This window comes from Caballeronia sp. LZ001 (assembly GCF_031450875.1).
Lineage (GTDB): Bacteria > Pseudomonadota > Gammaproteobacteria > Burkholderiales > Burkholderiaceae > Caballeronia.
This window is the reverse complement of the sequence record NZ_JARTVX010000004.1, coordinates 2498262-2554891: the sequence shown is the minus strand read 5'-3', so window position 1 is coordinate 2554891 and position 56630 is coordinate 2498262. Positions and strand designations below refer to the sequence as shown.

At 62.0% G+C, this 56630-nt stretch carries 53 protein-coding genes, 1 tRNA gene, 1 other RNA gene and 1 pseudogene (2 of these 56 cut by a window edge); 26 read left to right on the top strand and 30 right to left on the bottom strand.

The features are described 5' to 3' along the window. From P9292_RS22890 to P9292_RS22860, 7 genes are all read right to left on the bottom strand, one after another. Window positions 1–2186: the 5' portion of a hypothetical protein gene (locus P9292_RS22890; protein WP_309961380.1), read on the bottom strand. The gene continues 325 nt to the left of window position 1, outside the view; only the first 2186 of its 2511 coding nucleotides appear in the window; its start codon is at window positions 2184–2186; the stop codon falls past the left edge of the window. A 357-nt stretch (window positions 2187–2543) separates the two neighbouring features. Then, entirely contained in the window at window positions 2544–2990 is a 447-nt protein-coding gene (dut, locus tag P9292_RS22885) for a dUTP diphosphatase (RefSeq protein WP_250463450.1), read from the bottom strand. Further along, on the bottom strand, window positions 2987–4006 hold the full coding sequence (locus P9292_RS22880) for an LLM class flavin-dependent oxidoreductase (protein ID WP_309961379.1): 1020 nt from the start codon (window positions 4004–4006) through the stop codon (window positions 2987–2989). The genes dut and P9292_RS22880 overlap by 4 nt, the downstream gene beginning before the upstream one ends. 4 nt (window positions 4007–4010) lie before the next feature. Next, entirely contained in the window at window positions 4011–5228 is a 1218-nt protein-coding gene (gene coaBC, locus P9292_RS22875) for a bifunctional phosphopantothenoylcysteine decarboxylase/phosphopantothenate--cysteine ligase CoaBC (RefSeq protein WP_309961378.1), read from the bottom strand. Window positions 5229–5282: 54 nt separating this feature from the next. Then, on the bottom strand, window positions 5283–5789 hold the full coding sequence (lspA, locus tag P9292_RS22870) for a signal peptidase II (protein ID WP_244827217.1): 507 nt from the start codon (window positions 5787–5789) through the stop codon (window positions 5283–5285). Further along, window positions 5789–8620: an isoleucine--tRNA ligase gene (gene ileS / locus P9292_RS22865; RefSeq protein WP_309961375.1), complete on the bottom strand. Its 2832-nt coding sequence runs from the start codon at window positions 8618–8620 to the stop codon at window positions 5789–5791. The genes lspA and ileS overlap by 1 nt, the downstream gene beginning before the upstream one ends. Before the next feature lie 90 nt (window positions 8621–8710). Then, window positions 8711–9706: a bifunctional riboflavin kinase/FAD synthetase gene (locus P9292_RS22860; protein ID WP_244827219.1), complete on the bottom strand. Its 996-nt coding sequence runs from the start codon at window positions 9704–9706 to the stop codon at window positions 8711–8713. 149 nt (window positions 9707–9855) lie between these two features. Here P9292_RS22860 and purN point away from each other — a divergent pair, with 149 nt between their 5' ends. The 6 genes from purN to nadC all read left to right on the top strand — a co-directional run bounded on the left by purN (window position 9856) and on the right by nadC (window position 16800). After that, complete coding sequence (gene purN / locus P9292_RS22855) at window positions 9856–10506, top strand: phosphoribosylglycinamide formyltransferase (RefSeq protein ID WP_309961372.1); 651 nt, start codon at window positions 9856–9858, stop codon at window positions 10504–10506. Next, on the top strand, window positions 10503–11816 hold the full coding sequence (locus P9292_RS22850; RefSeq protein ID WP_309961371.1) for an RsmB/NOP family class I SAM-dependent RNA methyltransferase: 1314 nt from the start codon (window positions 10503–10505) through the stop codon (window positions 11814–11816). The genes purN and P9292_RS22850 overlap by 4 nt, the downstream gene beginning before the upstream one ends. Beyond that, the gene (locus P9292_RS22845; protein ID WP_309961369.1) at window positions 11816–13192 is read left to right on the top strand and encodes a mechanosensitive ion channel domain-containing protein; all 1377 of its coding nucleotides are present in this window, start codon (window positions 11816–11818) and stop codon (window positions 13190–13192) included. Before P9292_RS22850 ends, P9292_RS22845 begins: the two co-directional genes overlap by 1 nt. Window positions 13193–13419: 227 nt before the next feature. Then, a complete protein-coding gene (locus P9292_RS22840; protein ID WP_244827223.1) occupies window positions 13420–14616 on the top strand; it encodes an acyl-CoA desaturase in 1197 nt (398 codons plus the stop codon). A gap of 178 nt (window positions 14617–14794) precedes the next feature. Next, window positions 14795–15922, top strand: coding sequence for a quinolinate synthase NadA (nadA, locus tag P9292_RS22835; RefSeq protein ID WP_309961368.1), 1128 nt, complete (start codon window positions 14795–14797; stop codon window positions 15920–15922). Next, entirely contained in the window at window positions 15919–16800 is an 882-nt protein-coding gene (nadC, locus tag P9292_RS22830; RefSeq protein ID WP_309961366.1) for a carboxylating nicotinate-nucleotide diphosphorylase, read from the top strand. Before nadA ends, nadC begins: the two co-directional genes overlap by 4 nt. Window positions 16801–16819: 19 nt before the next feature. Here nadC and nadB read toward each other — a convergent pair whose 3' ends face one another. The 4 genes from nadB to radC all read right to left on the bottom strand — a co-directional run bounded on the left by nadB (window position 16820) and on the right by radC (window position 20038). Further along, a complete protein-coding gene (gene nadB, locus P9292_RS22825) occupies window positions 16820–18418 on the bottom strand; it encodes an L-aspartate oxidase (RefSeq protein WP_309961364.1) in 1599 nt (532 codons plus the stop codon). Between the two features lie 191 nt (window positions 18419–18609). Next, window positions 18610–18777: a 50S ribosomal protein L33 gene (gene rpmG, locus P9292_RS22820; protein WP_007180630.1), complete on the bottom strand. Its 168-nt coding sequence runs from the start codon at window positions 18775–18777 to the stop codon at window positions 18610–18612. A gap of 11 nt (window positions 18778–18788) precedes the next feature. Beyond that, complete coding sequence (rpmB, locus tag P9292_RS22815; RefSeq protein ID WP_008351171.1) at window positions 18789–19022, bottom strand: 50S ribosomal protein L28; 234 nt, start codon at window positions 19020–19022, stop codon at window positions 18789–18791. 269 nt (window positions 19023–19291) lie between these two features. After that, a complete protein-coding gene (radC, locus tag P9292_RS22810; protein ID WP_250463474.1) occupies window positions 19292–20038 on the bottom strand; it encodes a RadC family protein in 747 nt (248 codons plus the stop codon). 194 nt (window positions 20039–20232) lie between these two features. Here radC and P9292_RS22805 point away from each other — a divergent pair, with 194 nt between their 5' ends. The 7 genes from P9292_RS22805 (at window position 20233) to P9292_RS22775 (ending at window position 27221) form a co-directional block, all read left to right on the top strand. After that, entirely contained in the window at window positions 20233–20688 is a 456-nt protein-coding gene (locus P9292_RS22805) for a peptidylprolyl isomerase (RefSeq protein ID WP_244827228.1), read from the top strand. Between the two features lie 2 nt (window positions 20689–20690). Next, complete coding sequence (ispH, locus tag P9292_RS22800; protein WP_244827229.1) at window positions 20691–21659, top strand: 4-hydroxy-3-methylbut-2-enyl diphosphate reductase; 969 nt, start codon at window positions 20691–20693, stop codon at window positions 21657–21659. Window positions 21660–22078: 419 nt separating this feature from the next. Then, window positions 22079–23308 (top strand): branched-chain amino acid ABC transporter substrate-binding protein, encoded by a 1230-nt coding sequence (locus tag P9292_RS22795; protein WP_244827230.1) that lies wholly within the window; start codon window positions 22079–22081, stop codon window positions 23306–23308. 254 nt (window positions 23309–23562) lie between these two features. Continuing rightward, window positions 23563–24513 carry a branched-chain amino acid ABC transporter permease gene (locus P9292_RS22790; RefSeq protein ID WP_244827231.1) on the top strand — a complete coding sequence of 317 codons (951 nt, stop codon included), beginning with the start codon at window positions 23563–23565 and terminating at the stop codon, window positions 24511–24513. A gap of 24 nt (window positions 24514–24537) precedes the next feature. Then, a complete protein-coding gene (locus P9292_RS22785) occupies window positions 24538–25707 on the top strand; it encodes an ABC transporter permease subunit (RefSeq protein ID WP_244827232.1) in 1170 nt (389 codons plus the stop codon). 15 nt (window positions 25708–25722) lie between these two features. After that, entirely contained in the window at window positions 25723–26499 is a 777-nt protein-coding gene (locus P9292_RS22780) for an ABC transporter ATP-binding protein (RefSeq protein WP_244827233.1), read from the top strand. Further along, window positions 26499–27221 carry an ABC transporter ATP-binding protein gene (locus P9292_RS22775; protein WP_309961360.1) on the top strand — a complete coding sequence of 241 codons (723 nt, stop codon included), beginning with the start codon at window positions 26499–26501 and terminating at the stop codon, window positions 27219–27221. Before P9292_RS22780 ends, P9292_RS22775 begins: the two co-directional genes overlap by 1 nt. A gap of 68 nt (window positions 27222–27289) precedes the next feature. On the opposite strand, the gene P9292_RS22770 is transcribed toward P9292_RS22775, so the two are convergent. The 3 genes from P9292_RS22770 to P9292_RS22760 all read right to left on the bottom strand — a co-directional run bounded on the left by P9292_RS22770 (window position 27290) and on the right by P9292_RS22760 (window position 30232). Then, window positions 27290–27712: a GNAT family acetyltransferase gene (locus P9292_RS22770; RefSeq protein ID WP_244827235.1), complete on the bottom strand. Its 423-nt coding sequence runs from the start codon at window positions 27710–27712 to the stop codon at window positions 27290–27292. Further along, window positions 27709–28893: an acetylornithine transaminase gene (locus P9292_RS22765; RefSeq protein WP_244827236.1), complete on the bottom strand. Its 1185-nt coding sequence runs from the start codon at window positions 28891–28893 to the stop codon at window positions 27709–27711. The genes P9292_RS22770 and P9292_RS22765 overlap by 4 nt, the downstream gene beginning before the upstream one ends. Window positions 28894–29200: 307 nt before the next feature. After that, complete coding sequence (locus tag P9292_RS22760; protein ID WP_250463483.1) at window positions 29201–30232, bottom strand: CDP-6-deoxy-delta-3,4-glucoseen reductase; 1032 nt, start codon at window positions 30230–30232, stop codon at window positions 29201–29203. Window positions 30233–30327: 95 nt separating this feature from the next. On the opposite strand from P9292_RS22760, the gene P9292_RS22755 reads away from it, so the two are divergent. Then, window positions 30328–31323, top strand: coding sequence for an NAD-dependent epimerase/dehydratase family protein (locus tag P9292_RS22755; RefSeq protein ID WP_309964140.1), 996 nt, complete (start codon window positions 30328–30330; stop codon window positions 31321–31323). On the opposite strand, the gene P9292_RS22750 is transcribed toward P9292_RS22755, so the two are convergent. From P9292_RS22750 to P9292_RS22735, 4 genes are all read right to left on the bottom strand, one after another. Continuing rightward, window positions 31320–31496: a hypothetical protein gene (locus P9292_RS22750; RefSeq protein ID WP_244827238.1), complete on the bottom strand. Its 177-nt coding sequence runs from the start codon at window positions 31494–31496 to the stop codon at window positions 31320–31322. The two genes, P9292_RS22755 and P9292_RS22750, sit on opposite strands and share 4 nt — an antisense overlap. Window positions 31497–31618: 122 nt before the next feature. Further along, on the bottom strand, window positions 31619–32476 hold the full coding sequence (locus tag P9292_RS22745) for an alpha/beta hydrolase (protein ID WP_250491900.1): 858 nt from the start codon (window positions 32474–32476) through the stop codon (window positions 31619–31621). 40 nt (window positions 32477–32516) lie between these two features. Continuing rightward, a complete protein-coding gene (locus tag P9292_RS22740; RefSeq protein ID WP_309961357.1) occupies window positions 32517–33233 on the bottom strand; it encodes a 16S rRNA pseudouridine(516) synthase in 717 nt (238 codons plus the stop codon). A 71-nt stretch (window positions 33234–33304) separates the two neighbouring features. After that, the gene (locus P9292_RS22735) at window positions 33305–35647 is read right to left on the bottom strand and encodes a hypothetical protein (protein ID WP_309961356.1); all 2343 of its coding nucleotides are present in this window, start codon (window positions 35645–35647) and stop codon (window positions 33305–33307) included. Between the two features lie 278 nt (window positions 35648–35925). Here P9292_RS22735 and P9292_RS22730 point away from each other — a divergent pair, with 278 nt between their 5' ends. Further along, window positions 35926–36441, top strand: a complete 516-nt coding sequence (locus P9292_RS22730) for a hypothetical protein (RefSeq protein WP_309961354.1) — start codon at window positions 35926–35928, stop codon at window positions 36439–36441. A 210-nt stretch (window positions 36442–36651) separates the two neighbouring features. On the opposite strand, the gene P9292_RS22725 is transcribed toward P9292_RS22730, so the two are convergent. From P9292_RS22725 to P9292_RS22715, 3 genes are all read right to left on the bottom strand, one after another. Next, a tRNA-Leu gene (locus P9292_RS22725) sits at window positions 36652–36736 on the bottom strand. Window positions 36737–36840: 104 nt separating this feature from the next. Then, complete coding sequence (locus P9292_RS22720) at window positions 36841–38001, bottom strand: ABC transporter substrate-binding protein (RefSeq protein ID WP_309961352.1); 1161 nt, start codon at window positions 37999–38001, stop codon at window positions 36841–36843. Between the two features lie 63 nt (window positions 38002–38064). Further along, window positions 38065–39006, bottom strand: a complete 942-nt coding sequence (locus P9292_RS22715) for a CysB family HTH-type transcriptional regulator (protein WP_250463500.1) — start codon at window positions 39004–39006, stop codon at window positions 38065–38067. A 254-nt stretch (window positions 39007–39260) separates the two neighbouring features. On the opposite strand from P9292_RS22715, the gene P9292_RS22710 reads away from it, so the two are divergent. The 6 genes from P9292_RS22710 to cobA all read left to right on the top strand — a co-directional run bounded on the left by P9292_RS22710 (window position 39261) and on the right by cobA (window position 45419). Beyond that, entirely contained in the window at window positions 39261–40937 is a 1677-nt protein-coding gene (locus P9292_RS22710) for a nitrite/sulfite reductase (protein WP_250463503.1), read from the top strand. A gap of 27 nt (window positions 40938–40964) precedes the next feature. Then, on the top strand, window positions 40965–41504 hold the full coding sequence (locus P9292_RS22705; protein WP_244827246.1) for a DUF934 domain-containing protein: 540 nt from the start codon (window positions 40965–40967) through the stop codon (window positions 41502–41504). 3 nt (window positions 41505–41507) lie between these two features. Then, on the top strand, window positions 41508–42230 hold the full coding sequence (locus tag P9292_RS22700) for a phosphoadenylyl-sulfate reductase (RefSeq protein ID WP_309961349.1): 723 nt from the start codon (window positions 41508–41510) through the stop codon (window positions 42228–42230). Window positions 42231–42335: 105 nt separating this feature from the next. Further along, complete coding sequence (cysD, locus tag P9292_RS22695) at window positions 42336–43298, top strand: sulfate adenylyltransferase subunit CysD (RefSeq protein WP_244827248.1); 963 nt, start codon at window positions 42336–42338, stop codon at window positions 43296–43298. 26 nt (window positions 43299–43324) lie between these two features. Beyond that, window positions 43325–44650, top strand: coding sequence for a GTP-binding protein (locus P9292_RS22690; protein WP_309961347.1), 1326 nt, complete (start codon window positions 43325–43327; stop codon window positions 44648–44650). 10 nt (window positions 44651–44660) lie between these two features. Then, complete coding sequence (gene cobA / locus P9292_RS22685) at window positions 44661–45419, top strand: uroporphyrinogen-III C-methyltransferase (RefSeq protein ID WP_244827973.1); 759 nt, start codon at window positions 44661–44663, stop codon at window positions 45417–45419. A gap of 84 nt (window positions 45420–45503) precedes the next feature. On the opposite strand, the gene P9292_RS22680 is transcribed toward cobA, so the two are convergent. Genes P9292_RS22680 through lptF form a run of 3 tightly spaced genes read right to left on the bottom strand, consistent with a single transcriptional unit; the run spans window position 45504 to window position 48139 of the window. Beyond that, on the bottom strand, window positions 45504–45869 hold the full coding sequence (locus P9292_RS22680) for a sirohydrochlorin chelatase (protein WP_244827974.1): 366 nt from the start codon (window positions 45867–45869) through the stop codon (window positions 45504–45506). A gap of 19 nt (window positions 45870–45888) precedes the next feature. Next, complete coding sequence (gene lptG / locus P9292_RS22675; RefSeq protein WP_244827252.1) at window positions 45889–47037, bottom strand: LPS export ABC transporter permease LptG; 1149 nt, start codon at window positions 47035–47037, stop codon at window positions 45889–45891. Window positions 47038–47041: 4 nt separating this feature from the next. Beyond that, the gene (gene lptF / locus P9292_RS22670; protein WP_244827253.1) at window positions 47042–48139 is read right to left on the bottom strand and encodes an LPS export ABC transporter permease LptF; all 1098 of its coding nucleotides are present in this window, start codon (window positions 48137–48139) and stop codon (window positions 47042–47044) included. A 197-nt stretch (window positions 48140–48336) separates the two neighbouring features. Here lptF and P9292_RS22665 point away from each other — a divergent pair, with 197 nt between their 5' ends. The 3 genes from P9292_RS22665 (at window position 48337) to P9292_RS22655 (ending at window position 50714) form a co-directional block, all read left to right on the top strand. Further along, entirely contained in the window at window positions 48337–49872 is a 1536-nt protein-coding gene (locus P9292_RS22665) for a leucyl aminopeptidase (RefSeq protein WP_309961344.1), read from the top strand. A gap of 10 nt (window positions 49873–49882) precedes the next feature. Continuing rightward, window positions 49883–50299, top strand: a complete 417-nt coding sequence (locus tag P9292_RS22660; protein WP_244827255.1) for a DNA polymerase III subunit chi — start codon at window positions 49883–49885, stop codon at window positions 50297–50299. Between the two features lie 76 nt (window positions 50300–50375). Beyond that, on the top strand, window positions 50376–50714 hold the full coding sequence (locus tag P9292_RS22655) for a DUF2486 family protein (protein ID WP_309961342.1): 339 nt from the start codon (window positions 50376–50378) through the stop codon (window positions 50712–50714). A 101-nt stretch (window positions 50715–50815) separates the two neighbouring features. Here the strand turns inward: P9292_RS22655 and ilvD are convergent, their stop codons facing one another. Further along, window positions 50816–52489, bottom strand: coding sequence for a dihydroxy-acid dehydratase (ilvD, locus tag P9292_RS22650; protein ID WP_250508658.1), 1674 nt, complete (start codon window positions 52487–52489; stop codon window positions 50816–50818). A 112-nt stretch (window positions 52490–52601) separates the two neighbouring features. Between ilvD and P9292_RS22645 the strand changes: the two are divergent. Further along, window positions 52602–53538 (top strand): annotated as a pseudogene (locus tag P9292_RS22645) (LysR family transcriptional regulator). Window positions 53539–53575: 37 nt separating this feature from the next. Further along, entirely contained in the window at window positions 53576–54472 is an 897-nt protein-coding gene (gene lgt / locus P9292_RS22640) for a prolipoprotein diacylglyceryl transferase (RefSeq protein WP_250525494.1), read from the top strand. A 27-nt stretch (window positions 54473–54499) separates the two neighbouring features. Here lgt and P9292_RS22635 read toward each other — a convergent pair whose 3' ends face one another. The 5 genes from P9292_RS22635 to P9292_RS22615 all read right to left on the bottom strand — a co-directional run. Further along, window positions 54500–55231 (bottom strand): SIMPL domain-containing protein, encoded by a 732-nt coding sequence (locus P9292_RS22635; RefSeq protein ID WP_244827260.1) that lies wholly within the window; start codon window positions 55229–55231, stop codon window positions 54500–54502. A 102-nt stretch (window positions 55232–55333) separates the two neighbouring features. Continuing rightward, entirely contained in the window at window positions 55334–55792 is a 459-nt protein-coding gene (locus P9292_RS22630) for an EVE domain-containing protein (protein ID WP_250491911.1), read from the bottom strand. 77 nt (window positions 55793–55869) lie between these two features. Beyond that, window positions 55870–56052, bottom strand: a non-coding RNA gene (gene ssrS / locus P9292_RS22625) — 6S RNA. A gap of 122 nt (window positions 56053–56174) precedes the next feature. Continuing rightward, the gene (locus tag P9292_RS22620; protein WP_244827262.1) at window positions 56175–56489 is read right to left on the bottom strand and encodes a cell division protein ZapA; all 315 of its coding nucleotides are present in this window, start codon (window positions 56487–56489) and stop codon (window positions 56175–56177) included. Beyond that, window positions 56486–56630, bottom strand: partial view of an ATPase gene (locus P9292_RS22615; RefSeq protein WP_309961339.1) — the end only. Its footprint extends 242 nt past the window's final position; the window shows 145 of its 387 coding nt (coding positions 243–387); the start codon falls outside the window, past its right edge — the gene reads right to left on this strand; the stop codon is at window positions 56486–56488. Before P9292_RS22615 ends, P9292_RS22620 begins: the two co-directional genes overlap by 4 nt.

The following is a 56630-nucleotide window of genomic DNA, read 5'->3' as shown; positions in this document are numbered from 1 at the left end:
TGCTGTGAATCGAACGGGTCCGCGACCGGGTCGTCAATGGTCGGGATGTGGCTGGCCGGAATTTGCCACGGCATCACGGGCAACTTGAGCGCACGACTGACGGCCTTGCAAAAGTCGAAAAAGCGATCCCATTCGCGTGGGCCGTAGCAATAGCCATTTTCGTAGGCGCGCTGAGTGAAGTCGTCGGCTTCATACCGGTCGATAGCCAGAAAGTCGGGCTTGTACGGCTCGTCGTAGACGCCAAGGCTCTGGACGTAGCTCGCGGTCTGCTGCGCCATTTGCGCGGGATCGACGTCAGCCTCGTAGATCCATTCCGAGTAGCCCACACCCCAAAGGTTGATCTGCCAGCCGAAAGTCACCTTGGGCGCGATGGTGCGCGTCAGCCAGTTCACGGCCAGCACATAGCCTTTGATGTCCTCCGTGACGTTTGCGGGAATCGTGGCGGTGACCTGCCAGTGATCGAGCGCGGTCTGCAGCGGCGCGCGTACCGGCATTGCGTAGGTCGGAGCATATTTACCCTGCTCGCATGAGCCGAGGAAGTCAGGATTCACGATGAATCCCGCCGGCACCGGATGCGCGCTGTCGATCGCCTCGTTCGCGATATTGAGCGCCAGAATGTAGTTCGCGAAGCTGTGTGCGTGAGCGTCCGCGTTCGCCAACTGGTCCGGCGTGTCGCCGAGCGACAGGTTGCAGGTGTAGGACACCATTACGGGCAGCACCGGCTGCACATTGCCCAAGTCGTCCTCGACTGAACGGGCAAGCGAGATCGTCGCGCGGGTCTGAGGGTCGTCCGTCAGATACGTGCTGGCGTCGCCAGCGCCGTCCGTTCCGGCATAACAGAAGATCGAAGTTGCGCGCGCGGCGACGAAATCCGCTTCATTGCTCGGCACGAGATCGGTACAGCCGCCGAACGACAGATAGTTCGGAAAGCCGGGCACGGTGAGATTGGCGGAGGTCGTAATGCTCACATCGAGATGCGCGCTCTCGTCGTTCGTCACGTTGAGCGAGGACGGTGCCTCGACGACATAGACCACGCCCGCGAGAAGGAAATCGCCCGCCGTCGTGCTATAGCTGCCTGGCTGTATCGGAACGGCGAATGCCGTCTGTTGCGACTTGGCGGATACGTTCTGCACATAGGTCATGGAACCGCCCGTCAGACGCAACTCGATCGCATGATCGACCGCATCCTGAGCCGTGATATTGATCGGCAGCTCGACATAGCCCGTGGTGGGGACGTTCGAGGTGGTGATCATCGAATCACTGATCGTCAACGTTTGCAGTGCGTTCGTCAGCGTGACGAGCGGCACCGAGAACGAGTATTCGACATTATTGAGCGCGACGTTTTGAATCGAGACTCGTGCGCTGCCCGAGGGTGGCAGCTTGCGTAGCGAAACGACGCTGTTCGTCCGGGTGTCGAATAATGCGAGCGTCGCGCCGGTCTCGATGTCGTTCACCGTCACATGAAGCGTTTCGGTCGAAAGGCCGGTAAGCGCGCTAAACGAGAGATCGAGCGAACAGTAATATTCGACCGGACCAAAGCTCGCTTTAAGCGACGAGGTTTGACCCGCCACGATCTTGACGGTCGACTGGTCCACGAGCAACGGAGCGAGGACCGTCTCATCGCCCGTGACAACAGGGTTGGCTATCACGCTATACGTGCCTTGTTCCAGTTCGGACGTACACGTCTGGTCATAGCAAAGGACGACGGTGACGGCCGCGTCCCCCTGAGTCAGCGTGAGTGTGGGAAGCACACCGGACAGAGCGGGATCGGGCGCGGCCGGACACGTGATTGACAGGGTTCCTTCGATATCGGGCGACTGGTCCGCCGCGAAGGTGAACGAATTGAGCCACGTGTCGGGGCTGGCTACCAGATTCCCATTGATGCCGATGGTGATCTGATCCGCCGGCTGCATCGTGTAGGACGTGGTGTAGTCGATCGTCACGGTGGCGTCGAAAGTGCCGTCGCCCAGTTGCGAAACGTCTGCGGTAATGTCTCCGATCACGTACACGGCATACGCTGGCGTGATTGCCGTAGCGTCGATATTGGCTGGGGAGTGAAAGTTGAACGCAAGATAGTTGTCGACCGTGACCGCGCTGTCGTCTTCATAGCGCAGGTTGGAGACGATGATCGTGCCGTACCATTCATTGGCGCCCGCACCGACGACTGCATCATATTTGATCTGCATGTTCTTGCTCCATCCGTTATTTCGGCTGGAATCATTATCAATTCGATATACGAAATAATAACAAGCCGATTTGTGAACTTACTTTATTTAAGTATGTACAACGAACTAATTGCAATGTGTCTTGTTTGTCGGCTCCTAGAACAATCAAGATATTGAGAATCTCGATAGCCGCTGCCAGCTTATCGAGGCGTGGTGCCGAACACCTTTAAATCAGTTCGACACCCGATTTATAGGTGGCGGAAATAAATGCCAGAATGGGAGAAATCCGAGATTTGCGCACCGTATCGGGGCGCGCGCCGGGGATGGCGCTCGAATAGAAAACGACTGATCGGGCCGTTGCAGCCCGACCTATGCGGCTTAGTGCTTGCCCGTGCTACCGAAACCACCCGCGCCACGCGCGCTGGCATCGAAATCATCGACGATATTAAACTGTGCCTGCACCACCGGCACGATCACCAATTGCGCAAGACGCTCCATCGGATTCAACGTAAATGCAGTGTCCCCGCGATTCCACGTCGATACCATCAGTTGCCCTTGATAATCCGAATCGATCAGACCGACCAGATTGCCAAGCACGATGCCATGCTTATGACCGAGTCCTGATCGCGGCAGAATTAGCGCCGCATAACCGGGGTCCGCGAGATGAATGGCGAGGCCAGTGGGCACGAGCACGGTTTGATGCGGCTCGATGACCATCGGCTCGTCCAGACACGCGCGCAGGTCGAGGCCCGCGCTGCCAGGCGTGGCATACGCGGGCAGGAAATCGCGCATGCGCGCATCGAGAATCTTGACGTCGAGTTTCATACGTTCTTTTGAGCGTGGCGGCCGAGTTCGAATGCCTCGGCGAGAAGTTGATAGGACCGCGTGCGCGCAGCATAGCTGCCGGCGACTGTAAGGACGATGAGTTCATCGGCGTCGAATTGCTCTTGCAGCGCATGCAGCTTTTCCGTCACGCGCTCTGGCGTGCCGATGATACTGCGCGCTTTCTCATGCGCGATCACTGCGAGCTCGCGTTCGCCGTAGACCTGCGAGATGCCCTGCGCAATCGACGGAATAGGCTGATTCAAACCATAAGCCATTTGCACGCGCCGCAGATCCACCGCGCGTTCGAGCGCATCGGCTTCCTTGTCGGTATCGGCGCAAATCACGAAAACCGCTGCGGCGAGATAAGGCTTCTCCTCGTGGCCGGCCGTGAAACGCTCGCGATAAGCCTCCGCCACGCGATGCCCATACTGCGCGTTGATGAAGTGCGCAAACGCAAAGCGAATGCCGAGTTGCGCGGCGAGCAAGCCGCCGAAATCACTGGAGCCGAGCATCCACAGTTGCGGACGCGTTTCGATCTGCGGCTGAAGCAGCACGCCTTTCGCGAGTGAATCGTCGGGCAGTTCGCCTTTGAAAAGCGCGACGAGTTCGGCCACTTGTTGCGGGAAAATGTCGCCGCGATTGTATGAACCCGCGGCCACCGCCTGCGCCGTGCGCATGTCGCCGCCCGGCGCGCGCCCGACACCCAAGTCCACGCGATTCGGAAACAGCGCTTCGAGCATCAGGAACTGTTCGGCCACCTTGAACGAACTGTAGTAGGGCAGCATGACACCGCCCGAGCCAATGCGGATACGCTTCGTGAGACTTCCGATACGCGCGAGCATCACTTCCGGACACGGGTTCGACACACCGTACAAACCGTGATGCTCCGCGCACCAGTAGCGCGTGTAGCCGAGGTCGTCCGCGAGTTGCGCGAGATCGAGCGTGGCCGCGATGGCATCCGTGGTCGAGTGACCGTGGATCACAGGCGTCTGGTCTAAAACCGAGAGCTTTGTCATGGGCTTAGGAGAGTATCGAGCCGCCGCCGCGTGGCGCGCGTTTCGCTATTTCGCCGATCAGCGTGCGAGCAAGCGTCGCTTTGTCGGCGCGCGGCAAGGGTGTCGCGCCGGATGCTTCGAAGAGCACGACTTCGTTGTCGTCGCGGCCGAACGTGAGCGGACCGAGATTGCCGATCAGAAGCGGCACGTTTTTGCGCTTGCGCTTCTCTTCGCCGTGAACGTCAAGATCGCCGCTTTCCGCCGCGAAGCCGACGCAATAGGGCGGGTTCGGCTGCTTGGCCACCAAAGCAAGAATGTCCGGATTCTCGACGAACTCGAATGATGGTAACGGCTGACCCGCGACCTTCTTGATCTTGTGCTCGCTGACATGATCCACACGCCAGTCCGCGACCGCCGCCACCGCGATGAAAATGTCCGCATCGGGCGTGGCCTGCATGACGGCGTCATGCATCTGCATGGCCGTCTGCACGTCTTGCCGATACACGCCCCAGGGCGTTGGCAGCGAAACGGGCCCGGCCACCAGATGCACGTCCGCGCCGGCTTGCGCCGCCGCACGCGCGAGCGCGAAGCCCATCTTTCCTGATGAACGGTTCGTGATGCCGCGCACGGGATCGAGCGGCTCGAAAGTCGGGCCGGCCGTGATGAGGACGCGCTGGCCGCGCAAAATCTTAGGCTGGAAGAAGGCGCAGATGGCTTCGAACGTGGCTTCGGGTTCGAGCATGCGTCCGTCACCGACCTCGCCGCACGCTTGCGAGCCCGAATCTGGTCCCAACACCTCTATGCCATCCCCGCGAATGTGCGCGACGTTGCGCTGCGTGGCCGGGTTTTGCCACATCTGCTTGTTCATGGCGGGCACGACGAGCAGCGGACAATCGCGTGCAATGCACAAGGTCGAGAGCAGGTCGTCGCACATGCCGTGCGCGAGTTTCGCGAGAAAGTCGGTGGATGCGGGCGCGATGACGATGGCATCCGCCTCGCGCGAAAGATCGATATGCGGCATGTTGTTCGGCATGCGCGCGTCCCATTGCGAGGTGTAGACGGGACGGCCCGACAACGCCTGCATGGTGACTGGCGTGATGAACTGCGTGGCCGCTTCCGTCATCACGATTTGCACGGTCGCGCCCGCCTTGATCAAGAGGCGCGTGAGTTCCGCGATCTTGTAGCAGGCGATACCGCCGGTGAGGCCAAGCACCAAATGCTTACCCGTGAGTTCGCTAGTCAACTTGCCTCCATCGATGCGAGACGCACGGCTCTCTGTAAAGCCGCGCCGGAAACATCAGCGCGAACCGCGCACGCGCCGCAGTTCGTCGAACACGAGCAGGACCGCGCCGACCGTAATCGCGCTGTCGGCAAGGTTGAACGCGGGCCAGTGCCACGCGCGCACGTGAAAGTCCAGAAAGTCGATCACGTGACCATAAGCGATACGATCGATCACGTTGCCGATCGCGCCGCCCATGATGAGCGCGAGCGCCGTGCAGAAGAGCCGCTGCGCGGCGTGCTTCTTGAGCAGATAGCCAATCACGACAGCAGCCACCACGCCCAGCGCCGTGAACGCCCAGCGCTGCCAGCCGCCCGCCGCCGCGAGAAAGCTGAACGCGGCGCCGCGGTTATAGACGAGGAACAGGTTGAAGAAGGGCGTGAGCGCGTGCGGTTCGCCGTAAGCGAAAATCTTCTGCACCGCGATCTTGGTCAACTGATCGAACAGAATGACGATCAGCGCGACGCCGAGCCACGGCGCAAGTGAGCCACTACCGGAAGTTTGTTTCGACATCGTTCGAACCATTATGCCGCGCCCCGCGTTTCGCCAGCGCCGAAAAGGTTGGAGAAGCAGCGGCCGCACAGTCCCGGATGATCCGCGTGCGAGCCGACATCCGCACAGTAGTGCCAGCAGCGCTCGCACTTGAGATAGCTCGATGCGCTCACGTCCACGCCTTCTTCCGCTTCGCTCGCCACGCGCTCGAGCGCCGCCGATGACGTGATCAGCACGAAGCGCAACGCATCGCCGAGACTGGCGAGTGCGTCATAACGCGCGCCGCTTGCGCGCACGAGCACCTCGGCTTGCAACGACGAGCCGATCAGATTGGCCGTCCGCGCTTCTTCCAGCGCCTTCGTCACGTCGCCGCGCGCGTTGCGGATGAGCGTCCACGTATCGAGCAATTCGCCCGCGTTCGCCACTTCCGGATACGCGTGATAGACCTCGGTGAAGATGGTTTCCTGACCGGGTTTGAGCACCTTGTACGCCTCTTCCGCCGTGAACGACAAATACGGCGCGATGAGCCGCAGCAAGCCATGCGCGATGTGATAAAGCGCCGTCTGCGCGCTGCGGCGCTCGCGTGAATCGGGCTTCGTCGTGTAAAGACGATCCTTCAGCACGTCGAGATAGAAGCCGCCCAGGTCTTCCGAGCAGAACGTGGCGATCTTGGCGACGACCGGGTGGAACTCATATTTTTCGTAATGCGCGAGCGCGTCGTCCTGCAGATTGCGCGACAGCGCGATCGCGTAACGATCGATTTCGAGCCAGTCTTCGACCGGCAACGCGTTCTTCTCGAAGTCGAAGTCGGACAGATTGGCGAGCAAGAAGCGCAGCGTGTTGCGGATACGCCGATACGTCTCCGTCACGCGCTTCAGGATTTCCTCGGAGATCGCGAGCTCGCCGGAATAGTCCGTCGATGCGATCCACAAGCGAATGATTTCCGCGCCCAGACGGTTCGCCACCTCGTGCGGATCGACGCCATTGCCGAGCGACTTCGACATCTTGCGGCCTTCGCCATCGACCGTGAAGCCGTGCGTGAGAAGCGCGTCGTAGGGCGGGCGGCCGTCGAGCATGGATGCCGTCAACAGCGACGAATGGAACCAGCCGCGATGCTGGTCCGAACCTTCGAGATACAGGTCCGCCGGGAATTGCAGCGAGTCTTTGTGCGAGCCGCGCAGTACGTGCCAATGCGTGGTGCCGGAGTCGAACCAGACGTCGAGCGTGTCGCGGTTCTTTTCGTACATGTTGGCGTCGTCGCCGATCAGCGCGCGCGGGTCCAGCGCCTGCCACGTTTCTATCCCGCCTTGCTCGACGCGCTTCGCGACTTCCTCGAGCAATTCGAGCGTGCGCGGATGCAGTTCGCCCGTTTCCTTGTGCACGAAAAACGCCATGGGCACGCCCCACTGACGCTGACGCGAAAGCGTCCAGTCCGGGCGATTCGCGATCATGCTGTAAAGGCGCTGCTTGCCCCACGACGGATAGAACGCCGTGTTCTCGACGCCTTCCAGCGCGGTCTCGCGCAGCGTCTTGCCGCCGTCCTTCGGCGTCACGTCCATGCCTGCGAACCATTGCGAGGTCGCGCGATAGATGATCGGCGTCTTGTGGCGCCAGCAATGCATGTAGCTGTGCGTGTACTTCTCGGTCTTGAGCAGCGAGCCTGCGCCTTCGAGCGCCTCGATGATCCGCGGATTCGCGTCCCAGATCGACAGTCCGCCGAAAAGCGGCAGCGATTCGATATAGCGGCCGTCGCCCATGACGGGGCTGACGATGTCGGAGTCCGACATGCCGTGCGCCTTGCACGACACGAAGTCTTCCACGCCGTACGCTGGCGACGAGTGCACGACGCCCGTGCCGCTTTCTGTCGTCACGTACTCACCGAGATACACGGGCGCCGTGCGCTTGTAGCCCGGATGCGCCGCCGCGAGCGGATGATGAAACCGCAGGTTCGCGAGCTTCGCACCGGTCGTCGTGGCGATGAGTTCGCCCGGCAAGCCGTAGTTCTGCAGGCATGCCTCGACGCGCTCTTGCGCGAGGATGAGGAGGCCGCGCGGGGTATCGACGAGTGCGTAGACGATCTCCGGATGCACGTTCAGCGCCTGATTGGCGGGAATGGTCCAGGGTGTGGTCGTCCAGATGACGATGCCGCCTTCAGCCTTCGGCAACGCGGGCAAACCAAACGCCTGCGCGGTCTTTTCGGGTTCGGCGAACGCGAACAGCACGTCGATGGTCGGATCGGTCTTGTCCTTGTATTCGACTTCCGCTTCGGCCAGCGCCGAGCCGCAGTCGAAACACCAGTTCACGGGCTTGAGGCCCCGGAACACGTAGCCCTTTTCCATGATCTTGCCGAGCGCGCGGATTTCACCGGCTTCGTTCGCGAAGTTCATGGTCTTGTACGGATTGTCCCAGTCGCCGAGCACGCCAAGACGCCGGAAACCGACCTTCTGTTTCTCGATCTGCTCGCTCGCATAAGCGCGCGCCTTCTGCATGACTTCCGTGGCCGGCAGCGACTTGCCGAACTGCTTTTCGATCTGGATTTCGATCGGCATACCGTGGCAATCCCAGCCCGGCACGTAGACCGCGTCGAAGCCCGCGAGATTGCGCGCCTTGACGATCATGTCCTTCAGAATCTTGTTGACCGCGTGACCCAGATGGATGTCGCCGTTCGCATACGGCGGGCCGTCGTGCAGGATGAACTTCTTGCGGCCCTTGCTGGCGGCGCGAATCTTCTCGTAGATTTTTTCGTCCTGCCATTCCTTCACCCACGCAGGTTCGCGCTTGGGCAAATCGCCGCGCATGGGGAACGGGGTGTCGAGCAGGTTGACGGGATATTTCGCAGCAGCTTTTTGTTTCTTGTCGCTCATGTGTGACTCGGTGAATTCGGTGAGACGGCGTCGCCGACGCGCGCAGTGATTCGATGACGGGGCAGCGGGCGGCGCAAGGGCGCCGCGCGCTCACCTAATTCGGTCGGTGGCCGAAATGGCGAAGCCCGTCGCGCCGCTGCCCGCCGCGCTTGCTGGCGGCAAACCGAAGTAGGCGCGCGCGCTGGCGACGTCCTTCGCGATGGCAACGGAAAGCGTTTCCAGGTCGACGTACTTTTCTTCGTCGCGCAGCTTCTTCAGGAATTCGACGCGCACGAGCTTGCCGTAGGCGTCGCCGTGCCAGTCGAGCACGAAGACTTCGAGCAGCACGCGGCCGGAGTCGTCGACGGTCGGGCGCAGGCCGAGACTCGCAACGGCGGGCAAGGGTTCATCGGCAAGCCCATGCACGCGCACGACGAAGATGCCGGCGAGCGCGGGCCGCTTGTGCGCAATCGGCACGTTGAGCGTGGGAAAGCCGAGATCGCGGCCAAGCTTGGCGCCATGCACGACGTGGCCGCTGATGACGTACGGACGGCCAAGCGCGAGTTGCGCGGCGTCGAGGTCGCCCGCGACGAGCGACGAGCGCACCGACGACGAGGAAATGCGCGCGCCGTTCGGATGCGCGACGGTTGCCATCTGCTCGACTTCGAAGCCGTGTTTTTCCCCGGCTGCCTTGAGCGATTCGAAGTCGCCCGCGCGTTTGGCGCCGTAGCGGAAGTCGTCGCCGATCATGACCCAGCGCGCGTGCAGCCCGTTCACGATGATGTCTTCGACAAACTTGTCGGGCGGCTGGCTCGCGAACGTGTGATTGAAATGCTCGACCACCACGCGATCCACGCCATTCGTGCGCAGCGCTTCGAGCTTGTCGCGCAACATGGCGATACGCGGCGGCGCGCCCGCCGGATTGAAGAATTCGCGCGGGTGAGGCTCGAAGGTCATGACGCAGACCGGCAGCCCGCGTGCGTCCGCGGCGGCGCGCACGCGCGCGAGCAACGCCTGATGACCGCGATGGACACCGTCGAAGTTGCCGATGGTCAGCGCACAAGGCGACCGGCTTTCGGCATTGGGGAGGCCGCGAAAGACTCTCACGATAGACGTTGGTGGTGGGCAGGGCTTGCGCCGCAAAGCGTTAGATTATAAACGCTCGCACGCATCGACGGGCGCGCGCGGCCGGATGCTGGGCGCTCGTCAATCGGATTGGCACGATTTTCGCCGTCGCCGAATGATAAAATCCGCGCATGAAAAATATCGTCATTCTGATCTCCGGACGCGGGAGCAACATGGAGGCCGTCGCGCGTGCTTGCGCGCGCGAAGGCTGGCCGGCTCGCGTTCGCGCGGTCGTTTCAAACCGGCCGGATGCCGCCGGGCTTGGCTTCGCGGCCGAGAACGGCATTCAAGGCGTGGTGGTGGATCATCGCGAATTCGACTCGCGTGAAGCGTTCGATGGCGCGCTCGCGCGGGAAATCGATCGCTTCGAACCGGATTGCGTGGTGCTCGCGGGCTTCATGCGGGTTTTGACAAATGCCTTCGTCGAACGCTATTCGGGGCGCATGCTCAATGTGCACCCGTCGCTCTTGCCGAGTTTCGCGGGCTTGCGCACGCATCAGCAAGCGCTCGATGCCGGCGTGCGCGTGCACGGCGCCAGCGTGCATTTCGTGACGCCCGAGCTGGATCATGGTCCGATCGTCGCGCAAGCCGCGGTGCCGGTCTTGCCCGGCGACGACGCCGCCACGCTCGCCGAGCGCGTGCTGGCCGTCGAACATGAGATTTACCCACGCGCGGTGCGCTGGTTCGTGGAAGGGCGTCTTGCCATCGAGGAAGAGCGCGTCGCGCTTCGTTCCTCTGAGCCACAGTGGCTCTTTGCCGACATTGCCGGGGAGGGCGCATGAGGCTGCATGGATTTTTGATTGGTCAAACCGAAACGCTATTGGCGGACGTACTCCGCTTTTCAGGTCCCGCCGATGCCGCGACCAGCCGTTTCTTCCGCGCGCATCCGAAGCTCGGTCACAGCGAGCGCGGCGTGATCGCGGAGGCGGTGTTCGCCGTGCTGCGCCGGAAAATGGAGTTTTCGCATCTGGCCGAAAGCGGCAGCGGCAACCAGGCGCGGCGTCTCGCGCTGCTCGGACTGATGCAGACTGCCGGTCTCACCGCGCTCAAGCCGCACGTCTCGGCCGACGAATACCAATGGCTCGCGCAGGTATCGAAGATCGATCCCGCGAGCTTGCCGGTGCGCATACGCACGAACTTGCCGCAGTGGATTTACGAGGCCATGGCCAAGCGTTTCGACGCCGAGGAACTCGCCAAACTCGCGGCCGCGCTGAACTATCCGGCGCCGCTCGATCTGCGCACGAATCCGATCAAGGCGAGCCGCGATGTCGTTTTGAAAGCGCTGAGCGAGGCCGGCATCGACGCGGGCGAAATGCCGTTCGCGCCTTTCGGCGTCCGCGTGGACGGCAAGCCCGCGCTCACGCGCCTCGCGCCGTTCCAGGAAGGCTGGATCGAAGCGCAGGACGAGGGCAGCCAGTTGCTGTGCTCGCTGATGGCGCCGCGCCGTGGCGAGATGATCGTCGACTTCTGCGCGGGCGCGGGCGGCAAGACGCTGGCGCTCGGCGCAATGATGCGCTCGACCGGCCGTCTCTACGCGTTCGACGTCTCCGACCGGCGTCTCGCCAAACTCAAGCCGCGTCTTGCGCGCAGCGGGTTGTCGAACGTAAATCCGGTGCTGATCGACAGCGAACACGACGCGAAGATCAAGCGCCTCGCGGGCAAGATCGACCGCGTTCTCGTCGATGCTCCCTGCTCCGGCTTGGGCACGTTGCGTCGCAATCCCGACCTGAAGTGGCGGCAATCGCCCGCGACGGTTGCGGAACTCACGCCCAAGCAGCTCTCGATTCTCACGAGCGCGGCGCGCCTCGTCAAACCCGGCGGGCGTCTCGTCTACGCGACGTGCAGCATGCTCGAAGCCGAAAACGAAGGCGTGGTGAAGCAGTTCCTGGAAGCGCATCCGAACTTCCGTGTCGTGCCCGCGCGCGATGTGCTGGCGGAACAGCGCATCGACCTCGACACGGGCGAGTTCTTGTCCTTGTGGCCGCACAAGCACGGCACCGACGGCTTCTTCGCCGCCGTGCTGGAACGCGTGCCCGACGCAAAATCGCCGAAGGCTTCCGCGGCGGAAGACGAAGCGCCTTCCGAAAGCTGATGCCGAACCGCATCCTGACGCATCTTTCCGAACGCCTGTTTCGCGACTTCGGCGAACCGGAGGTGCTGTGGCAGGTTGCGGTTCTGATCGGCCTGCTGGTCGTCGCGTGGTGGTGCGCGCGGCTGCTGCGCAAGCGGCTGGATGCGCGCCGCCAGTCGCGCTTCGAGGCGGTGCGTTTCGGCGCGGAGAGCCTGAACAAAGCGCTCTTTCCGCTGCTCGGCACGGTGTTCGTGACGGCCGCGCAACTGTTGCTCGCGCCGTTCATCCACACCGCGTTCCTGCGGCTCGCGCTGGTGCCGTTGTTGGGCATCACCGTCATCTATCTGATGTTCTACGTCGCGCGCCGCGTGTTCAATCGCGACGGCACCGAGCACGAGGCGGGCGCGCTCCTCTTTCTGTTCGAAAAGCTCGTGACGACCATTGTCTGGGTCGTGATGCTGCTCACCGTAATGGGCATACAGGACGACGTCGTGCGCTGGATGGCGAGCGTGCGCTTCAATTTCGCCAACGCGCACATGACGTTGCTGTCGCTTGCATCGGGCGTGTTGTGGGTCTGCGTGACGCTGATCGTGGCGATGTGGGCCGGCGCGCTGCTCGACGACCGGCTGATGCGCTCCCGCTCACTCGACGCCAATCTCAAGGTCGTGCTCGGCCGCGTTGCGCGGGCACTGATGATCCTCGCGGCCATATTGGTGAGTCTGTCTATCGTCGGCATCGACATTACGGTGCTCGGCGTGTTCGGCGGCGCGCTCGGCGTGGGGCTGGGTTTCGGCTTGCAGAAGATCGCGAGCAACTATGTCTCGGGCTTCATCATTCTGCTCGACCGGTCGCTGCGGCTTGGCGACATGATCAACGTGAGCAACTATCAGGGCACGGTCACGCAGATTCGCACGCGCTATACAGTCGTGCGCGGACTCGACGGCATCGAAACGTTGATTCCGAACGAAAAACTCATCACCGACGTGGTACAGAACCATTCGTCGTTCCTGACGCGCGGCAACGCGAAGATTGCCGTGCAGGTGAGTTATCGCTCCGACGTGGAACGCGCGATGCTGTTACTCGTGGAAGCCACGCACGATGTCGACCGCGTGTTGCAGGACCCTGCGCCCGCTGCGTTGCTTGCCAGCTTTGGCGCTGACGGAATCAACCTGGAACTGAGTTTCTGGATCGAAGATGCCGCGAAGGGCACGGGCGGCGTCAAGTCGCAGGTAAATCGTCGTGTTTGGCGGTTATTCTGTGACAACGGCATTGAAATCCCCTACGCGCAACGCGAGATAAGGATTGTTGGCGACGCGCGCAATGCACCAGTCGATACGGTAGGAAATGCCGAAAGGCGCGGCGATGACGCCGCAGGGCCGGCCGGAGCCCCGGTTTGATGCTCGATCCGTTGATTTGGATCGAAAACAGGCATTAAATCGGCGCGTGAGTTTTTGCGCGTTTTGTTACCATACAAGAAATTCTACCTTTACGACAAAGACTTGGAACGCATGCAGTAGAATGCGATCGAACTTGCGCGCGTTTCTTTCATGTGCCCAACACGGTGTTCAGCGTTATTTGCACCGGCCATTTTTTCCGAATTTCACAGCTAGATAGGTAAATTGCCTTGCTGAATTCTTCTCTCGAATTTCTCGCCAACGGATTGCTCGACTTTTCTTGGTGGCAGATCATTTTGTTCACGCTCGCGATGACGCACGTCACCATCGCTGGCGTCACAATCTATCTGCATCGCTGCCAGGCGCATCGTGCGCTCGACCTGCATCCGATCGCGAGTCACTTTTTCCGTTTCTGGCTCTGGTCGACCACCGGCATGCTGACCGGCCAATGGGCGGCGATCCACCGCAAGCATCACGCGAAGTGCGAAACCGAAGAAGATCCGCACAGCCCGCAAACGCGCGGCATCTGGAAGGTGCTGCTCGAAGGCGCCGAGCTTTATCGCGTCGAAGCTAAAAACGAAGAGACCATGCGCAAGTTCAGTCACGGCACGCCGAACGACTGGCTCGAACGCAATCTCTACACGCGTTATCCGATCCTCGGCATAAGCATCATGATGGTTATCGACGTCGCGCTGTTCGGCATCGTCGGTCTGTCGGTCTGGGCCGTGCAGATGATCTGGATTCCGTTCTGGGCAGCTGGCGTGGTCAACGGTCTTGCGCACTGGTGGGGTTATCGCAACTTCAATTCGGCCGATGCCAGCACGAACATTTTCCCGCTCGGTATCCTGATCGGCGGGGAAGAGCTGCATAACAATCACCACACGTATGCCACGTCGGCGAAGCTGTCGAATAAGTGGTACGAGTTCGATATCGGCTGGCTCTATATCCGCATGTTGTCGGCTGTGGGTCTCGCCAAGGTGAAGAAGGTCGCGCCCACACCGCGTCTGGCGGACAGCAAGTCGGTGCTCGACAACGACACGCTGCAAGCCGTGCTCGCGAACCGCTACGAAGTGATGGCGCGCTACGGCAAGGCGCTCAAGCGCGCATACGCACAGGAACTGTCGAAGCTGAAGGAAGCCGGTGCGCGCGAGAAGTATCAGTTGATGCGCGGTGCGCGCAAGTGGGTCCATAAGGAAGAAGACGGTCTCGACGAGCCGCAGCGCAAGCAATTGCCGGAACTGTTCTCGGACAACCAGAAGCTGCGCACGTATATCGAAATGCGCAAGGACCTGTCGGCAATGTGGGACCGCTCCAATGCGTCGCGCGAGCAACTGCTGGTGCAATTGCAGGACTGGTGCCACCGTGCGGAAGAGAGCGGCATCAAGGCTCTGCAAGACTTCGCGATGCGCCTGCGACGCTACGCCTGATATCGCGATATCCGTTAAAATTTGATGACGTCACAAGACCCCGCTCTGGCGGGGTCTTTGTTTTTGGGCGGCGGATTTCGCGTTTTGTCGCGGCGCTAGGTTTACAGCGTGGCCGGGCAGCGCATCGATACGAGTCAGCGCCGGCACGACACTCGCGCGGACACAGGAGACAGAAACAATGGAAGCGATCAGGAGCGTCGAATACGACCGGCCGCATGGCCTGACGTGCGGCGTAGGCGAGGCGTGGGCACGTGTTCCCAACGCGCCGTCCGCCGAAGAGAAGCGCGAATTGAAGGCGCGAATCCGTGCGCTGTTGCATCGGGAAGAGGCGGTTTTGGTGGCGCACTATTACGTGGACTCCGAGCTCCAGGAACTCGCCGATGAAACGGGCGGTTGCGTCGCCGATTCGCTCGAAATGGCCCGTTTCGGCCGCGATCACGCCGCGAAGACACTGGTCGTCGCGGGCGTGCGTTTCATGGGCGAGACATCGAAGATCCTGAGCCCCGGCAAACGCGTGTTGATGCCCGATCTGGACGCCACCTGCTCGCTCGACCTCGGCTGTCCGCCCGACGAATTCTCCGCTTTCTGCGATGCTCACCCGGACCGCACGGTCGTCGTGTATGCGAACACTAGCGCGGCCGTGAAGGCGCGCGCGGACTGGATGGTCACCTCATCGATCGGACTGGAAATCGTCGCGGATCTGCACGCGCGCGGCGAGAAGATTCTGTGGGCGCCGGACCGGCATCTCGGCAACTACATCCAGAAGAAGACCGGCGCGGACATGCTCTCGTGGCAGGGTTCGTGTCTCGTGCACGACGAGTTCAAAGGCATCGAGCTGGAGCTCTTGCGCGCCGAATATCCGGACGCGAAGGTTCTCGTTCATCCGGAATCGCCGGAAGGCGTCGTGCAACTGGCGGACGTCGTCGGTTCGACCACGCAGCTGATCGATGCGGCCGTCAAGCTCGACGCAAAGCGCTTTATCGTCGCGACCGATCTCGGCATCCTGCACAAGATGCGGCTCGCGGCGCCCGGCAAAACCTTCATCGAAGCGCCGACCGCCGGCAATAGCGCCACGTGCAAGAGCTGCGCGCATTGTCCGTGGATGGCGATGAACGGCCTCGCCAATCTCGCCGATGTGCTCGAGCGCGGCCACAACGAGATTCACGTCGATGCGGCTATTGCCGAGCGCGCGCGCGTGCCGATCGACCGCATGCTCGACTTCGCCGCGCGTCACAAGAAGCGTGTGCAGGCGAGCGGCGATCTCGCGAAGGATCAAACGTTGTTCTCGAACGTGGGGCCCGCATGACGAACCACTCGCCTTTATTCGCGGAGATCCGCGCGCAGTACGGCGAAGCGTTCGACGCCGCGCTCGCCCGCAATGTCGCCGATGCGCTCGCCGAGGACATCGGCAGCGGCGATCATACGGGGCGTCTCGTGCCAGCAGACACACGTCGCACGGCGCGCATCATCGTGCGGGAAGAGGCGGTGCTGTGCGGCGCGCCGTGGTTCGACGAGGTGATGCGTCGCGTCGATCCGAGCATCGAAGTCGAATGGCGGTATCGCGAAGGCGAGCGCATGACGGCGAATACGCCGGTCGTCTTGCTGCGCGGCCAGGCGCGTTCGCTTCTGACCGCCGAGCGCAACGGGCTCAATTTCCTGCAATTGCTGTCGGGCGTGGCAACGGCGACGCGCCGTTATGTCGATGCCATCGAAGGCACGCGGGCGCGCATCCTCGACACGCGCAAGACGCTGCCCGGCTTGCGGCTCGCGCAGAAGTACGCGGTGCGCGTGGGTGGCGGCGCCAATCAGCGGCTCGCGCTCTATGACGGCATTCTGATCAAGGAAAATCACATCGCGGCGGCGGGCGGCGTCGGCGCTGCAATGGACGCCGCGCTCGCGCTCGACGCGGGCGTGCCCATTCAGATCGAAGTGGAAACGCTGGCGCAGCTTGAAACCGCGTTGGCGCATCGCGCGGAATCTGTGTTGCTCGACAACTTCACGCTCGACGCCATGCGCGAAGCCGTGCGCGTGACGGCGGGAAGGGTGCTGCTCGAAGTTTCGGGCGGCGTGAATTTCGAGACCGTGCGGGCGATTGCGGAGACGGGCGTGGACCGCGTCTCTATCGGCGCATTGACGAAGGACGTGCGGGCAACGGATTTTTCGATGCGTTTGATCGAAGAGTAAGCTTGCTGCGCGTCGACATCTAAACCGCGCGCCGCCTCGCCGCCGGCGGCATCAACACTGTCGGAAGCGCTTTCGGCAAAGTCGCCGGCCAGTCGCGACTGAAGTGCAGCCCGCGGCTCTCGCGTCGCGAGCACGCGCTTTCCACGATCAGCGACGCCACATCCACGAGATTGCGCAGTTCCAGCAAATCGCGGCTGACCTTGAAGTTCGCGTAGTACTCGTGGATTTCGTCGCGCAAAAGCGCAAGCCGGTGCTGCGCGCGCGCCAGCCGCTTGTCCGTGCGCACGATGCCCACGTAATTCCACATCAGCCGCCGCAACTCGTCCCAGTTGTGCGCGACGACGACTTCTTCGTCCGGATCGGAAACGCGGCTTTCGTCCCAGTCGGGCAGCGGCGCATGGCAGCCCGCTGAATAACCTTCCGTCTCGATCGCCTCGGCCGTCGCGCGCCCAACCACCAGACATTCGAGCAGCGAGTTGCTGGCGAGCCGGTTCGCGCCATGCAGACCTGTGTACGACGTCTCGCCGACCGCATAAAGTCCCGCGCGATCCGTGCGGCCCGCGAGGTCCGTCACGACGCCGCCGCAGGTGTAATGCGCGGCGGGCACGACGGGAATCGGCTCCTTCGCGATATCGATGCCGAATTCGCGGCAACGCGCGAGGATCGTCGGGAAATGTTCTTCGAGAAACGCGCGCGGCTGATGGCTGATGTCGAGATAGACGCAATCGATGCCGCGCTTCTTGATTTCGAAGTCGATCGCGCGCGCGACGATGTCGCGTGGTGCGAGTTCGGCGCGTTCGTCGTGCGCGGGCATGAAGCGCGTGCCGTCGGGTAAACGCAGTACGCCGCCTTCGCCGCGCACGGCCTCGGAGATCAGGAACGACTTGGCGTATGGATGGAACAGGCAAGTCGGATGAAACTGGATGAACTCCATGTTGGCGACGCGGCAGCCCGCGCGCCACGCCATCGCGATGCCGTCGCCGGTGGCCGTGTCGGGATTCGTCGTGTACAGATAGACCTTGCCCGCGCCGCCCGTGGCGAGCACGGTGTGCGGCGCTTGAATCGTCACGGTTCGTCCGCTCGCGAGATCCAGCGCGTAGAGACCATGACAGCGGTGCCCCGGCAAGCCGAGCCGGTCGGACGTGATCAGATCTATCGCGGTATGGTCTTCGAGAACCGTGATGTTCGGATGATTGCGCACGCGCTCGTTGAGCGTCATGACGACTGCGTGGCCGGTGGCATCCGCGGCATGAATGATCCGCCGATGGCTATGGCCGCCTTCGCGCGTCAGATGGAAGCCGAGTTCCGCGGAGACATCGCGCGTGAAGGGCACGCCTTCCGCGATCAGCCATTCGATTGCCGCGCGCCCGTTTTCGACGATGAAGCGCGTCGCCGCTTCGTCGCAAAGTCCGGCGCCCGCGACGAGCGTATCGCGCACGTGATTGTCGATGCTGTCCGCCGAGTCCAGCACGGCCGCGATGCCGCCTTGCGCCCAGTCGCTCGCGCCGACGCTCACCGCGCGCTTGGCGATGATCGCGACGCGCCGCGTTTCGGCCAGGTTCAACGCCACGCTCAAGCCTGCGAGCCCGCTTCCCACGATCGCTACATCGAAATTCATGCTGCTCGATCTCCGTCTATGTGCTTTTTATGACTGCAAGCCGGCAAGCATAACGCGCTCGCCACCCAACCGGCATGGATAACCCGCGCGCCAACGAGTGAAAGCGAAAGAAGAAAAATCGCGCGCACAAACAAAAAGCCCCGCGTGTGCGGGGCTTCTCGTGTCTTTGTCAGGCTCTCAATATCAAGCGCTTACTTGATCTTGGTTTCCTTGTACTCAACGTGCTTGCGGACGACGGGATCGAACTTCTTGATCAGCATCTTTTCCGGCATGTTGCGTTTGTTCTTGGTCGTCGTGTAGAAGTGACCCGTACCTGCGGTCGATTCCAGCTTGATCTTGTCGCGTGCGCCCTTGGCCATGTGCGTGCTCCTTAGATTTCACCGCGTGCGCGCAGGTCTGCGAGCACGGCGTCAATACCGTTCTTGTCGATCAGGCGCAGGCCGGCGTTCGAGACGCGCAGACGCACCCAGCGGTTTTCGCTTTCAACGAAGAAACGGCGGTTCTGCAGGTTCGGCAGGAAACGGCGCTTGGTCTTGTTGTTTGCGTGGGAAACGTTGTTGCCCGACATCGGGCCTTTCCCAGTTACTTGGCATACGCGTGCCATGAGGACACTCCTAAAACACGTTGAGTCCGGAAGTCAAACGCTCGATTTTGGGGGAATCCCGCAATCGATACCTCAAATTCGCCCGATTGCCTTGAACGGGGAGTTGGCAGCACGGTTATGCCAATGAGGACGACGTAAGCCCGAAACAGGTGGGTTGAGAAAACGAATCGTGGATTCTAGCAGGAAAAACGTAGCAATATCAAGCCCGTTCGTCCTTATCTTAGTCAACCTCGGCTGCTTCGGGTCAAATCTAAAGCCAGCCCTCACGCCTAAAGCCAGCCCTCACGCGCGAAAGAAAAAATTTCATTGCCCGCGACCACCATGTGATCGAGCAATTTCACGTCGATGAGATTCAGCGCGTCTTGCAGCGTGCGGGTGAGCTTCTTGTCGTTCGCGCTAGGCTCCACGCCGCCAGACGGATGATTATGCGCCACGATCAGCCCCGCCGCGTTCAGATGCAAGGCACGCTTCACGATCTCGCGCGGATACACCGCCACCCGCGTGAGCGAGCCGCTCGCTTCCACGTGCGCATCGATCAGTTGATGCCGCGCATCGAGATAGATACATAGGAAAAGTTCGTTGGGCTGAGTGCCGATTCTCAGGCGCAGAAAGTCTTCCACCGCGCCCGGCGAGTTCAGCAGCATGCGTTCGCGCGCCTTCTCGATGAGCGCCCGTCGACACAGTTCCGACACGGCCAAAAGCGTAGCCGCGCGCGCCTCGCCGACGCCGCGCTCTTCCTGGAGCTGAAGCGCGGACGCGTCGAGCACGCCGCGAATCGAGCCAAAGCGCCGCAGCAGCGCACGCGCCACATCGACTGCCGTTTTGCCCGGCAATCCTGTGCGCAAAAATACGGCGAGCAACGCGGCGTCGCTCAACGAGTCGCCGCCGGACTGCAACAGACGCTCGCGCGGCTTGTCCGTCTTGTCCCACTGGGAAATTGGCAGAACGGAAACGGGCTGCGGCAGCGCGGGGCCGGCTTCCATTTCACGCATCAGAATCTCAAAATTGGCGGACATTCCTTCCCCTGAGGCCATCTTAAGGCTGTATTTTTGCGAGATACACCGCACTTACGCCGCTCGAGCGAAGCGCGGCGCTTCCCAACTCTGTCTTACAATAGCGGTTTCGGCGCGCGCTCCGCCCCACCACGCGGCCCGAAGTATCGCGCCAGGCGCACGTCCCGCTTCCGACTGAACCGTCACAGCCAATACTCATGAGCATCATCGATATCTCCGAGGTGAAACCCGGTTCGCATGTCACGCTTCATTACCGGCTCGCACTGGCCGATGGCGCCGACATCGTCAACACGTTCACCGACAAGCCCGCGACCCTCCTGCTCGGCGCAGGCCAACTCGCGCCGCCACTGGAAGAGATTCTGCTGGGAATGAAGGTCGGCCACCATTCGACCTTTCAGCTAACGCCGGAGCAAGCGTTCGGGCCGCGCAATCCGGAGCTCGTGCAGCGCGTGTCGCTTGCGACGCTGCGCGAAAACAGCATGATCGGTGAGGATTTTTCTCCCGGCGATCTCGTCGAATTCAACGCGCCCAACGGTGGGCGCTACGCGGGCGTGCTCAAGGAAGTGGGCGAGACGTCGGCGCTTTTCGACTTCAATCACCCGCTCGCCGGCCAGTCGCTGGCCTTCGAAGTGAAAATCATCGGAATTCTGTAGCCATGAGCCTGACTGAAAGCCTCAACGAGATCGATACCGACGTCGAGATCCTGCTCGCGCAGCCGCGCGGCTTTTGCGCCGGCGTGGATCGCGCGATCGAAATCGTCGAGCGGGCCATCAAGCTGTTCGGTGCGCCCATCTACGTGCGGCATGAAATCGTCCACAACGCCTACGTGGTGTCGGACCTGCGCAAGAAGGGCGCCATTTTCATCGAGGAACTGGACGACGTGCCCGAAGGCGCCACGCTTATTTTCAGCGCGCACGGCGTGTCGAAAGCGGTGCGCGGCGAAGCCGAAGCGCGCGGTTTGCGCGTGTTCGACGCCACGTGTCCGCTCGTGACCAAGGTGCACATGGAAGTCGCGAAAATGCGCCAGGAAGGCTTCGACATCGTGATGATCGGCCACAAAGGCCACCCGGAAGTCGAAGGCACGATGGGCCAGTCGGGCGAGGGCATGCATCTCGTCGAGGATATCGAAGACGTCCTGAAGCTCGATCTGCCCAATCCTGACCGCATTGCCTATGTCACGCAGACAACCCTGTCCGTCGACGACGCCTTCGCCATAATCGACGCGTTGAAGACCAAGTATCCGGCCATCAAGGAGCCGAAGAAGCAGGACATCTGCTACGCGACGCAAAACCGTCAGGACGCGGTGAAGTTCCTCGCGCCGCAATGCGACGTGGTGATCGTCGTGGGCAGCCCGAACAGTTCGAATTCGAGCCGTCTGCGCGAAGTGGCCGAGAAGCGCGGCATCCCGGCCTATATGGTCGATTCGCCGACGCAGATCGATCCGCGCTGGGTGGAAGGCAAGAAGCGTATCGGCGTGACGGCGGGTGCATCGGCGCCGGAGGTGCTGGCGCAGGCGGTGATCGCCCGTTTGCGTGAGCTCGGTGTGCGCAATGTGCGTTCGCTTGAGGGAATCGAGGAAACTATCGCGTTTCCGCTGCCGCGCGGGCTGACCTTGCCGCAATGAGTTAGATAGTTCTTTCGAAAAAAGCGCCTACGGGCGCTTTTTTTTTCGTTCTGTGTGAACGCTTTTGCTCAAGAACGGAACTACTCGGGCCGACATAAGACCCAAACGGTAAGCACTATTTTGGGGCGACTTTTGTTCGGTGAGAGTTTAAGGGTTTCCCCTTACTGCAAAGGCGCAAACGTCAACGCTTCGAAGCGCCGAATAAACCCGTTCCCGTTATGGTGCAACTGCTGCACAAAAACGAATCGCAACCCGGTTGCGACTTGCGCGGAAAATCGTCAAAAAAAACGGGTTGCAATGCTGGAAAACCCCGCCACACAAGAATATTGCTCGTCTCATATTTAGCGTTACAATGCGCCCGTCTTGGGCTCGGAGGGGTCTCTCGGCAACGGTTTTGAAAGGCGCAGGAGACCTATTTGATGCGATTCAAGTTTGCTTACGCCGTGTCCATCGCGGCTGCGGTTGCAATGGCAACCGCATGCGGCAAGAAGGGCGAGGGCGAAGCGAGCGCACCGGCATCGGCGGCGAGCGCGGTGTCCGCACCTGCCGCAGCGTCGGCCGCGGCAGCCCCCGCCGCGAGCGAAGCAATGGTCGTCAAAATTGGTCACGCCGCGCCGCTTACCGGATTGCAGGCACATCTCGGCCGGGACAATGAAAATGGCGCGCGACTCGCACTCGAAGAGATCAGCGCGCAGGGTTTGACGATCGACGGGCGCTCCATTCGCCTCGAACTCGACAGCCAGGACGATGCAGCCGATCCGCGCGTGGGCACCGAAGCCGCGCAGCGTCTAGTCGACGACCATGTGGTCGCGGTGATCGGCCACATGAACTCCGGCGTGTCGATTCCGGCTTCGAAGATTTACAGCGATGCGGGCATCGCGCAAATTTCGCCGTCGACGACCAATCCCGAATACACGAAGCAAGGCTACAAGACGACGTTTCGCGTCGTGGCGACCGACGCGCTGCAAGGCCCCGTGCTGGCCAATTACGCGATCAAGACGCTGCACGCGAAGAGAATCGTGGTGGTCGACGACGCCAGCGCCTACGGCCGCGGCCTTGCCGATGAATTCTCGAAGACGGCGCAGGCCGGCGGCGCGAAGCTTGCCGCCCGGGAAGCCACGAGCGAAAAGGCGCGCAACTTCAAGGCGATCCTCACGAAAATCAAACGCATCCAGCCGGATGTCGTGATGTACGGCGGCATGGACGTAACGGGCGGGCCATTCGCGAAGGAAGCGGCAGCGCTCGGCATCAAGGCGAAGATTCTGGCGGGCGACGGAGTCTGCACCGGCAAGCTCGTGGAACTTGCGGGCGACGCCGTACAGAACATCGTCTGCTCGGAAGCGGGGCTCGCGCTTTCGAAGATGGATAAGGGCGCCGACTTCGCGCAGAAGTACGAAGCGCGCTTTCATGCGCCGGTCCAGATTTATGCGCCGTTCACGTACGACGCGATGTACGTGATCGTCGATGCCATGAAGCGCGCCAATTCAATCGAAGCGCCCAAGGTGCTCGCGGCGATCGCCACGACGGACTTCAACGGTCTGACCGGGCATATCGCATTCGACGACAAAGGCGACCTCAAGGCGGGCGCCATCACGCTCTACGAGTTCAAGGACAAAAGGAAGGACGTGCTGGACGTAGTCAAGCAGTAAGCGAGATGTGTGAAAGCGGCGTCGCGCGTTGAGCGCCGTTCTCATGGCTTCGTGGCAGTGGATGGGAGTAAGACTTCCGTGAAAACCGTTCGGAGACGTTTGCAGCCAGATCCGGCAGCAGGCGGGACCCGGGCGATTAACCTTACCGGTTTTTTTAATCAGTACGCGCAGTGCTGCTCCAGATTTCGCTTCACATCGGTTTATCGGCCGGTGATAAAGACGTAATCCGGTCGCACGGGGCTAAGGAGCGTTATATGGATATTTTCATCCAGCAGGTCCTCAACGGTCTGGTGCTTGGCAGCATTTACGCCATCATCGCACTGGGCTATACGATGGTGTACGGGATTCTCGGCATCATCAACTTCGCGCACGGCGACGTGCTGATGGTGGGTGCCATGGTCGCGCTGTCGGCCATCGGCGTGATGCAGAATCACGCTCCGGGCATTCCCGGGCCGATCATGCTGACCATCGCGCTTGTCATTGCCGCCGTGGTCTGCGCGGTGGTGGGCTACACGATCGAAAAGGTCGCGTACCGTCCGCTTCGTAAAGCGCCGCGTCTCGCGCCGCTGATCACCGCGATCGGCGTGTCCATTCTCTTGCAGACGCTCGCGATGATGATCTGGGGCCGCAATCCCCTCGCGTTCCCGCAGTTGCTGCCGACCGATCCGATCAACGTCATCGCCGCCGACGAAACCCGTCCGGGCGCGGTGATCTCGATGACCGAAATCGTCATTATCGTGGTCGCGTTCCTCGTGATGGGCGGCTTGCTCCTTCTCGTGCACAAGACCAAGCTCGGCCGCGCCATGCGCGCAATCGCCGAGAACCCAGGCGTTGCATCGCTGATGGGCGTGAACCCGAACTTCGTGATTTCCGCGACCTTCATGATCGGCTCGGCGCTTGCCGCACTCGCCGGCGTGATGATCGCCTCCGAATACGGCAACGCGCACTTCTACATGGGCTTCATCCCCGGTCTCAAGGCGTTCACGGCGGCGGTACTGGGCGGCATCGGCAACCTGGGCGGCGCGATGGTCGGGGGCGTGTTGCTGGGTCTCATCGAACAGTTGGGCGCCGGTTATATCGGCAACCTGACAGGCGGCGTCTTCGGCAGTAACTATCAAGACGTGTTCGCCTTCATCGTGCTGATCATCGTGCTCGTGTTCCGTCCGTCGGGTCTGCTCGGCGAACGTGTCGCGGATCGCGCTTAACCCTCGCGTGAGGAGCTAAAAAATATGACTTCGATTCAACCGATTGAGCCGTCCACGACGCTCATTCCCGAGAAAAACGCGACCCGCAAGCTGGTGGTCGGCGTCATCACCACGGTGCTCGTGATCGCGGCGCCGATGATCATCGGCGCGGCAGGCGGCAACTACTGGGTGCGCGTGCTCGACTTCGCGATGCTCTACGTGATGCTCGCGCTGGGCCTGAACGTAGTGGTCGGTTTCGCCGGCCTGCTTGATCTGGGCTACATCGCGTTCTACGCGGTCGGCGCTTACGTCGCAGCGCTGCTGTCGTCGCCGCAACTGACCTCGCAGTTCGAGTGGATCGCGCATCTTGCGCCGGGCGGTCTGCACGTGCCGTTCCTCATCATCGCGCCGTGCGCGATGGCGCTGGCCGCGACCTTCGGTGTGCTGCTCGGTGCGCCGACGCTTCGTCTGCGCGGCGACTACCTCGCCATCGTGACCTTGGGCTTCGGGGAGATCATCCGGATCTTCATGAACAACCTCGATCGTCCGATCAACATCACGAACGGTCCGAAGGGCATCACCGGTATCGATCCGGTGACCGTCGCGGGCTTCAACCTCTCGCAGACGCACACGTTCTTCGGCATGAAGTTTCCGTCCGTGTACATGTATTACTACCTCTTCGTGCTCGGCGCGTTGCTGGTGATCTGGGTGTGTACGCGCTTGCAGCACTCGCGTATCGGCCGCGCGTGGGCCGCTATCCGCGAAGACGAAATCGCCGCCAAGGCAATGGGCATCAACACGCGTAACGTAAAGCTGCTGGCCTTCGCGATGGGCGCGTCCTTCGGCGGTCTGTCGGGCTCGATGTTCGGCGCGTTCCAGGGCTTCGTGTCGCCGGAGTCGTTCACGTTCTGGGAATCGATCGTCGTGCTGGCGTGCGTGGTGCTCGGCGGCATGGGCCATATCCCGGGCGTGATTCTCGGCGCGGTGCTGCTCGCCGTGTTCCCCGAATTCCTGCGCTCGACCATGGGTCCGCTGCAGAACGCGATCTTCGGTCATCAGATCGTCGATACCGAAGTCATCCGCCAGTTGCTCTACGGTCTCGCGATGGTGCTGATCATGCTGTATCGCTCGGAAGGCCTGTGGCCGGCCCCGAAACACGAAGACAAGATCGCGAAGATCGCGAAGCGCGGCAGCAAGAAGCCAGTGCGCGCCTAAACGGGGAACTCAAAGATGAGCGAAAAGCAAACGCGACTGTCCGTGAAGGGCGTCAACAAGCGCTTCGGCGGGCTGCAGGCTTTGTCGGATGTCGGCCTCGAAATCAAGGCGGGCGAAATCTACGGTCTGATCGGTCCGAACGGCGCGGGCAAGACCACGTTCTTCAACGTGATCACGGGTCTTTACACGCCGGATTCGGGCGTGTTCAAGCTCGATGGCGAAGCCTATACGCCGACGGCGGTGTATCAGGTGGCGAAGGCTGGCATTGCGCGCACGTTCCAGAACATCCGGCTCTTCGGCGGCATGACCGCGCTCGAAAACGTGATGGTCGGACGCCATGTGCGCACGAAGCACGGTCTCATCGGCGCGGTGTTTCAGACGCCGTCCGAGCGGCGCGAAGAGCGCGAGATCAAGGAGCGCGCGCTCGAGCTGCTCGAATACGTGGGCGTGCTGCAATACGCCGATTACACGTCGCGCAATCTGTCGTACGGCCACCAGCGGCGTCTGGAAATCGCGCGCGCACTGGCGACCGATCCGAAGCTGCTTGCGCTCGACGAACCGGCCGCCGGCATGAACGCGACGGAGAAAGTGGAGCTTACGCGTCTGCTCGACAAGATCCGTAGCGACGGCAAGACGATTCTGTTGATCGAACACGACGTGAAACTCGTGATGGGATTGTGCAACCGCATGACGGTGCTCGATTACGGCAAGGTGATCGCCGAGGGTCTGCCGCAGGACGTGCAGAAGGACCCGAAGGTGATCGAGGCATATCTGGGTGCGGGGGTGCATTAATGGCGACGCCAAGCGCAATGTTGAAGGTCAAGGATTTGCAGGTGAACTACGGCGGCATCCAGGCGGTTAAGGGTGTCGATCTGGAAGTCGGACAGGGCGAACTCGTCACGCTGATCGGCGCGAACGGCGCCGGCAAGACCACGACGATGAAGGCCATCACCGGTCTCAAGCCGTATTCGGGCGGCGACATCGAATACATGGGTCAGTCGATCCGTGGCGTGCCGACGCACGAGTTGCTCAAGCGCGGTCTTGCCATGGTGCCGGAAGGCCGCGGCATCTTCGCGCGCATGTCGATTCTGGAAAACATGCAGATGGGCGCCTATCTGCGCAACGACGCCGACCAGATTCAGAAGGACACCGACCGCATGTTCGGCTTCTTCCCGCGTCTGAAGGAGCGCGCATCGCAATATGCGGGCACGCTGTCGGGCGGCGAACAGCAGATGCTCGCCATGGCGCGCGCGTTGTTGTCGCGTCCGAAACTGCTTCTGCTCGATGAGCCGTCGATGGGTCTTTCACCCATCATGGTCGAGAAGATTTTCGAGGTGGTGCGCGAGATTTCGTCGGAAGGGCTGACGGTGTTGCTCGTCGAACAAAACGCGCGTTTGGCGTTGCAGGCGGCGAATCGCGGCTACGTGATGGACTCGGGCGTGGTCACCATGTCCGGCGACGCCAAGATCATGCTCGACGATCCGAAGGTGCGTGCCGCGTATCTCGGCGAGTGAATAGTGCTTGAGTCGTTCGAAAGCCCTTCCGCGGAAGGGCTTTTTTTATAGCCGCGTTATAGAGACGTTTATAGCCGCTTGCCGAGGCTCACGACTTCATCCATCCGATACCCGAGCTTTTCATAGAAGCCGCGCAGTTCGGTCTTGACCGCGAGTATCTGCAGATTCACTTTCGGGCATCCGCGTGCCGCGAGCGCTTCTTCGGCATGGCGCATGAGCGTTGCGCCATAGCCGCGCCGGCGTAACGCGGGCGCCACGGCCAGCGAATAAACCCAGCCGCGATGACCGTCGTAGCCGGACATCACCGTGCCGACCACGCGGTCCTCGACCGTTCCGACGAAGAACAACTCCGGCTGCGTGCTCATCTTGTTGGCGATCGACAATGCCGGATCGCGCTGCGGCCGCGATGCATCCGCGTATTCGGGGAAGACATCGCGCCACAGGGCGATCACGGCTTCGCGATCGCTTGCATCGAACGTACGGATGATCACAGCGCATCCAGCACGGTGCGCAGCATTTTCAGCATTTGGTCGATCTCGTCCTTCGTCACGTTCAGCGCGGGCATGAAGCGCAACAGATTCGGACGCGCGGCGTTGAGCAGCAGGCCGTCGGGTTGCAACAGACGCGCCTTTTCGACGATCTGCGGACCCTTGTCGCTATCGAGCAGAAGCGCGCGCAACAAACCTTCGCCGCGCTCGCCCCTGAAGCCGCGCTCGGCCGACAGCTTCAACAACTCGGACTTCAGGTATTCGCCACGCTCGCGCACGCCTTCGAGAAAGCCGGGCGCGACGAGTTGCGAGATCACCGAGTAACCCACTGCCGTCATCAACGGATTGCCGTTGTAGGTGCCGCCCTGATCGCCCGGTTCGAAACATTCGATTGCCGCCGTCGAAAGGAGCGCTGCCAGCGGCACGCCACCGCCAATACCCTTGCCGAGCGTCATGATGTCCGGCTCGATGCCCGACAGTTCGTAGGCGAAGAGCGTTCCCGCGCGGCCGCATCCGCTTTGCACTTCATCGACGATCAAGAGCAGGTTGTGTTGCTTCGTCAGATCGCGCAATTGCTGCATGAATTCGCGCGTGGCCGGAATCACGCCGCCTTCGCCCTGAATCGGTTCGAGCATCACGGCGACGGTCTTTTCCGTGATGAGCTTTTCCACCGATGCGATGTCGTTCAGATCAGCCTTCGGAAAGCCCGGCACTTGCGGTGCGTAGATGGTGTCCCAGCCCGGCTTGCCGCTTGCCGACATGGTCGCGAGCGTGCGGCCATGGAAACTGTGGTCGAACGTGATGATTTCATACGCGCCGTTTTTGAACTTGCGTCCCCACTTGCGCGCGAGCTTGATCGCGCCTTCGTTGGCTTCCGCGCCGCTGTTGGCGAAGAACACCTTGTCGAAGCAACTGTTGGCGGTGAGCAGACCCGCGAGCTGCGCCATTGGCGCGTTGTAGAACGCGGGCGACGGGTTGATGAGCGTGCGCGCCTGCTTTTCCAGTGCTTCGATCATGCCTTCGTTGCAATGGCCGAGCGAATTGACAGCCCAGCCCTGAATGAAGTCGAGATATCGCTTGCCGGTGTTGTCGTAAATCCAGGAGCCTTTGCCGTGCGTGAACACGATCTCGGGGCGGTTCGTGATGTACATCAGCGAATCGACGGGGTACTCATTGAAATTCATGACAGCAGGCTCCACGAAAGCAGTGACGAAGGAAAGGAAGCGAGAAGAACGGCGAGCCGAAAAAAACAAAAGCCACGGATATCCGTGGCTTCATTTCTTGCGCGTTGAACAAACCGAACCTTTGCGCGCAAATGCGTGACGAGCCAGCGGCATCCCTAGGGAAGCGGCGAGCGGCGACGTCGAAGTGCGCGAAGGTGAATCAGGATCGAGTTCATTCGCGAAGGATACGTTATCAAGTTCCCGCCTGTAAACCGTGCGCGCGAATTTTTATCCGCGCGCAGGTTCGCAGGCTGGCACCTTTGGCGATTCAGACCGGATGCGCGAGATCCGCCGCGCTCGTGAACGAATCCGCATAGAACTCGTCTTCCGGCAAGCGATGATGCAACGTGAAGTCGCGCTGCGCCGATTCCACCATCACCGGCGCGCCGCACGCGTACACCTGATGAGCGCTCAAGTCTGGCAGATCTTCGATGACAGCACGATGAACGAAGCCCGTGCGGCCGGTCCATGCGTCGTCGGCGTCGGGTTCGGAGAGCACCGGCACGAACTTGAAGTTCGGCACTTCGCGCGCCCATTGCTCGGCAAGCGCCATCATGTAGAGGTCTTTCTTGCGACGGCCGCCCCAGTAGAGTGTCATCGGGCGATTGAGGTTCTTGAACACCGCATGCTCGATGATCGCCTTGATCGGCGCGAAGCCCGTGCCCGACGCGAGCAGCACGATGGGCTTGTCGGATTCGTCGCGCAGAAAGAACGTGCCGAGCGGACCTTCGAAGCGCAGGATGTCGCGTTCCTTCATCGCGCCGAAGACGTGGTCCGTGAACGTGCCGCCGGGCATGTGACGCACGTGCAGTTCGAGCGGGCCTTCGTGATGCGGCGGGCTCGCCATCGAATAGCTGCGACGTTTGCCGTCCTTCAGAATGAATTCGATGTACTGCCCCGCGAGATATTGCAGACGTTCGTTGGCGGGCAGTTGCAGCTTCAGTTCGATGACGTCGCCGGCCTTGCGTTCGAGCGCGTTCACGCGGCAGGGCAGCTTCTTCACCTGCACGTCGCCGACACCCGCGACTTCGCGCACGTCGATGGTGAGATCGGTCTGCGCGGTCGCGCAGCAGAAGAGCGCCATGCCGCGCGTTTTTTCGTCGTTCGAGAGCGCGGACGAAGAATGCGGCGCCTGCTCGATTTCGCCCTGGACAACGGACCCCTTGCAGGAGCCGCACGCGCCGTTCTTGCACCCGTAAGGCAGACCGATACCCTGGCGCAAAGCGGCCGTCAGGACCGGTTCATCGGGTTCCACCTGAAACTGCCGGCCGCTTTGCCGGAGCGTTACATTGAAAGCCATAGATCGAATTCTTGCTGTCTCGTGAAGGAGTGTTCCGTGCGATGCCGCGAGCCATGAAGCCGTCGACAATGACTGCCGCGGATACAATGCTCGGCATGATCGCCACTCGAACTTTGCGCCGCTCGCGCGTGCTTGTCGTCGGATGCGGCGATGTCGGCATGCGCGCGTTGCCGCTTCTGCAAAACCGCGCCGCCGCGCCGCGCGTGATCGCGCTTACGCATCATCCTGAACGCGCGGGCGAGTTGCGTGCCGCGGGCGCGCTGCCCATTGGCGGCGACCTCGACGCGCGCCGGTCGCTGCGGCGCCTGGCCGGTATTGCGAAGACGGTCTTGCATCTCGCGCCGCCGCAACGCGATGGCGCCGCCGATACCCGCACGCGTGCGCTCATCGCCGCGTTGCGCGCACCGCGCCGCTCCGTCGCGCGTGGCCCTATGCAACCGGGTTCGCGCATTGTCCGAAGGTCGTTCATTGTACCCGACGCCCCTTTCGCGACGGGCACGCGCTTCGTGTACGCAAGCACGACGGGCGTCTACGGTGATTGCGCCGGCGCGCACATCGATGAAACACGGCCCGCGCGTCCGGAGAACGAGCGCGCCCGGCGCCGCGTATCGGCGGAACGGCAACTGCGGCATGCAGGCGCGACGAGCGGCTGGCACGTGTCGATCGTGCGGATTCCGGGAATTTATGCGGCGAATCGTTTGCCCGTGGCGCGCATCGAGAAGCGCATGCCGGCGCTTCTGGCGAGCGAGGACGTCTACACGAATCACATTCACGCCGACGATCTCGCGGCCATCCTCGTGCGCGCGCTCGAACGCATGCGGCCGCAAAGAGTCATCAACGCATCCGACGATACGGACCTGCGCATGGCCGACTATTTCGATCTCGTCGCCGATGCCTACGGACTGCCGCGCGTGCCGCGCATCTCGCGCGAGGAAGCCGCGACGCAGCTCGAACCGGTCACGCTTTCGTTCATGCGCGAATCGCGACGACTCGCCAACGCGCGCCTGAAGCGCGAGCTCGGTTACGCGCTGCGTTATCCGACCGTTGCCGACTTCCTGCGCGCGACGGCAAGCAAGCGCGCGGCCCGCTAGATAAGCGCGGGCAAGGTTTCGAGCAGGATGAAGCACATCAGCGCGCCGATCAACGCGCCGATCAGATTCGGCGAATACTTGTGCCGCATGTGCATGGCGACGGCCAATGCCCCGATAAGAACAACGCTCAGTGCGGCGAACGCGATCAGCGCAACGGTGGTGTGGGCGAACATGATGCCCTCCTGCTTTTTTGATAGTCATTCTGGTGTCCGTGCTTTGAGTATATGAATACGGACGCCGGAAAGCATGCTGCGGTGCAACGCCTCGCGTTCAGGGCTTACACCGATTTGCAGGATCAATGCGCGCCGATAAACGCGGCGACATCGGCCAGAACCGGGGAATTTGCGTGTGCCGACGCGGTGAAGGCATCGACGATGCGCCCGTGGTCGTAGCCCGGATAGCGCTTGAGCTCGACGCTATCGTCGTGCGCGCGCAACGCCGCGGCGAAGCGCTCGCTGTTGCGCGGATCGACGACGTTATCGGCGGTGCCGGTGGCGAGAAGCATCGGCGGCTCGTTGCCGGAAATGAAGTCGATCGGCAGCGTTTCGGCGCGCTCCGCTGCCGGAAAGATGTCGCCCATGTGCGGCTCGGACGGAATGGCGACATACGGCCCGGCGAGCCCGATCATGCCGCGCAACGATTCCTTCGCCATGCCTTGCGCTTGCAGATAGCGGCCGTCGGTGGCGAGCATCGCCGCGATATGCGCGCCCGCCGAATGTCCCATCACGAAGATGCGCTCCGGGTCGCCGCCGAACTCATGCGCGTGATCGCGCGCCCAGCGCACCGAGGCGGCGGCATCGGCAAGGAAGCCAGGGAAGACGGTTTCCGGATACACGCGGTAATCCGGCGTCACCGCGACGAAGCCGCGTTGCGCGAGCGCGTCCGCCACGCCGCGCGAATCGGCGCGCTGGCCGGCTTGCCAGCTTCCACCGTAAAAATACACGATCACCGGACGCGCATGTTGCGAGGCCTCTTCGGGCGCGTAGACGTCGAGCCGTTGCCGCGAAGTCGGGCCGTAGGGCAGGCCGTCGGCGAGTTCTTCGTCATCGGACGCGGCCGTGACTGCCGTTGCCCACGCGCGCGACGGACCGAAGCCCGCAGCGCACGCCGCCAGTGCCAGAGTGATGAAGCGCCGTCTCGCCGCGAGTTGCATGATGTCGTCGACCCTGAAAGTGATCGGCGCGCAGCCGATGCTATGACGTGCGTGAGTCCCGCAGCGCGGCGAGATCGGTCTCGTCGAGCCAGCGCCACGCGCCTTCGGCCAGGGACTCAGGCAAAGCATAACCGCCCACGCGCTCGCGATGCAGTTTCTCCACCCGGTTGCCGGCCGCCGCGACCATGCGCTTCACCTGATGGTATTTGCCTTCCTGCACGGTGAGTTCGAGCAGATGTTCGTCGCGTCGCGTGGCCGCGAGCGCGGCGCTCGGCTTCGTCTCGCCGTGCAACAGGACGCCTTCGACGAGGCGCGCGAGTTGTGCATCGTCGATGGGGTGACGCGTCGTCGCCAGATACAGCTTCGGCACCTTGCGCTTGGGCGACGTGAAGGCATGCACGAAGGCGCCGTCATCGGAGAGCAGAAGCAGGCCGGTGGTGTCCTGATCGAGCCTGCCGACGGGCTGCACGCCGCGCTCGATCAACTGCGGCGGCAACAGGTGAAAGATGCTCAGGTGATGTTGCGGATCGCGCGAACATTCGTAGCCGGGCGGCTTGTTCAGCGCGATGTAGGCTTTCTCGCGATACGTCCAGGCGTGCCCGTCCACTTCGAATTCGGGCGATGGCGTGAGGGAAATGCGCGCGTGGGGATCGGCGCAAACATCGCCACCGATACATACGCGGCCTTCGGCGACGAGTCCGCGGCATCGGCGGCGCGACCCGAAGCCTTGGGAGAAGAGGAGGGTTTCGAGGTCCATCGGATAGGCGGAGTTGAAGCGGCGATTCTAGCAAGCGGCGGGGGCTTGCGAGCGATTGTCTCCGCCGTTGCTCAATGCGCGTCGCCGCGACCCTTCGCCACCGTCGGCACGCCCCAGCCGAAGAGCGTCGCGTTGGAACGGTCTTCCGCGAGGCTCGTCACGGGCGCGTGGTGCGATCCCACGCTCCAGCGGCCGTCGAAGGTCATCGCGGGCACCGCGGGCGCCGGGATGGCCGCGCCTTGACTGAAGTAGGCGATGTTCGCTTCGTATTGCGCGGCCGTCGCGTGGCGCAGGACTGCTTGCGTTTGCGCGTTGCGCGGGTCGAGCGCCACGGCGCGCCGGGCATTGCGGACCGCGCAGGACGGGTCCTTGTTCAACGGGCACGAGCGGGCGCTTGCCACGGCGCTGTCGCGGGCGCGTTCCTGACGGGTGACATCGGCTGCGAGTTGTTGAACTTCCGGGTTGCGCGATTGGCTCGAAGCGAGGACGCGCAGGTTGCGGCGGGCGGCAGCCAGGTCGCGATTGGCGAGCGCCTGCTGGACGGCGGCGATGTTGCGGGCCACGGCGGGTGATTCTTGCGGCGGATGGGTGTCGGCGGGTTTGGCGGCGATCGATGCTGTTTTCGGTGATGGAGCGGGGGATGCGCTCGCAGCCGACGTGGTCGCGTGGTTGCGGGAAGCGTCCTGCGCGATGACGGTCGCGGCGGTTTGTGTCGATGCGAGAGGGGTCGGGGCGGGATGCACTGCGTTTCCGGCTGCCGGGCTGTGTTGGGAGGCTTCGGGCGCGTTGGCGACCGCGGTCTGCGCAGCCGGCTTCGCGCTTGGCGATGCGGTCTTTGAAGCTGCCAATGTCGTCGCGCTGCTTCGCGACGTATCCGCTGCGGTGACAGCGCCGGCTGCGGTCTGCGTTGCCGGCTTCCCGCTTGCGGTCGTTTCTGATGTTGCCAATGTCGTCGCGTTGCTTCGCGACGTATCGGGTGTGTTGGCGCTAGCGGCTGCGGTCTGCATCACCGGCTTTGCAGTCGTCGATGCAATGCCGTTCGATGCCGCCGCGTTGCCCCGCGAAGCATCCGCCGAGGTGGCGCCGCCCGCTACGGTCTGCGTCGCCGGTTTCGATGACGTCGAGCCATTCTCAGGCTTCGAGTTCGCCGCCGTTTGCGTCGCAGGCGACGCGACCGCTCCAGGCGCGCTGTGAGCGGCGAGCGAAGGCGCTGCCGGTTGTGCGGCGTTCACATTCTTCTTGCCATCGGTACCGGCCGCGACTGCTTCCCGTGTGCCGATCGCATCGTTCGCGGGGGCCTTGTTCGATGAGCCGCTCGCCATCGTGGCATTGCCGGGCGATGCCGGTTTCACCGTCGATGCACCGGCGTCACAAGCACCAGCCGCATTCGACGCCAAAGCCTTGTTCTGCGATGCGCCAAGCGCGGAAGCTGCCGGCGTTTGCGCGGAAACAGTGCCGCCACCCGCCGACGGCTTGCTTTGCGATACCACTGCGCCCGTCGACACACCCGCATCGGCGATCGATGCGGTTTTCACCACCGGCGTAGTCGCGGACTGCGGAGCCTGACCCGTCGACGCCAGAGCCAGAGCAGCGGATTTCGGCTCCGTTCCCATTGCGGGCTTCGCAACCGTCGAATTCCCAAGCCCGGCGTTCGTCGCACGACGATCGGCCATTGCGGTCGCCATCGGCCGATTGCCCGACGGTGTCGCCGACGCTCCCGCTGTCACGCCGGTGATCGCCACGGAACCGCCCGCAGAGGATGCATCGGGTGCCCGACGCGAACCCGCATCGGCCGAATTCGCGCGACTAGCAAGCCTTTGCGCGTCATCTGCACGAACACGTTTCGCATCGTCGTCAGCCGATGCGAGCGTGCGTGCCTGTTCCGCGACCGCTCTCGATTGGTCGAGTCCGGCACGCTTCTCGTCGCCCGCGCCGCGCGCCGCCGACGCACCATTTCCAATCGATCCAGCCGCGCTGATCACCGGCCGGTTCGCCGTGACGACGCCTACGTCCGATTGCACGTAAAGGTATCCGCCCGCGGCGAGTCCCGCGACCACGCCGCCAATGAGCACCGCCAGTCCCTTCCTCGCCGGTTTGCGCTCGGCCTCGGGCGGCAGGTCGCCCGGCTCGGCAAGACTCGGGTAGGACGTCACCATCCTGCGACGAACGAGACGCGTCAGCCAGCCGGTATCGCGCAGATCGGTGATGTCGAGTTGCCCCGGCATCGGCGCGGCGGCAGCGGCGGCTGGCGCCGCGGATGCAATGGGCGCGACAGGATCGGATCGCGTCGTGAAGATCGCGCCCTGCCGATCGGACCCGCAAGAAGGGCACGTTTCTTCCTCTGCGCGCGAAACGGCGTTACAGCGGCGGCAAATCACCGAATCGAGCGTCAGCGAATATTCTGGTCGGTTCATGTCGCACCCTATTGGAGTTATGGCCCGACACATGGCGCGGGCGGGTCACGACATCGGAACTCCTAAGGAAGCCGAAAGCGGTCGCCTGCGCAGGCACGCATCCTCGCGATGCATCCTGCGCCGGAGTCCTGAATGCCGAGCGGGAGCCTATTTTTGCGACTCCCGGTGAAACGCGTCTACGCGATTGCGCACATAGGCGTAATGATCGTGTAGGGGAAAACGCGGAGTTTAAAGGCTGAATATGTGCGTTGCGCCGCATAAAACAGGTATTAGCGATCTTGTCCTGGCCGATTGGCCGACTACCCGATGCACGCGGCATCGGCGAAATTGGCGGTCAATGCAAACGAGCGGGCACGACGATGAAATCCAGCGGTTTCGAATCGACGACGCGGCAGTTGGTTCTTCTGCTGCCGATCTTCATGGGCGTGATCGAATACTTGTTACGTGTCGCGATGAGGCAGTCGGATCAGAGCGAGTTCTTTCCAATCTCGCTTGTCGCGTCGGGGATCAGTTTGAATCTTGCGGTGACTGCGTTGCCTGATGGACTACTTGAGAATGCTGCTGAATGGCAGTTGAGAAAGCATCTCAGACAGGTAATTTTTATTGCGAAACTGGGAATTTTCGCCTCGCTAGGCGGGGTGCTTCTGTGGATATACTTGCTATTGTCTTCATTCAGTGAGGATGTCAAAGTATTACTTAACATGAATTCCATCTTGGAAGCTTTGACCTACTATGTAATTTCCATGCATTTGACGCGCTACAAGGAAGAGGTGGAAAAATGTTGGACCTCGTGATCGGGTTTTTTAAGGAATATGGAATCGTGGTCGTAGTGTGCGGAGGTATGTATTTCACCATGCCTTACTACGAGCGATGGTTGCGCCGGAGGCTGATGGCAGAGCGTGCAAAAGCTGAGCTCGAGGAAGGTATGAAGCGCTGAAGCCCCGCATCGGTCGCCCCAAACGCAAAAAAGCCGCTCTAAAAAGAGCGGCTTCTTCATGATTTTCTGGTGCCCAGGGCCGGAATCGAACCGGCACGCCTTGCGGCGGGGGATTTTGAGTCCCCTGCGTCTACCAATTTCACCACCTGGGCCTTCAAAATTGCCACTCGCGAGGAGCAGCAAATCGAGTCCGCGATTATGGCGCAAAAATCCGCCGTGGGCAAGCCGGTTCGACAAGCCGCCCGCAAGCACGCCTTCACTGACTCAAATAAGTGAACTGTCCGTCCTTGATCACGCCCATCACGCTTGCGCGCTGATCCAGCCCGACGTGATCCGTCGCGCTTGTATTCACGACGCCATTCGGCACGACGAGCTCATGCGCGTGCTCCAGTTCCGACCGCAAAGCCACGCGGAATTCTTTCGTACCCGGTTTCGCGGTCTTGAGCGCGCGCGCCACGGCATCCTGCAAACGCGGGTACACGCCCGCCGCATCGCCGGCAAATTGCGTCACGGTGCTCTTGCCGTACTTTTCTTCATAAGCGCTCACGAACGCCAGCGCCGCTTTCTTCGAAGGATGATCGGCCGGCAGCGTGCGCGCGACGACCACGGGCTGCGTCGGGAAGAGCGTGCCTTCCACATCCTTGCCGCCCAGCTTGATGAACTCCGGCGTCGCGATGCCGTGCGTCTGATAGATCGCGCCCTTGTAGCCGCGCTCGACCAGCGTGCGCTGCGGCAAAACGGTCGGTGTGCCCGCGCCCGCGATCAGCACCGCATCGGGCTTCGCGGACATCAGCTTGAGAATTTGCCCCGTCACGCTCGCGTCGGTCCGGTTGAAGCGCTCGCTCGCGACGATCTTGATGTGACGCAACTCCGCGAACTTGCCGAACTCGTTGAACCAGCTGTCGCCGTAGCTATCCGCGAAGCCGATGAAACCGACCGTCTTCACGCCATGATTCGCCATGTAGCGCGTCATCACGTCGGCCATGGCGCGGTCGGTCTGCGCCATCTTGAAGGCCCAGACCTTCTTGCCTTCCTGCGGCTCGACCACCGAAGCCGAACCGATCAGCGTGATCATCGGTGTCTGGTATTCCGCCACGGGATCGAGCGCCGCGAGCGCGGCCGGCGTGATGTTCGGGCCGACGATCACATCGACACGATCCTCGGTGATGAGCTTGCGGATGTTGCGCACGGCCACGCCCGGGTCCGAACCGTCATCGAGGATGATGTACTCCGCGTTCTGCCCGGCGATGATTTTCGGCCACATCAACATCGCGTTCTTGCTGGTGATGCCGATGGTCGCGGCGGGGCCCGTGCTCGACAGGTCCACGCCTACTTTCAGTTGCGCGTGCGCGGCAGCGGCCAGCGCGGACAAGGCAACGCCGGCCATGAGCCGGCGCGTGAACATCGACAACTTCATCGAAAAGCTCTCCAGGAGGGTGATGGGTTCTTCTGCGTCTCTATTACTCAAGACTAGTGGCGATCAGAGTTCGTAGCTTTCGTGGTCGCCCGAAAGCGCCTGCTCGATCAGCTTGCGATTCATCGACGGCGACAGCAGTTCGACGAGCGTATAAACATAGCTGCGCAAGTACGCGCCCTGTTTGAGCGCAAGCCGCGTCACGTTCGTGCCGAACAAGTGGCCAACCGGCATCGCGCGCAAATGCTTGTCGCGCTCCGGATTGAACGCGATGTCCGCCATGATTCCCACGCCGAGCCCGAGTTCGACATAAGTCTTGATGACATCGGCGTCGATGGCTTCGAGCACGATATCCGGCGTGAGATTGCGCAACGCAAACGCCTGATTGATCTTGCTGCGGCCGGCAAACGCCGCTTCATAAGTGATGAGCGGGTACTGCACCAGATCGTCGAGCGTGAGAAGCTTGCGTTCCAGCAGCGGATGATCGGCCGGCATGACGGCCAGATGCTGCCACTGGAAGCAGGGCAGCGAAATCAGTTCTTTATAGTTGGCGATGGCTTCCGTCGCGATAGCCACATCCGCCTGATCGTGGATGACCATTTCCGCGACTTGCGTCGGGCTGCCTTGCAGAATCGAAAGATGCACCTTGGGAAAGCGCTTCTTGAATTCCGCGATAGCCGAGGGCAGCGAGTAGCGCGCCTGAGTGTGCGTGGCGGCAATGACGAGATTGCCTTGATCCTGCGCCGCGTAGTCCTTGCCGACGCGTTTCAGGCTTTCCACTTCCTGCAGAATCTTTTCGACCGATGCGAGAATGATGCGCCCCGGCTCGGTCAGCGATCTGACACGCTTTCCGTGGCGTGTGAAAATCTCGACGCCGAGTTCATCCTCGAGCTCGATGATCGCTTTCGACACGCCCGGCTGCGAGGTAAATAAAGCCTTTGCGGCCTCGGTCAGGTTGAAGTTCTGCCGCACGGCCTCGCGGACGAAGCGGAACTGGTGCAGATTCATGTAGTGCCTTCGTTTTTTGCCCTTTCGTTATTACCTGAGGGCATATCAAAGTAAGTTTTAAGTCGTTTGCAATATATAGCAGGTTTATTACTATCAGTCCAATTTTTCCAATATCCATATCTGTTTTTGTCATTAGCTAATGAGTTAAGCGTCGGAACGGCGCTTGCGGTGACGAATCAATATGGAATGGCTGAATTCTCAACGCGCCGCGTAACCTAGGACGCAGGCGTTCGAACTAAAACTTGGGGCCCTGAATGTACCAATACGATCAGATCGACCAGCGCATCGTCGACGAACGTGTCGCGCAATACGCCGACCAGGTTCGCCGTCGCTTGTCGGGCGAGTTGAGCGAAGAGGAATTCCGTCCGCTGCGTCTGCAGAACGGCCTGTACATGCAGCGTCACGCCTACATGCACCGCATCGCGATTCCGTACGGCAATCTGCGCAGCGACCAGATGCGCATGCTCGCCACCATCGCGCGCGAGCACGATCGTGGGTACGGCCACTTTTCCACGCGTACCAACATCCAGTTCAACTGGGTCGAGTTGGAAGAGACGCCCGAGATTCTGCGCAAGCTGGCATCGGTGCAAATGCACGCCATTCAGACGTCGGGTAACTGCATCCGCAACATCACGGCGGATCAGTTTGCGGGCGTGGCGCCGGATGAACTCGTCGATCCGCGTCCGTGGGCCGAGATTCTGCGTCAATGGTCGACGTTCCACCCCGAGTTCGCATGGCTGCCGCGCAAGTTCAAGATCGCGGTGTGCGGCTCGGAAGAAGATCGCGCGGCCACGCAGGTGCACGATCTGGGCGTCTATCTGAAGAAGAACGAAGCGGGCGAAGTCGTCGCGAGCATTCTCGCTGGCGGCGGGCTCGGCCGCACGCCGATCGTCGGCGCGGTCATCAAGGAAGACTTGCCCTGGCAGCATCTCATTACGTATTGCGAAGCCGTGCTGCGCGTGTACAACCGCTACGGCCGCCGCGACAATATGTATAAGGCGCGTATCAAGATTCTCGTGAAGGCGCTGTCGCCGGAGAAGTTCGCGAAGCAGGTCGAGGAAGAGTGGCAGCATCTGAAGGACGGCCCTTCGACCATCACGGCGGAAGAAGTCGCACGCGTATCGCAGTACTTCGCGCCGCCTGCCTACGAAAAGCTGCCGGATACCGACGCCTCGTATGAAAAGCATCTGATCGACAGCAAGCCGTTCGCGCGCTGGGTCGAGCGCAATGTGCGTCCGCATAAGGTGTCGGGCTACGCGTCCGTCACGCTGTCGCTCAAGCCCACCGGCATTGCGCCGGGCGACGCCACCGACCAGCAGATGGACGATGTCGCCGCTATCGCCGATGAATTCTCCTTCGGTGAGATTCGCGTATCGCACGAGCAAAATCTCATTCTCGCCAACGTCAGGAAGCACGATCTGTACGCCGTGTGGGAACGCGCCAAGGCGGTGGGTTTCGCGACCTCGAACGTCGGTTTGCTGACCGATATCATCGCGTGCCCGGGCGGCGATTTCTGCTCGCTCGCGAATGCGAAGTCCATTCCCATCGCGCAAGCCATTCAAGAGCGCTTCAGCAACGCCGACTACGTGTACGACCTGGGCGACCTGTCGCTCAACATCTCGGGCTGCATCAACGCGTGCGGTCATCACCACGTCGGCAACATCGGCGTGCTGGGCGTCGATAAGGACGGCTCGGAGTGGTATCAGGTGACGCTCGGCGGCGAGCAAAGCTCGGGCGCGACCGGCGCGCATCTCGGCAAGGTCATCGGCCCGTCTTTCTCGGCGCATGAAATGCCGGATGTCGTATCGAGCGTGATCGACACCTTCGTCGACAACCGCATGGAAGGCGAGCGTTTCATCGAGACGTATAACCGCATCGGCATGACGCCGTTCAAGGAGCGCGTGTACGCATCGCGCCAGGCGCACGCTTAAACGTCGACGAGACCGAGGACTTTGCAGATGGCTTTGATTATCAAGAACCGCTCCGTCGTCAATGACGATTTCACCGTGGTCCGTGCCGCCGAAGACGGCGCGCTGCCCGCAGTCGATGCGCTGCCCGCCGGCAAGTTGCTCGTGCCGTTCGCGTTGTGGAAGGAGCATCGTGCGGCGCTCGTCGCGGCGCATTCGAAGGACGAACTCGGCGTGTGGCTCGCGCCCGACGACGAACCCGCCGATCTCGTCGCCGATTTCGGCGACATCGCCGTGATCGCCGTCGATTTTCCCGTGTTCCGCGATGGCCGCGGCTTCTCCATCGGCCGCTTGCTGCGCGAGCGCTATCAGTGGACGGGTGAGTTGCGCGCAATCGGCGACGTGCTGCGCGATCAGTTGCTGTTCCACGCGCGCTGCGGCTTCGACGCATTCGCTGTGCGCGAAGACAAGGACATCAACGACGCGCTCAACGCGTTCAACGAGTTCACGGAGCGCTATCAAGGCGCGACCGACGATCTCGAACCGCTGTTTCGCCGTCGCAGCGCGGTTCTCGCGACGCTTGGAGCCTGAGGCATGACTCCCGAATTGCAAGCCAAGGTTGCACGCCTCGACGCGCTGCTCGATTCGATCGCAGCGCGCCATGAGCGCGTCAAGCTAGCCAGCAGCCTCGCCGCCGAAGACATGGTGCTCACACACGCCATTCTGTCGCGCGAGGTGAATATCGGCATCTTTTCGCTGAACACGGGCCGTCTGCACAAGGAAACGCTCGGCATGCTGGATACGGTCAAGGCGCGTTATGGCTACGACATCGAGCAGTTTCATCCTCGCCAAGATGCCGTCGATGCCTACGTCCGCGATCACGGCCTCAACGCGTTCTACGAGAGCATTGATTTACGCAAGAGCTGCTGCCATATCCGCAAGGTGGAGCCGCTCAATCGCGCGCTGTCGGATGTGTCGGCGTGGGTGACGGGGCAGCGCCGCGAGCAGTCGGTGACGCGCACCGAACTCCACGAGGAAGAGCACGACGTGCCGCGCGGCATCGCCAAGTTCAACCCGCTCGCGGACTGGACCGAAAGCGATGTCTGGGACTACTTGAAGGCCTTCGACGTGCCGGTGAATCCGCTGCATGCGCGCGGTTATCCGAGCATAGGCTGCGAGCCATGCACGCGCGCCGTGCGCCCCGGCGAAGATAGCCGCGCCGGCCGCTGGTGGTGGGAATCGCGCGATACGAAAGAATGCGGCCTGCACATCACGAACATCAAGATCGTCGAAGAAGCACCGAGTTCGGCTATCTGAATCATCGAGGTGCTCAGAGAGAAGCGCCCGGTACGAACACTGTCACTGAACGCGGCGTCAAAGCGCCGCAAACGCATGACGCAGCCAATAAAAGGATCGACGCATATGAGCACCACGCTCGACTCTACCGTCACCGCCCCGATTACCAATCAGGCGACCCGGATGGACCATCTCGACTGGCTCGAAGCCGAGTCGATCCACATCCTGCGCGAACTCGTCGCGGAGTGCAGCAAGCCCGCGCTTCTGTTCTCGGGCGGCAAGGACTCGGTCGTCGTGCTGCATCTGGCGCTGAAGGCATTCGGTCTCGGCGCGGGCCGCAAGACCGTGCTGCCGTTTCCGCTCGTCCATATCGACACCGGCCATAACTTCGGCGAAGTGATCGAGTTTCGCGACCGGCGCGCGGCTGAAATCGGCGCGGAACTGGTCGTCGGCCACGTCGAGGATTCGATCAAGAAGGGCACCGTGCGTCTGCGTCGCGAAACCGATTCGCGCAACGCCGCGCAAGCGGTGACACTGCTCGAAACCATCGAGCAATACGGCTATACGGCGCTGATCGGCGGCGCGCGCCGCGACGAAGAGAAGGCGCGTGCGAAGGAACGTATTTTTTCGTTCCGCGACGAATTCGGCCAGTGGGACCCGAAGGCGCAGCGTCCGGAACTCTGGAGCATCTATAACGCGCGTCTGCATCCGGGCGAACACTTGCGCGTGTTCCCCATCTCCAACTGGACCGAACTCGACGTGTGGCAATACATTGCGCGCGAGAAACTCGATCTGCCGTCCATCTATTACGCGCATGAGCGCGAGATCGTGCGCCGCAACGGCCTGCTCGTGCCCGTGACGCCGCTCACTCCGGTGCGCGACGGCGAAACCGCCGAGATGGCGCAAGTGCGCTTTCGGACGGTCGGCGACATCAGCTGCACGTGCCCGGTTTCGAGCGATGCCGACGACGTCGAAAAGATCATCGCCGAAACGGCCGTGACGGAAATCACCGAACGCGGCGCCACGCGCATGGACGATCAGGCTTCCGAAGCCGCGATGGAACAGCGCAAGAAGCAAGGTTATTTCTGAAGCCACGCCCCCAAGGAACGAACGAAATGAGCATCTATCAAGCTGAAGACCTGGGCGTGTTGCGCTTCATCACGGCGGGCAGTGTCGACGACGGCAAGAGCACGCTGATCGGCCGCCTGCTGTACGACAGCAAAGCCGTGCTGTCGGACCAGTTGTCCGCCATCTCGCGCGCCAAGAACAAGCGCACCGTGGGCGATGAGATCGACTTGTCGTTGCTGACCGACGGCCTCGAAGCCGAGCGCGAGCAGGGCATTACCATCGACGTCGCGTATCGTTATTTCGCGACCGCGAAGCGCAAGTTCATCATCGCGGATACGCCGGGTCACGAGCAGTACACGCGCAACATGGTGACGGGCGCATCGACGGCGCATGCGGCGATCATTCTCGTCGACGCGACGCGCGTCACGTTCGACAATGGCGACGCTCAACTCCTGCCGCAGACCAAGCGCCATAGCGCGATCGTCAAGTTGCTCGACTTGCAGCACGTGATCGTCGCGATCAACAAGATGGATTTGGTCGAGTACAGCGAAGCGCGCTTCAACGAAATTCGCGATGCGTACGTCGTGCTCGCGCGTCAGCTTGGAATCGCGGATGTGCGCTTCGTGCCGGTGTCGGCGTTGAAGGGCGACAACATCGTGTCCGCGAGCGAGCGCATGCCGTGGTATGCGGGTGAGCCGCTGCTCGACTTGCTCGAATCGCTGCCGGTCGCGCAGCCCGTCGATCAGGCGCTGCGTTTTCCGGTGCAATGGGTCGCGCGTCAGGACGGCTCTCAAGCCGACGATTTCCGCGGCTACATGGGCCGCGTCGAAGCGGGCGAAGTGCGTCTTGGTGACGCCATCACCGTGCTGCCGGCGAATCGCCAGGCGACGGTCGCTGAGATCATCGCGCCGGTGCCGGGCGGCGTTGCGCCGGTGGATCGCGCGTTTGCCGGCCAGACGGTGACCATTCGTCTCGCCGAGGATGTCGATGTCTCGCGTGGCGATACCTTCGTGCCGCGCGCGGAGAGCAAAGCGCAGACGGTCGAACCCGCGAAGAAGCTCGAAGCGGATCTGTGCTGGTTCGACGAAGAGCCGCTTTCGCAGCAGCGCAAGTATTTGTTGAAGCAGACGACGAACACCGTGTTCGCGCGGATCGGCGCGGTGAAGGAAGTGCTGGATGTGCATACGCTGTCGCATTCGGTCGATCGCAATACGCTCGCCATGAACGATATCGGCCGCGTGGCGTTGACCTTGCAGAAGCCGCTCGTCGCGGACTTGTACGAGACGCATCAGGGCACGGGCGCGTTCGTCTTGATCGACGAGGCGACGCATCACACGGTCGCAGCCGGTATGATTCGCGCAATCTCAGCCTGAGTGCATGCAAATGGGTAAGGTCTATCTGATCGGAGCAGGGCCGGGCGCGGCGGATCTCATCACCGTGCGCGGCATGCGTTTGCTCGAACAGGCCGACGTGGTGCTGCACGACGCGCTCGTCGAACCTGCGATGCTCGACTACGCGCCGAACGCACGCAAGATCGCGGTCGGCAAGCGTTGCGGGCAGCGTTCCACGGCGCAGCATTTCATCAGCAAGCAGATCGTCGATGCCGCTTTGGAACACGGTCTCGTCGTGCGTCTAAAGGGCGGCGATCCGATGCTTTTCGGCCGCGCGGATGAAGAGATGCGCGCGCTGGAGGCGGCGGGTATCGACTATGAAGTGGTACCGGGAATCACGGCGGCGCTCGCCAGCGCGGCGACGCTCAAGCGCTCGCTGACCTTGCGAGGCGTCGCGCGCAGTGTCGCGCTGGCGACGCATAGCCGCGCCGCCGACAGCGACGATATCCGCGAGCAGGCGCAGGCGGATTCGCTCGTGTTCTACATGGGCCGAGACAGCGCGCCGGACATTGCCCAACAGTTGATCGATGCGGGACGGCCGGGTTCGACGCCGGTGGCGATCGTCGAGGCGTGCAGCACGCCGCGCGAGCGCACGCTTACGCTTACGCTGGCGCGCATGGCGCTAGGCGAGGCGCAGGAATGGCTCGATGCATCGCAGCCGAGTTTGCTGATGATAGGCGAGGCGTTTCGGGATCGCGACGCGGTGGCGAAGCCGAAGGTGCATCTGAAGGGGATGCAGGCGGCGGCTTGAGTTGATACGTCGGTAACGCGTTCGGTTGCGCCACTCGTTTAATGCTTTGCGTGACTCGGCTAGATGACGGGCAGACACAACGACTCAAACCTGCCGCAAACAATACTCCGCGACCGCATCCAGCACCGCATCATCCTCGCCGACCGCCGTCGCGCAATGAATCGCGACAGAGGGATGCGCCGCGCGACACGTCTCGATTACCGCCGGCAAGTCACGCCTCACATGACCGCCTTGCCCGAAGAACACGGGCACCACGGTAACGGCATCGCAACCTTCTTCAGCCAACTGCGTCACCGCCGAAGGCAGATCCGGCGTCATCAACTCCAGAAACGCAAGCGCAACCGGCTCGTCGCGCCCGGCACGCAGGCGCGACGCAAGCCGTTCGAACGGCTCCGCCCAACGTGGATCGCGTGCGCCGTGTCCGAACAGTACGATGCCGTGCTTGCCCATCATCTTCTCCCGAAGAAACTCAGTGCCGCTCGACCCACTTGAGCCCCAGCAAGCCAATGGCGAGATAGGCGAGGGCAGGCGCGGCCGCAGTAATCGGAGCCGGCCACGTATTCAAGGTCCCGATGTGCGAGAAGAGCGTATTGAATAGCTGAAAACTCATCCCGATCATGATGCCGCCGAACACCTTCACGCCGACCACGCCAGCCCGCGTGTGCAAATATGCGAACGGCAGCGACAGCACCAGCATGACGAACACCGCGAACGGATAAAGAATCTTGCGCCAAAACGCAATCTCGTAACGCTGCGTGTCCTGATGATTTTCCGTCAAGTGCTGGATATAGCGAAACAGGTTGAACATCGACATGCGATCCGGTGACACCAGCAGCACCGACAGAATCTGCGGCGTAAGCTCGGAACGCAGCGAGTACTCCGGCAGCGTGGTTTGCTTCGCGTTGTAGATAGGGTTGAGCGCGTCGTTGGGGTTGATGGCCGCGAGCGGCGCATCGACCAGTTGAGTGTCCGTTACGCCCGTCAGCTTCCAGTGGCCCGGCGGCTCGAAGACGCCACTCTGCGCTATACGCACATTGGTGAGACGGAACTTCGAATCGAATTCATAGATACGCACGTTGGCGATCGTCGTATCCGGGTTCAACGTGCCCACGTTGACAAAGCGCGTGACTTGCTCGCCGTTCTCCTTCGCGGTCAGCGTGTCCTTTACCCACACGCCCGACTGGAAATTCGACGAGACCGACGACCCCAGCGCCTCCAGACGCACGCGCTCCGACAACTGATCCGCATAAGGCCCAACCACTTCGCCGATGATATACGTCACCAGCACGAGCGGAATCCCGATCTTCAAGAGCGAACGCAATGCCGTGCCCGTCGAGAGTCCCGACACGCGGAAGATGGTGAATTCGGACGCCGCCGCCATCTGCGCGAAGACATAAATGGCCGAGATGAGCGCAGCAACCGGAATGATTTCGTAGAAGCGCGAAGGCGTCTGCAAGGCCACGCGCAATATCGCGAGCGTGAACTTGTAGTTGCCATGCCCCACGGTGTTCAGTTCGTTGATCAGGTCGAAGAAAAAGAACAGGCCCGAGAACGCGAACAGAATGAAGATGAACGCCAGATAGATCTGGCGCGCGAAGTATCGTTCGTAGATGCGCATTGCGTCAGGCTCCCTTCGAACGCGTGAACGTCGAGAGCGTGAAAAGTGGCCGGTTGCGCACGCGCAGCCAGAAGATGAACGCCACGAGTGCCGCCACCAGCAAATGCAGGCCCACGAGTCCCACGCCGAACGACATCTTTCCCTGCTCGATCCATGACTGGACCACGTTCAGCAAATTCGAATAGGTCAGATAGATGAGCACGGCCATCACAAGATTGATGGTCCGGCTGCGGCGCGGGTTCTGATAAGACAGCGGAATGGCGAGCAGCATCAGGTTGATGGCGATGAGCGGCAGACCCAGGCGCCACGCGAATTCCGCGAGGTTGTCCTTGCTCGGATTGGCGAGCAGGTCGGGCGTGGATATGCCGGTGGTGGTCGGCGTGTTGACGACCTGATGACTCATTATCTTCACACCGTAGCGCTCGAACTCCGTGATGCGGAAATTCGGCTGGCCAGGCTCGCCATCGTAACGACGTCCGTTTTCCAGCACGATGAAGCGGTCGCCGTCGGGACGCGTCTCCGTGTGTCCGTTCTTCGAGACGATGACGTTGACCTTGCCGCCTTCGGTGCTCGTGACGAACACGTTCTCCACTTGCGACTGATCGGGCGACATCTTCTCGATGAAGAACACGCGATGACTCGAAGGCGATTCGCGGAACTGGCCAGGCGCGAGCAACGACACTTCATCGCGTTGCTGGAAGCGCGCCTTGATGAGTTTGCTCTGCTGATTCGACCACGGCCAGCCGACGAACGCGAAGAAAACGATAAGGATGATGATCGGCGTGGAAAACACCGCGATGGGCTTGATGAGCTGCGTCTGGCTCACGCCCGAGGCAAGCCACACGACCATCTCCGAGTCGCGATACCAACGCGTCAGCACGAAGAGGATGGAAACGAACAGCGTCACGATCAGCATGACCGCGAGATAGCCGATCACGGTGAGCCCGATCAGCACGACGACATCGCGCGGGTCGACCTGGCCCGATGCCGCGAAGCCGACGATACGGATCATCATCGTCGTGAGCATGATCGTGAGCAGCACCATGAATACGGCGCCGGCCGTATACGCGAGTTCGCGCTGCAGGGAGCGTTCGAAGATCATTGAATTTAGCTGAATTTAGCTGAAGGCCGGCGGCGATGCGGCGTAACGAACATGCCCTGCAACAACAAGAAGTAGATGCAGTAGCAATGCAATCGTTCCCCGAGTCAGTCGGGCTTTGCCTGTGACCGCCGCGGAAAAAATAGCGGATAATTGCGGCTTTCATCCTTCAGCCCAGATTTTATCCGAGGATAAGCGCGATGGACTTTAGCATAAAAGCCTGTGATTGGAGCAAAGGCGAGGCAAATGGTTTCCTCACCGGGAAGTCAGATGTGATCGTGCTCGGCATCTTCGAAGCACAGACGTTGACAGGCGCCGCACGCGACATGGATGTCGCCACCAAAGGGCTCGTTTCGCGCGTCGTGAAGGCCGGCGACATGAACGGCCGCGCAGGCAGCACGCTCCTCATTCCCGAAGTCACCGGCATTGGCGCATCGCGCATCTTGCTGGTCGGACTCGGCAAGCAGGATGCCTTCAATCAGAAAGCATATGGCGAGGCAGTACGTGCCGCGTGGCGCGTGATCCTCGGCGCCAAGATCGTCCAGGCTACGTTTACGCTCGCGCAGTTGCCCATTCAGGAACGCAGCGGCGACTGGGGCGTGCGCGCCGCCATCCTCGCATTGCGCGAACTGACCTACAAGTTCACGCAGATGAAGAGCAAGCCCGACAACAGCGCGCGCTCGCTCAAGAAGATCGTCTTCAGTGTCGATCCCGCCGATGAAAAAGCCGCGAAGGCCGCAGCCAGGCAAGGCGTGGCGATCGCCAACGGCATGGACCTCACGCGCGATCTCGGCAACCTGCCACCGAATGTCTGCACGCCGACTTATCTCGGCCAGACCGCGAAGAAGCTCGGCCGCGACTGGAAGCTGAAAGTCGAAGTGCTCGGCCAGAAGCAAATCGAAGCGCTCAACATGGGCTCGTTCCTGTCGGTGGCGAAGGGTTCGGTGGAACCGCCGCAATTCATCGTCATCCATTATCAGGGCGCAGGCGGGACCGAGTCTGGCAAGGCGAAGGGCAAGAACGCGCCGGTCGTGCTGGTCGGCAAGGGCATCACGTTCGATACGGGCGGCATTTCCATCAAGCCCGGCGATTCCATGGACGAGATGAAGTACGACATGTGCGGCGCGGGCTCGGTATTCGGCACGCTGCGCGCGGTCGCCGAGATGGGGCTCAAGCTGAACGTCGTCGGCGTCATCCCGACCTGCGAGAACATGCCCGCGGGCAACGCGCTCAAGCCGGGCGATATCGTCACCGCGATGAACGACACGACCATCGAAGTGCTCAACACCGACGCCGAAGGCCGTCTCATTCTGTGCGACGCGCTGACCTACGCGGAGCGCTTCAAGCCCGCCGCCGTCGTCGACATCGCGACACTTACCGGCGCTTGCGTCATCGCGCTCGGCCATCACAACACGGGCCTGTTCTCGAAAGACGACGCGCTCGCCGGCGAATTGCTCGATGCCTCGCGCGAAGCCGTCGATCCGGCGTGGCGTCTGCCGCTCGACGACGAGTATCAGGATCAGCTCAAGTCGAATTTCGCGGATGTCGCGAATATCGGCGGGCGTCCGGGCGGCAGCATCACGGCGGCGTGCTTCCTGTCGCGTTTCGCGCAGAGCTATCCGTGGGCGCATCTGGATATCGCCGGGACCGCGTGGAAGAGCGGCGCGGCGAAGGGCGCCACGGGCCGTCCCGTGCCGCTGCTCTCGCAGTTCCTGATCGATCGCGCGGGCCAGTGAGCGTAAGGCCGTGACGCGCATCGACTTTCATACCAACGTGGGCGATTCGCTCGCCTACGCCTGCCGCCTCGCGCGCAAGGCGTATGCGAGCGGGCGCGCGCTCGTCGTCCTTGCCGAGCCGCGCCGTCTCGCCGAATTCGACGAGCAGTTGTGGACCTTTGCGCCGCTCGAATTCGTGCCGCACTGCATGGCGAAAAGCCCGCTTGCGGCCGAGACGCCGGTCGTGCTCACGTCGAATCTGGATGACGCGCCGCATCATCAGGTGCTCGTCAATCTCGGCGCGCCGGTGTCCGCGCAATTCGCGCGCTTCGAGCGGCTCGTGGAGATCGTCGGCAACGAGGACGACGAACTCGCGTCCGGGCGCGAGCGCTTCCGGTTCTATCGGGATCGCGGTTACGCCATCGAAACGCACAAGCAAGGCGGTTGAGCGAACATAGCGCGCCGTCGCGGGGCATTACGATTGGCGCACAACACAGGCTCATCACGCGACGGACGGAGACACCATGACCAAAACACCTGAATCCTTCGATACGTCCATCCCCGTTCTCACCGATGTCGTCGTGCCCGGCAAGCCGGAATATGCGCGCGCGGCATCGGCGGAAGCGGCATTCGAATACGATGCCGCGCTGGTCGCCGAACGCCTGCGCGCGCGCGTCACGCAGTATCTGGACACCGATGCCCGCGCGCTGATCGCGGCGCGCTGCGAGGAAGTGCTGCGCGAACATACGCAGACGCTCGTCGAGGACATCACGCGCGAAGTGGCGGTGGCGCTGGATGGACGCTTGCTCGAGTGGGTCGGAGCGGCGGTGGAAGAGGAGTTGCGGCGGCAGCGGGAAGAGTGAGCGGGGCTTGCCAACGGCTCCGAACGAAAAAAAGCCGCTACGAAGATCATTCGTAGCGGCTTTTTAACGCCGGGCGCTCGCCTTTCCTGGCTGGACCCACTTCAGCCCGTTACCGCCCCGCGATTGGCCGGCAACGCCAACGCCGCATACTTTGCCAGCACGCCGCGCGTGTAACGCGGCGCCGGCTTCATCCACAGCGCGCGGCGGCGCGCGATCTCCGCGTCATCCACGTTCAATTGCAGCAGCAGCTTGTGCGCGTCGATGGTGATCGAATCGCCTTCCTGCACGAGCCCGATGGTCCCGCCCGCGAACGCTTCCGGCGCGACGTGGCCCACGACCATGCCCCACGTGCCACCAGAAAACCGCCCGTCGGTGATGAGGCCGACGGTTTCGCCCAACCCCTTGCCGATGATCGCCGACGTCGGCGCGAGCATTTCCGGCATGCCGGGGCCGCCTTGCGGGCCGAGATAGCGCAGCACGACGACATCGCCGGGTTTGATCTTGTCGGCGAGAATCGCGTCCATCGCGCTTTGCTCGTCTTCGAACACGCGCGCCGGCCCCGTGATGACCGGGTTCTTCAAGCCCGTGATCTTCGCCACCGCGCCGTCTTCCGCGAGATTGCCGCGCAGGATCGCAAGGTGGCCTTCCTTGTACAACGCCTGCTCGATCGGAAAAATCACCTTCTGATCCGCGCGCGGCTTGCTCGGCACGTCCTTCAGTTCCTCGGCGAGCGTGCGACCCGTGATCGTGATGCAGTCGCCGTGCAGCATGCCCGCATCGAGCAGGATCTTCATCACCTGCGGAATGCCGCCCGCCTTGTGCAAGTCGGTTGCGACATATTGGCCCGACGGCTTCAGGTCGCAGATCACCGGCACTTTTTTGCGCATGCGCTCGAAGTCGTCGATGCTCCATTCGACTTCCGCCGCATGCGCGATAGCCAGATAGTGCAGTACGGCATTGGTGGAACCGCCCGTCGCCATGATGAGCGCCACGGCGTTTTCAATCGACTTCTTGTTGATGATGTCGCGCGGCTTCAGATCTTTCTTCACGGCCTCGACGAGCACGCGCGCCGATTCGCCGGCGGAATCGACCTTCTCCTGATCCGGGTTCGCCATCGTCGAGGAATAGAGCAGCGACATGCCGAGCGCCTCGAACGAGGAGCTCATGGTGTTGGCCGTGTACATGCCGCCGCACGAACCGGTCGACGGACACGCGTTCTTCTCGACGCCCTTGAAATCTTCCTCCGACATGCGCCCGGCCGTGAACTCGCCGACCGCCTCGAACGACGACACGATGGTCAGGTCCTTGCCCTTCCAGTTGCCCGGCCGAATGGTGCCGCCGTACACATAGATGCCCGGCACGTTCATGCGCGCGAGGCCGATCATGCCGCCCGGCATATTCTTGTCGCAGCCGCCGATCACGACCACGCCGTCCATCCACTGTCCCTGCACGGCCGTTTCGATACAGTCGGCGATGACTTCGCGCGAGACGAGCGAGTACTTCATGCCTTCGGTGCCCATCGACATGCCGTCCGAAATGGTCGGCGTCCCGAAGATTTGCGGATTCGCGTCGGACTTGCGAATGGATTCGACGGCGGCATCGGCGAGACGCTGCAGACCCGCGTTGCACGGCGTGATGGTGGAGTGACCGTTGGCGATACCGATCATCGGCTTGTCGAAGTCTTCCTCCTTGTAACCGAGGGCGTAGTACATCGAGCGGTTGGGCGAACGTGCGACGCCCTGCGTGATGTGTTTCGAGCGGCGATTGAAGGGCATGGCTGCCTCCTGAGGGGATCGTGGTTCTTGGTGTGGTGCAGGAAGAATGCAGTGTCGTCGATGTATCTGTCCAATATATTATTCAGGGTCTATTGAGTCGCAAAACATATCGATGCCAGTCGAACTCCGCCTGCTGCGCTACTTCGTGACCGTCGCCGAGGAGATGCACTTCGGCCGCGCCGCCGCGCGCCTCGCCATGACGCAGCCGCCGCTCTCGCAGGCCATCCGTGCGCTGGAAGACGCGCTCGGCGTCGTGCTGTTCGAACGCACGCGGCGCACGGTCGAACTGACGCCGGTTGGCCGCGATCTGTTGCCCGAGGTGCGCCGCCTGCTTGCCGCCGCCGACGCCTTGCGTCCGCTCGCGCAGTCGCTTTCGCGCGGCGAGGCGGGCGTGCTCTCGCTCGCGTTCGTCTCCACGGCGGATTACGGCCTTTTGCCAGCGTTACTGCGCGAATTCAATGCGCGTTATCCAGGCGTGCGTCTGCAACTCACGGAAGCCACCAGCGACGTTCAGATAGACGAACTCGTGGCCGGCCGTATCGATGCCGGTCTCGTGATTCCGCCGCTGCCGCCGCGTCACGCCATGACGCTTTCGTATCTGCCGATTGCGCGCGAGCCGCTCGTCATCGCCATGTCGACGGATGCCGCGCAGGAACTCGGGCAGGGCGCCGCCGAATGGACGGAGACGCCCGTCGATCTGCACGACTTGGCCAGCGCGCCGCTCGTCGTCTTTCCAAGGCGTCTCGCGCCGGGTTTGTATGACATCATTATGGGCTGCTACGGCGCGGCCGGTTTGACGCCGCGCATCGGACAAGAGGCGATACAGATGCAGACCATCGTGAGCCTCGTGTCCGCCGGGCATGGGCGTCGCGCTCGTGCCGCAGTCGTTGCGGCATCTGCGGCGCACGGGCGTGGTGTATCGCCCGTTGCGGGAACCGGGGCCCGTGGTCGAAACCGGGCTCGTGTGGCGCGCGGCCGAAGTGAGTCCGGTGTTGAGCCGGCGCATCGAGATCGTGCGCGCGCAGGCTGCTGCCGTCGTTGCCGTATGATTCGCCTTTGAAGTTCGCCTGGCTCTTCCATTACACGATGCTCATACATCCCAATTTCGATCCCGTCGCGATCCATCTCGGACCGCTCGCCGTGCGCTGGTACGGCCTCATGTATCTCGTTGCGTTCATTTCGGCCATTGCCATCGGCAGATTGCGTCTGCGCTTGCCGCATGTCGCCGCGCAAGGCTGGACCGTCAAGGACATCGACGACATGCTGTTTTACGGCGTGCTCGGAACGATTCTCGGCGGCCGCATTGGCTATGTGGTGTTCTACAAGGCGAGTTATTACTTCGCGCATCCGCTCGATATCTTCAAGGTGTGGGAAGGCGGCATGTCGTTTCACGGCGGCTTTCTTGGCGTGACGCTCGCGATGGTCCTGTTCGCGTTTCAGCGCAAGCGCACGTGGCTGCAAGTGACGGATTTTGTCGCGCCGATGGTGCCGCTCGGACTGGCGGCGGGGCGTCTCGGCAACTTCATCAACGGTGAGTTGTGGGGCCGCGTGACCGACCCGGCCGCGCCCTGGGCCATGCTCTTCCAGAATTCCACCAACGACGACGCCATCTGGCTCGCGAAGCATCCGCAGCTCGATGCGCAATACAATCTCTCGGAGATTTTCTCGCGCTATCACATGCTGCCGCGCCATCCGTCGCAGTTGTATGAAATCGCGCTGGAAGGGCTCGTGCTGTTTGCGGTGATCTACCTCTTCGCGCGCAAACCGCGGCCGGTGGGCGCAGTGTCGGCGTTGTTTCTGATCGGTTATGGGCTTGCGCGCTTCACGGTGGAATTCGCGCGCGAGCCGGATGATTATCTCGGACTCCTCGCGCTCGGCTTTTCGATGGGCCAATGGCTCTCGCTGCCGATGATCGTCGCGGGCATCGTCATGATGGTGTGGGCGTACAAACGTCAGAAACGCGTGTCCGGCAACGCGGCGTAAATCACGCCGCGTTCTCCGGTACAGCAGTTATCGCCCCATTTGCACCGAACCCGACACGTCGACGGTCACCGTCGTCGTGCCGGCTTCGAGCGCCATCGGCGCGCCGACCTTCGCGTCCGCGCCAAGCGAGCGGGCCTGCATCATCATCACCGGGCGCGGACCCGCGCCGCTGTGGCCCACGTTCACTTCGCGGATCGTGAAGTTGGCGTAACCGAACGCCTGACTCGCGGCCTGCGCTTCCTTGCGGAACGACTCGATGGCCTGAGTCGAGAGCTTCTGCTCGGCGGCGCGCTGCGCTTCGGGCGACAGCGAGAACGCGACGCTGCCGACTTGCATGGCGTTACTCATCTTGCCCGCGAGCTTGGACGCCGCCGCGAAGTCGTGCGATTCCAGCACGACCTCCGTGCGGCCGCGCCACGCGGAGATCTTGCCGTCGCGATCCGTGCTCGGATAAACCGTGAACGAGCCGCTTTTCGCGGTCACGTTGTCGACGCCTTTTGCTTCGCGCAATGCGGCTTCGGCGCGCTGATTGAGCGTGGTGGTGAGCGACGATGGATCGGCCGCTTCCTGCTCGTAGAACAGCGTGATGTTGACGACATCTTGCGGCACTTGCGCGCTGGCTTGCGCGGATAGCGAAAGCACGCCGGATGGCTGCGGATTGGTGATTACCGTCTGAGCGGCGGCCGAAAGCGGAAGCGTGAGCGCGGCGCTCGACATCGCGACGAAGGCGAGGGCGGCGGCGGTTTTCTTGTCGATCATCTAAGGACTCCGAGTGCAAGAGCATCGCGTGATTCGCGACCGCACTTAGGCGCTTCGTTCGTTCCCTTAGTTCCCTTAGTTCCCTTGAACGATTCGCGCGCCCTAGACCAGACGCTCGGTTATGAAGCGCCACTGCGCCTCGGTCACGGGCGTGATCGACAGCCGATTACCGCGCGCCAGCACTTGCATGTCGGCGAGTTCCGCGTGTTCGCGCAATGTCGCGAGCGGAATCAACGGCGTCTTCTTGACGAAGCGCACATCGACGAGCATCCAGCGCGGCGTCTCCTGCGTGGACTTGGCGTCGAAGTACGGGCTTTTGGCGTCGAACTGAGTGGGATCGGGATAGGCCGTCGAACAGACTTTGGCGATGCCCGCAATGCCCGGCTCCGGGCAACTCGAATGATAGAAGAGCACGCCGTCGCCGACTTGCATCTGGTCGCGCATGAAGTTGCGCGCCTGATAGTTGCGCACGCCCGTCCACGGGAGGGTTTTCTTCGGCGCGTGCGCGAGATGATCGATGCTCGCTTCGTCCGGTTCGGACTTCATCAGCCAGTAGCGCATGATGGATTCGGCAACGGGGTTGTAAAACGGGCTCGACAAAAGCAAACGGCATCGGTATGAACCGATGCCGCTGGAGTAGGGTCCCCACCTCGGCCGCTAGGCCGGCATCCTGAACCTGGGTTCAAGATTGGTCGCAGTAAGCAACACTTCGGGTACATCAGACAGAGTGACGCGCGCGCCCGTGCTGCAAGTTTCCACAACCGTGCCAATGTAGCATTGGTTCAAGGAATATATGACCTTGGCGAACCAGGCAGGGAGTAGTCACTCTACACCAATCGAATGTCTAATGCAGCCTCTCGACACCAATTGCGCAGTTTCTTTTTTCGATTGACATCGCGCGACCGATTAGCGTTCGCCAAGGAGCGGCGTCGCGGCACTTCGGTCACTGCACTTCATACTGCGCGATGACAGCACCAAGCTGTTCGTTCATGGAGTGCATCGTGCGGCGAATTTCCTCGGCGGGGAAGGCCTCGCCATGACGCACGCTTTCTTGCAGCCTCAGCAATTCGGAAGCGAGTGAAAGCGCGGCCATCACCGCGATGCGGTCTTGCCCGCGCACGTTGCTTGCATTGCGCACCTTGTTCATCTCAGCGTCGACGCGTGCCACCGCTTCACGCAGCGCGCCTTCGGTTTCCGGCGAACAGGCGAGGCGATATTGCTGGCCGAGAATGGATACTTCGATCTGCGTGGTCGTCATGCCTTCTCTCCGTGATGATGCTCGCTGTGCTCTCCCGCGTGCGCATGCTCGTGCGCGGCTTGCACATCGTGAGAACGGGCATCGAGAAGATCGAGCTGATTTTCCGTCTCGGCATGATTCGCGGACTTGCCGCGCGGCAAC

Excerpts from the sequence above, each read along its gene's own strand:
- lspA (WP_244827217.1), bottom strand. The coding sequence starts at position 5,789 with ATGGTTCGAACGATGTCGAAACAAACTTCCGGTAGTGGCTCACTTGCG.
- P9292_RS22880 (WP_309961379.1), bottom strand. The coding sequence starts at position 4,006 with ATGACAAAGCTCTCGGTTTTAGACCAGACGCCTGTGATCCACGGTCAC.
- P9292_RS22710 (WP_250463503.1), top strand. The coding sequence starts at position 39,261 with ATGTACCAATACGATCAGATCGACCAGCGCATCGTCGACGAACGTGTC.
- P9292_RS22735 (WP_309961356.1), bottom strand. The coding sequence starts at position 35,647 with ATGAACCGACCAGAATATTCGCTGACGCTCGATTCGGTGATTTGCCGC.
- purN (WP_309961372.1), top strand. The coding sequence starts at position 9,856 with ATGAAAAATATCGTCATTCTGATCTCCGGACGCGGGAGCAACATGGAG.
- P9292_RS22715 (WP_250463500.1), bottom strand. The coding sequence starts at position 39,006 with ATGAATCTGCACCAGTTCCGCTTCGTCCGCGAGGCCGTGCGGCAGAAC.
- P9292_RS22720 (WP_309961352.1), bottom strand. The coding sequence starts at position 38,001 with ATGAAGTTGTCGATGTTCACGCGCCGGCTCATGGCCGGCGTTGCCTTG.
- cysD (WP_244827248.1), top strand. The coding sequence starts at position 42,336 with ATGAGCACCACGCTCGACTCTACCGTCACCGCCCCGATTACCAATCAG.
- P9292_RS22630 (WP_250491911.1), bottom strand. The coding sequence starts at position 55,792 with ATGCGCTACTGGCTGATGAAGTCCGAACCGGACGAAGCGAGCATCGAT.
- P9292_RS22755 (WP_309964140.1), top strand. The coding sequence starts at position 30,328 with ATGATCGCCACTCGAACTTTGCGCCGCTCGCGCGTGCTTGTCGTCGGA.
- P9292_RS22775 (WP_309961360.1), top strand. The coding sequence starts at position 26,499 with ATGGCGACGCCAAGCGCAATGTTGAAGGTCAAGGATTTGCAGGTGAAC.
- ilvD (WP_250508658.1), bottom strand. The coding sequence starts at position 52,489 with ATGCCCTTCAATCGCCGCTCGAAACACATCACGCAGGGCGTCGCACGT.
- P9292_RS22665 (WP_309961344.1), top strand. The coding sequence starts at position 48,337 with ATGGACTTTAGCATAAAAGCCTGTGATTGGAGCAAAGGCGAGGCAAAT.
- lgt (WP_250525494.1), top strand. The coding sequence starts at position 53,576 with ATGCTCATACATCCCAATTTCGATCCCGTCGCGATCCATCTCGGACCG.
- P9292_RS22795 (WP_244827230.1), top strand. The coding sequence starts at position 22,079 with ATGCGATTCAAGTTTGCTTACGCCGTGTCCATCGCGGCTGCGGTTGCA.
- P9292_RS22740 (WP_309961357.1), bottom strand. The coding sequence starts at position 33,233 with ATGGACCTCGAAACCCTCCTCTTCTCCCAAGGCTTCGGGTCGCGCCGC.
- cobA (WP_244827973.1), top strand. The coding sequence starts at position 44,661 with ATGGGTAAGGTCTATCTGATCGGAGCAGGGCCGGGCGCGGCGGATCTC.
- P9292_RS22655 (WP_309961342.1), top strand. The coding sequence starts at position 50,376 with ATGACCAAAACACCTGAATCCTTCGATACGTCCATCCCCGTTCTCACC.
- radC (WP_250463474.1), bottom strand. The coding sequence starts at position 20,038 with ATGTCCGCCAATTTTGAGATTCTGATGCGTGAAATGGAAGCCGGCCCC.
- P9292_RS22760 (WP_250463483.1), bottom strand. The coding sequence starts at position 30,232 with ATGGCTTTCAATGTAACGCTCCGGCAAAGCGGCCGGCAGTTTCAGGTG.
- nadC (WP_309961366.1), top strand. The coding sequence starts at position 15,919 with ATGACGAACCACTCGCCTTTATTCGCGGAGATCCGCGCGCAGTACGGC.
- dut (WP_250463450.1), bottom strand. The coding sequence starts at position 2,990 with ATGAAACTCGACGTCAAGATTCTCGATGCGCGCATGCGCGATTTCCTG.
- P9292_RS22680 (WP_244827974.1), bottom strand. The coding sequence starts at position 45,869 with ATGGGCAAGCACGGCATCGTACTGTTCGGACACGGCGCACGCGATCCA.
- P9292_RS22620 (WP_244827262.1), bottom strand. The coding sequence starts at position 56,489 with ATGACGACCACGCAGATCGAAGTATCCATTCTCGGCCAGCAATATCGC.
- lptG (WP_244827252.1), bottom strand. The coding sequence starts at position 47,037 with ATGCGCATCTACGAACGATACTTCGCGCGCCAGATCTATCTGGCGTTC.
- nadB (WP_309961364.1), bottom strand. The coding sequence starts at position 18,418 with ATGAATTTCGATGTAGCGATCGTGGGAAGCGGGCTCGCAGGCTTGAGC.
- P9292_RS22805 (WP_244827228.1), top strand. The coding sequence starts at position 20,233 with ATGAGCATCATCGATATCTCCGAGGTGAAACCCGGTTCGCATGTCACG.
- rpmB (WP_008351171.1), bottom strand. The coding sequence starts at position 19,022 with ATGGCACGCGTATGCCAAGTAACTGGGAAAGGCCCGATGTCGGGCAAC.
- ispH (WP_244827229.1), top strand. The coding sequence starts at position 20,691 with ATGAGCCTGACTGAAAGCCTCAACGAGATCGATACCGACGTCGAGATC.
- P9292_RS22785 (WP_244827232.1), top strand. The coding sequence starts at position 24,538 with ATGACTTCGATTCAACCGATTGAGCCGTCCACGACGCTCATTCCCGAG.
- P9292_RS22850 (WP_309961371.1), top strand. The coding sequence starts at position 10,503 with ATGAGGCTGCATGGATTTTTGATTGGTCAAACCGAAACGCTATTGGCG.
- P9292_RS22765 (WP_244827236.1), bottom strand. The coding sequence starts at position 28,893 with ATGAATTTCAATGAGTACCCCGTCGATTCGCTGATGTACATCACGAAC.
- P9292_RS22700 (WP_309961349.1), top strand. The coding sequence starts at position 41,508 with ATGACTCCCGAATTGCAAGCCAAGGTTGCACGCCTCGACGCGCTGCTC.
- nadA (WP_309961368.1), top strand. The coding sequence starts at position 14,795 with ATGGAAGCGATCAGGAGCGTCGAATACGACCGGCCGCATGGCCTGACG.
- P9292_RS22690 (WP_309961347.1), top strand. The coding sequence starts at position 43,325 with ATGAGCATCTATCAAGCTGAAGACCTGGGCGTGTTGCGCTTCATCACG.
- ileS (WP_309961375.1), bottom strand. The coding sequence starts at position 8,620 with ATGAGCGACAAGAAACAAAAAGCTGCTGCGAAATATCCCGTCAACCTG.
- P9292_RS22750 (WP_244827238.1), bottom strand. The coding sequence starts at position 31,496 with ATGTTCGCCCACACCACCGTTGCGCTGATCGCGTTCGCCGCACTGAGC.
- P9292_RS22780 (WP_244827233.1), top strand. The coding sequence starts at position 25,723 with ATGAGCGAAAAGCAAACGCGACTGTCCGTGAAGGGCGTCAACAAGCGC.
- P9292_RS22635 (WP_244827260.1), bottom strand. The coding sequence starts at position 55,231 with ATGATCGACAAGAAAACCGCCGCCGCCCTCGCCTTCGTCGCGATGTCG.
- P9292_RS22705 (WP_244827246.1), top strand. The coding sequence starts at position 40,965 with ATGGCTTTGATTATCAAGAACCGCTCCGTCGTCAATGACGATTTCACC.
- P9292_RS22790 (WP_244827231.1), top strand. The coding sequence starts at position 23,563 with ATGGATATTTTCATCCAGCAGGTCCTCAACGGTCTGGTGCTTGGCAGC.
- lptF (WP_244827253.1), bottom strand. The coding sequence starts at position 48,139 with ATGATCTTCGAACGCTCCCTGCAGCGCGAACTCGCGTATACGGCCGGC.
- P9292_RS22745 (WP_250491900.1), bottom strand. The coding sequence starts at position 32,476 with ATGCAACTCGCGGCGAGACGGCGCTTCATCACTCTGGCACTGGCGGCG.
- rpmG (WP_007180630.1), bottom strand. The coding sequence starts at position 18,777 with ATGGCCAAGGGCGCACGCGACAAGATCAAGCTGGAATCGACCGCAGGT.
- P9292_RS22845 (WP_309961369.1), top strand. The coding sequence starts at position 11,816 with ATGCCGAACCGCATCCTGACGCATCTTTCCGAACGCCTGTTTCGCGAC.